This window comes from Nocardia vaccinii NBRC 15922 (assembly GCF_001613305.1).
In the GTDB taxonomy this organism is placed as follows: domain Bacteria; phylum Actinomycetota; class Actinomycetes; order Mycobacteriales; family Mycobacteriaceae; genus Nocardia; species Nocardia vaccinii.
In genome coordinates this window covers 1-57078 of sequence record NZ_BDCC01000061.1, presented here as the reverse complement: position 1 = coordinate 57078, position 57078 = coordinate 1, and the positions used below count along the sequence as shown (strand labels likewise).

General features: G+C 67.3%; 55 protein-coding genes and 1 pseudogene (1 of these 56 only partly in view). 24 read left to right on the top strand and 32 right to left on the bottom strand.

Features of this window, described 5'->3' with window-relative positions:
* Positions 1 to 171, top strand: partial view of a hypothetical protein gene (locus NV1_RS32440; RefSeq protein WP_067900197.1) — the 3' end only. Its footprint begins 180 nt before the window's first position; 171 of the gene's 351 nt are visible here — the last part of the coding sequence; the start codon falls outside the window, past its left edge; it ends in the stop codon at positions 169 to 171.
* A gap of 3 nt (positions 172 to 174) precedes the next feature.
* Here the strand turns inward: NV1_RS32440 and NV1_RS32435 are convergent, their stop codons facing one another.
* Positions 175 to 1407, bottom strand: a complete 1233-nt coding sequence (locus NV1_RS32435; protein WP_067900370.1) for an alpha/beta hydrolase — start codon at positions 1405 to 1407, stop codon at positions 175 to 177.
* 376 nt (positions 1408 to 1783) lie between these two features.
* On the opposite strand from NV1_RS32435, the gene NV1_RS32430 reads away from it, so the two are divergent.
* A complete protein-coding gene (locus NV1_RS32430; protein WP_067900368.1) occupies positions 1784 to 2827 on the top strand; it encodes an MCE family protein in 1044 nt (347 codons plus the stop codon).
* A gap of 39 nt (positions 2828 to 2866) precedes the next feature.
* Here NV1_RS32430 and NV1_RS32425 read toward each other — a convergent pair whose 3' ends face one another.
* Together NV1_RS32425 and NV1_RS32420 are read right to left on the bottom strand one after the other, a co-directional pair.
* Positions 2867 to 3415: a YceI family protein gene (locus NV1_RS32425; protein ID WP_067900195.1), complete on the bottom strand. Its 549-nt coding sequence runs from the start codon at positions 3413 to 3415 to the stop codon at positions 2867 to 2869.
* 172 nt (positions 3416 to 3587) lie between these two features.
* Positions 3588 to 3851: a GlsB/YeaQ/YmgE family stress response membrane protein gene (locus tag NV1_RS32420; protein WP_067900192.1), complete on the bottom strand. Its 264-nt coding sequence runs from the start codon at positions 3849 to 3851 to the stop codon at positions 3588 to 3590.
* 131 nt (positions 3852 to 3982) lie between these two features.
* Here NV1_RS32420 and NV1_RS32415 point away from each other — a divergent pair, with 131 nt between their 5' ends.
* Positions 3983 to 5203, top strand: coding sequence for an acyl-CoA dehydrogenase family protein (locus NV1_RS32415; RefSeq protein ID WP_084526079.1), 1221 nt, complete (start codon positions 3983 to 3985; stop codon positions 5201 to 5203).
* 16 nt (positions 5204 to 5219) lie between these two features.
* On the opposite strand, the gene NV1_RS32410 is transcribed toward NV1_RS32415, so the two are convergent.
* Together NV1_RS32410 and NV1_RS32405 are read right to left on the bottom strand one after the other, a co-directional pair.
* Positions 5220 to 5810, bottom strand: a complete 591-nt coding sequence (locus NV1_RS32410; protein WP_067900189.1) for an HdeD family acid-resistance protein — start codon at positions 5808 to 5810, stop codon at positions 5220 to 5222.
* A gap of 57 nt (positions 5811 to 5867) precedes the next feature.
* Complete coding sequence (locus NV1_RS32405) at positions 5868 to 6944, bottom strand: AraC family transcriptional regulator (protein WP_067900186.1); 1077 nt, start codon at positions 6942 to 6944, stop codon at positions 5868 to 5870.
* Between the two features lie 271 nt (positions 6945 to 7215).
* On the opposite strand from NV1_RS32405, the gene NV1_RS32395 reads away from it, so the two are divergent.
* The 4 genes and pseudogenes from NV1_RS32395 to NV1_RS32380 all read left to right on the top strand — a co-directional run bounded on the left by NV1_RS32395 (position 7216) and on the right by NV1_RS32380 (position 12678).
* Positions 7216 to 8514, top strand: a complete 1299-nt coding sequence (locus tag NV1_RS32395) for an aldehyde dehydrogenase family protein (RefSeq protein ID WP_067900180.1) — start codon at positions 7216 to 7218, stop codon at positions 8512 to 8514.
* Between the two features lie 224 nt (positions 8515 to 8738).
* The gene (locus NV1_RS32390) at positions 8739 to 9602 is read left to right on the top strand and encodes an LLM class F420-dependent oxidoreductase (protein ID WP_067900177.1); all 864 of its coding nucleotides are present in this window, start codon (positions 8739 to 8741) and stop codon (positions 9600 to 9602) included.
* A 438-nt stretch (positions 9603 to 10040) separates the two neighbouring features.
* A pseudogene (locus NV1_RS32385) lies at positions 10041 to 11240 on the top strand (permease); the annotation flags it as partial.
* Positions 11241 to 11496: 256 nt separating this feature from the next.
* Entirely contained in the window at positions 11497 to 12678 is a 1182-nt protein-coding gene (locus tag NV1_RS32380) for a serine hydrolase domain-containing protein (protein WP_245714039.1), read from the top strand.
* 346 nt (positions 12679 to 13024) lie between these two features.
* On the opposite strand, the gene NV1_RS32375 is transcribed toward NV1_RS32380, so the two are convergent.
* Together NV1_RS32375 and NV1_RS32370 are read right to left on the bottom strand one after the other, a co-directional pair.
* Positions 13025 to 13717 carry a TIGR04282 family arsenosugar biosynthesis glycosyltransferase gene (locus NV1_RS32375; RefSeq protein WP_067900174.1) on the bottom strand — a complete coding sequence of 231 codons (693 nt, stop codon included), beginning with the start codon at positions 13715 to 13717 and terminating at the stop codon, positions 13025 to 13027.
* Positions 13714 to 14379, bottom strand: coding sequence for a glycosyltransferase family 2 protein (locus NV1_RS32370; RefSeq protein WP_067900171.1), 666 nt, complete (start codon positions 14377 to 14379; stop codon positions 13714 to 13716). The genes NV1_RS32375 and NV1_RS32370 overlap by 4 nt, the downstream gene beginning before the upstream one ends.
* Before the next feature lie 126 nt (positions 14380 to 14505).
* Between NV1_RS32370 and NV1_RS32365 the strand changes: the two genes are divergently transcribed.
* The 3 genes from NV1_RS32365 to NV1_RS32355 are packed head-to-tail and all read left to right on the top strand — an operon-like array spanning position 14506 to position 17862.
* Entirely contained in the window at positions 14506 to 16128 is a 1623-nt protein-coding gene (locus NV1_RS32365; protein WP_245714038.1) for a hypothetical protein, read from the top strand.
* A 4-nt stretch (positions 16129 to 16132) separates the two neighbouring features.
* On the top strand, positions 16133 to 16828 hold the full coding sequence (locus tag NV1_RS32360) for a response regulator transcription factor (protein WP_067900168.1): 696 nt from the start codon (positions 16133 to 16135) through the stop codon (positions 16826 to 16828).
* Positions 16828 to 17862: a sensor histidine kinase gene (locus tag NV1_RS32355; protein ID WP_067900165.1), complete on the top strand. Its 1035-nt coding sequence runs from the start codon at positions 16828 to 16830 to the stop codon at positions 17860 to 17862. Before NV1_RS32360 ends, NV1_RS32355 begins: the two co-directional genes overlap by 1 nt.
* A 19-nt stretch (positions 17863 to 17881) precedes the next feature.
* On the opposite strand, the gene NV1_RS32350 is transcribed toward NV1_RS32355, so the two are convergent.
* The 4 genes from NV1_RS32350 to NV1_RS32335 all read right to left on the bottom strand — a co-directional run bounded on the left by NV1_RS32350 (position 17882) and on the right by NV1_RS32335 (position 21753).
* A complete protein-coding gene (locus NV1_RS32350; protein WP_067900162.1) occupies positions 17882 to 18943 on the bottom strand; it encodes an NAD-dependent epimerase/dehydratase family protein in 1062 nt (353 codons plus the stop codon).
* Between the two features lie 220 nt (positions 18944 to 19163).
* Entirely contained in the window at positions 19164 to 20723 is a 1560-nt protein-coding gene (locus NV1_RS32345) for a multicopper oxidase family protein (protein WP_067900160.1), read from the bottom strand.
* A complete protein-coding gene (locus tag NV1_RS32340) occupies positions 20720 to 21139 on the bottom strand; it encodes a hypothetical protein (protein ID WP_218027268.1) in 420 nt (139 codons plus the stop codon). Before NV1_RS32340 ends, NV1_RS32345 begins: the two co-directional genes overlap by 4 nt.
* The gene (locus NV1_RS32335; protein ID WP_169813458.1) at positions 21109 to 21753 is read right to left on the bottom strand and encodes a class I SAM-dependent methyltransferase; all 645 of its coding nucleotides are present in this window, start codon (positions 21751 to 21753) and stop codon (positions 21109 to 21111) included. Before NV1_RS32335 ends, NV1_RS32340 begins: the two co-directional genes overlap by 31 nt.
* 87 nt (positions 21754 to 21840) lie before the next feature.
* Between NV1_RS32335 and NV1_RS32330 the strand changes: the two genes are divergently transcribed.
* Positions 21841 to 22371, top strand: a complete 531-nt coding sequence (locus NV1_RS32330; protein WP_245714037.1) for a MarR family winged helix-turn-helix transcriptional regulator — start codon at positions 21841 to 21843, stop codon at positions 22369 to 22371.
* On the opposite strand, the gene NV1_RS32325 is transcribed toward NV1_RS32330, so the two are convergent.
* From NV1_RS32325 to NV1_RS32310, 4 genes are all read right to left on the bottom strand, one after another.
* The gene (locus NV1_RS32325) at positions 22368 to 22769 is read right to left on the bottom strand and encodes a PaaI family thioesterase (protein ID WP_067900151.1); all 402 of its coding nucleotides are present in this window, start codon (positions 22767 to 22769) and stop codon (positions 22368 to 22370) included. The two genes, NV1_RS32330 and NV1_RS32325, sit on opposite strands and share 4 nt — an antisense overlap.
* A gap of 79 nt (positions 22770 to 22848) precedes the next feature.
* On the bottom strand, positions 22849 to 23955 hold the full coding sequence (gene galK, locus NV1_RS32320) for a galactokinase (protein WP_245714036.1): 1107 nt from the start codon (positions 23953 to 23955) through the stop codon (positions 22849 to 22851).
* A complete protein-coding gene (galT, locus tag NV1_RS32315) occupies positions 23952 to 25046 on the bottom strand; it encodes a galactose-1-phosphate uridylyltransferase (protein ID WP_067900148.1) in 1095 nt (364 codons plus the stop codon). Before galT ends, galK begins: the two co-directional genes overlap by 4 nt.
* Positions 25047 to 25214: 168 nt before the next feature.
* Positions 25215 to 25619 carry an Rv1352/Rv1906c domain-containing protein gene (locus NV1_RS32310; protein WP_067900351.1) on the bottom strand — a complete coding sequence of 135 codons (405 nt, stop codon included), beginning with the start codon at positions 25617 to 25619 and terminating at the stop codon, positions 25215 to 25217.
* A gap of 236 nt (positions 25620 to 25855) precedes the next feature.
* On the opposite strand from NV1_RS32310, the gene NV1_RS32305 reads away from it, so the two are divergent.
* Positions 25856 to 26299 (top strand): QcrA and Rieske domain-containing protein, encoded by a 444-nt coding sequence (locus tag NV1_RS32305; RefSeq protein ID WP_067900144.1) that lies wholly within the window; start codon positions 25856 to 25858, stop codon positions 26297 to 26299.
* A 215-nt stretch (positions 26300 to 26514) separates the two neighbouring features.
* A complete protein-coding gene (locus tag NV1_RS32300; RefSeq protein ID WP_307630679.1) occupies positions 26515 to 27810 on the top strand; it encodes an N-acetylmuramoyl-L-alanine amidase in 1296 nt (431 codons plus the stop codon).
* Between the two features lie 51 nt (positions 27811 to 27861).
* Here NV1_RS32300 and atzF read toward each other — a convergent pair whose 3' ends face one another.
* The 6 genes from atzF to NV1_RS32275 all read right to left on the bottom strand — a co-directional run bounded on the left by atzF (position 27862) and on the right by NV1_RS32275 (position 35041).
* On the bottom strand, positions 27862 to 29601 hold the full coding sequence (gene atzF, locus NV1_RS32295; protein ID WP_281181931.1) for an allophanate hydrolase: 1740 nt from the start codon (positions 29599 to 29601) through the stop codon (positions 27862 to 27864).
* Entirely contained in the window at positions 29567 to 31933 is a 2367-nt protein-coding gene (locus NV1_RS32290) for a 5-oxoprolinase/urea amidolyase family protein (RefSeq protein ID WP_084526071.1), read from the bottom strand. Before NV1_RS32290 ends, atzF begins: the two co-directional genes overlap by 35 nt.
* A 61-nt stretch (positions 31934 to 31994) precedes the next feature.
* Positions 31995 to 32612, bottom strand: coding sequence for an urea amidolyase associated protein UAAP2 (locus NV1_RS32285; protein ID WP_067900138.1), 618 nt, complete (start codon positions 32610 to 32612; stop codon positions 31995 to 31997).
* 52 nt (positions 32613 to 32664) lie between these two features.
* Positions 32665 to 33408 (bottom strand): DUF1989 domain-containing protein, encoded by a 744-nt coding sequence (locus NV1_RS32280; RefSeq protein WP_067900135.1) that lies wholly within the window; start codon positions 33406 to 33408, stop codon positions 32665 to 32667.
* The gene (locus NV1_RS46500; RefSeq protein ID WP_281181930.1) at positions 33405 to 33539 is read right to left on the bottom strand and encodes a hypothetical protein; all 135 of its coding nucleotides are present in this window, start codon (positions 33537 to 33539) and stop codon (positions 33405 to 33407) included. Before NV1_RS46500 ends, NV1_RS32280 begins: the two co-directional genes overlap by 4 nt.
* Positions 33536 to 35041 (bottom strand): amino acid permease, encoded by a 1506-nt coding sequence (locus NV1_RS32275; protein ID WP_067900132.1) that lies wholly within the window; start codon positions 35039 to 35041, stop codon positions 33536 to 33538. Before NV1_RS32275 ends, NV1_RS46500 begins: the two co-directional genes overlap by 4 nt.
* Before the next feature lie 199 nt (positions 35042 to 35240).
* On the opposite strand from NV1_RS32275, the gene NV1_RS32270 reads away from it, so the two are divergent.
* Positions 35241 to 35894, top strand: coding sequence for a TetR/AcrR family transcriptional regulator (locus tag NV1_RS32270; RefSeq protein WP_157117506.1), 654 nt, complete (start codon positions 35241 to 35243; stop codon positions 35892 to 35894).
* Positions 35895 to 35941: 47 nt separating this feature from the next.
* On the opposite strand, the gene NV1_RS32265 is transcribed toward NV1_RS32270, so the two are convergent.
* The 3 genes from NV1_RS32265 to NV1_RS32255 form a co-directional block, all read right to left on the bottom strand.
* A complete protein-coding gene (locus tag NV1_RS32265) occupies positions 35942 to 37000 on the bottom strand; it encodes a CobW family GTP-binding protein (RefSeq protein WP_067900127.1) in 1059 nt (352 codons plus the stop codon).
* 29 nt (positions 37001 to 37029) lie between these two features.
* Positions 37030 to 37428, bottom strand: coding sequence for an ATP-binding protein (locus NV1_RS32260; protein ID WP_067900341.1), 399 nt, complete (start codon positions 37426 to 37428; stop codon positions 37030 to 37032).
* A 410-nt stretch (positions 37429 to 37838) separates the two neighbouring features.
* Positions 37839 to 38741: an LLM class F420-dependent oxidoreductase gene (locus NV1_RS32255; protein WP_067900126.1), complete on the bottom strand. Its 903-nt coding sequence runs from the start codon at positions 38739 to 38741 to the stop codon at positions 37839 to 37841.
* Between the two features lie 85 nt (positions 38742 to 38826).
* Here NV1_RS32255 and NV1_RS32250 point away from each other — a divergent pair, with 85 nt between their 5' ends.
* Positions 38827 to 39279, top strand: coding sequence for a MarR family winged helix-turn-helix transcriptional regulator (locus tag NV1_RS32250; RefSeq protein ID WP_067900122.1), 453 nt, complete (start codon positions 38827 to 38829; stop codon positions 39277 to 39279).
* 12 nt (positions 39280 to 39291) lie between these two features.
* Here NV1_RS32250 and NV1_RS32245 read toward each other — a convergent pair whose 3' ends face one another.
* The 3 genes from NV1_RS32245 to NV1_RS32230 are packed head-to-tail and all read right to left on the bottom strand — an operon-like array spanning position 39292 to position 42156.
* Entirely contained in the window at positions 39292 to 39726 is a 435-nt protein-coding gene (locus NV1_RS32245; protein WP_067900120.1) for a molybdenum cofactor biosynthesis protein MoaE, read from the bottom strand.
* Positions 39719 to 40894, bottom strand: coding sequence for a bifunctional molybdenum cofactor biosynthesis protein MoaC/MoaB (moaCB, locus tag NV1_RS42680; RefSeq protein ID WP_084526099.1), 1176 nt, complete (start codon positions 40892 to 40894; stop codon positions 39719 to 39721). The genes NV1_RS32245 and moaCB overlap by 8 nt, the downstream gene beginning before the upstream one ends.
* A 44-nt stretch (positions 40895 to 40938) precedes the next feature.
* Entirely contained in the window at positions 40939 to 42156 is a 1218-nt protein-coding gene (locus NV1_RS32230; RefSeq protein ID WP_067900337.1) for a molybdopterin molybdotransferase MoeA, read from the bottom strand.
* Positions 42157 to 42267: 111 nt separating this feature from the next.
* Between NV1_RS32230 and moaA the strand changes: the two genes are divergently transcribed.
* Together moaA and NV1_RS32220 are read left to right on the top strand one after the other, a co-directional pair.
* On the top strand, positions 42268 to 43326 hold the full coding sequence (gene moaA, locus NV1_RS32225) for a GTP 3',8-cyclase MoaA (RefSeq protein WP_067900334.1): 1059 nt from the start codon (positions 42268 to 42270) through the stop codon (positions 43324 to 43326).
* On the top strand, positions 43319 to 43561 hold the full coding sequence (locus NV1_RS32220) for a MoaD/ThiS family protein (RefSeq protein ID WP_067900116.1): 243 nt from the start codon (positions 43319 to 43321) through the stop codon (positions 43559 to 43561). Before moaA ends, NV1_RS32220 begins: the two co-directional genes overlap by 8 nt.
* Positions 43562 to 43621: 60 nt before the next feature.
* On the opposite strand, the gene NV1_RS32215 is transcribed toward NV1_RS32220, so the two are convergent.
* From NV1_RS32215 to NV1_RS32205, 3 genes are all read right to left on the bottom strand, one after another.
* The gene (locus NV1_RS32215; RefSeq protein WP_067900113.1) at positions 43622 to 44179 is read right to left on the bottom strand and encodes a Uma2 family endonuclease; all 558 of its coding nucleotides are present in this window, start codon (positions 44177 to 44179) and stop codon (positions 43622 to 43624) included.
* A gap of 186 nt (positions 44180 to 44365) precedes the next feature.
* Complete coding sequence (nadE, locus tag NV1_RS32210; protein ID WP_067900331.1) at positions 44366 to 45214, bottom strand: NAD(+) synthase; 849 nt, start codon at positions 45212 to 45214, stop codon at positions 44366 to 44368.
* A 5-nt stretch (positions 45215 to 45219) separates the two neighbouring features.
* Positions 45220 to 45831, bottom strand: coding sequence for a TetR/AcrR family transcriptional regulator (locus NV1_RS32205; protein ID WP_067900328.1), 612 nt, complete (start codon positions 45829 to 45831; stop codon positions 45220 to 45222).
* Between the two features lie 190 nt (positions 45832 to 46021).
* Between NV1_RS32205 and NV1_RS32200 the strand changes: the two genes are divergently transcribed.
* The 6 genes from NV1_RS32200 (at position 46022) to nrdF (ending at position 51866) form a co-directional block, all read left to right on the top strand.
* Positions 46022 to 46588 carry an NAD(P)H-dependent oxidoreductase gene (locus tag NV1_RS32200; RefSeq protein ID WP_067900325.1) on the top strand — a complete coding sequence of 189 codons (567 nt, stop codon included), beginning with the start codon at positions 46022 to 46024 and terminating at the stop codon, positions 46586 to 46588.
* A 464-nt stretch (positions 46589 to 47052) separates the two neighbouring features.
* Positions 47053 to 47286, top strand: a complete 234-nt coding sequence (locus tag NV1_RS32195; RefSeq protein WP_067900110.1) for a redoxin NrdH — start codon at positions 47053 to 47055, stop codon at positions 47284 to 47286.
* Between the two features lie 52 nt (positions 47287 to 47338).
* Positions 47339 to 47836 carry a class Ib ribonucleoside-diphosphate reductase assembly flavoprotein NrdI gene (nrdI, locus tag NV1_RS32190; protein ID WP_067900107.1) on the top strand — a complete coding sequence of 166 codons (498 nt, stop codon included), beginning with the start codon at positions 47339 to 47341 and terminating at the stop codon, positions 47834 to 47836.
* Between the two features lie 38 nt (positions 47837 to 47874).
* On the top strand, positions 47875 to 49980 hold the full coding sequence (nrdE, locus tag NV1_RS32185; RefSeq protein WP_067900104.1) for a class 1b ribonucleoside-diphosphate reductase subunit alpha: 2106 nt from the start codon (positions 47875 to 47877) through the stop codon (positions 49978 to 49980).
* A 157-nt stretch (positions 49981 to 50137) separates the two neighbouring features.
* Positions 50138 to 50647, top strand: a complete 510-nt coding sequence (locus NV1_RS32180; RefSeq protein WP_245714035.1) for a hypothetical protein — start codon at positions 50138 to 50140, stop codon at positions 50645 to 50647.
* Between the two features lie 256 nt (positions 50648 to 50903).
* On the top strand, positions 50904 to 51866 hold the full coding sequence (nrdF, locus tag NV1_RS32175; RefSeq protein WP_067667289.1) for a class 1b ribonucleoside-diphosphate reductase subunit beta: 963 nt from the start codon (positions 50904 to 50906) through the stop codon (positions 51864 to 51866).
* 991 nt (positions 51867 to 52857) lie between these two features.
* On the opposite strand, the gene NV1_RS32165 is transcribed toward nrdF, so the two are convergent.
* Positions 52858 to 53475, bottom strand: coding sequence for a TetR/AcrR family transcriptional regulator (locus tag NV1_RS32165; protein WP_067900101.1), 618 nt, complete (start codon positions 53473 to 53475; stop codon positions 52858 to 52860).
* A gap of 903 nt (positions 53476 to 54378) precedes the next feature.
* Here NV1_RS32165 and NV1_RS32155 point away from each other — a divergent pair.
* Entirely contained in the window at positions 54379 to 55956 is a 1578-nt protein-coding gene (locus NV1_RS32155; RefSeq protein WP_067900316.1) for a FadR/GntR family transcriptional regulator, read from the top strand.
* A 115-nt stretch (positions 55957 to 56071) separates the two neighbouring features.
* Here the strand turns inward: NV1_RS32155 and NV1_RS32150 are convergent.
* Positions 56072 to 57078 (bottom strand): MFS transporter (locus tag NV1_RS32150; protein WP_157117505.1); only part of this gene is annotated, 1007 nt, incomplete at its 5' end.

Below are 57078 nucleotides of genomic sequence, written 5' to 3'. Positions count from 1 at the left end.
ATCGCGGCCGGGATCTTCCGCGGTAAGCACCGCAAGGAATTCTGGGACACGCTCTTCGACGGGCGCGGGGTGCGCATCGAGCTGTCCGGGACCGATTTCACCCGGCTGGTGCTGGACGTCGCCGATCCCGAAGCGGTGCGCCGACAGCTGACCAGGGCCGCCGCGGCCTGACTCTCACCCGGCCGCGATCAGATGCCGCTGGATGAACTTGGTCAGCTGCGGTCGCAGCAGCTGTGACCCCCAACTGCCCCACTGCGCGATGAACCCGTGGTCCACCCACGGCAGCACGAGCGACTGCACCGGGTTTCCGGCGGCATCGAGTGCGGTGGCCAGCCGGGTGGACTGGTCCGCCGGCACCAGATGATCGCTGCCGCCCTGCACCAGCAGCGTGGGCGGCAGGCCCGGGGTGACGTGTTCGGTCGGCGAGGCGGCGAGGTAGCGGTCCCGGTAGCGGTCGACGCTGCCGCCGGCGTAGCGGTCGAGCATGGTGCGTATCGCGAAGGGCATCCGCGTATCATCGAGTGCCGCAGGAAGATTCGTCAGCGGGTAGAGCGCGATCACCGAGCGCGCCCGAACCTCGGGCACATCGCAGGTCGGCGGGAACTGTGGATCGCCGACCGTGTACGCGGCCATCAGCGCGAGATTTCCGCCCGCCGAATCGCCCGCGACCGAGATGTTCGACGGTGCGATCCCGAATTCTCGAGCATGTTGACGGACCCAGCCCATCGCGCATTTGACATCGCCGGTGGCCTGCTGCCAGCGGGCCGGTGGGGCGAGCCGGTAATCGATGGAGAGGACGGCGACCCCCTGCGTGGCCAGCCAGCTGAACCAGCTGTTGCTCGCACCACGATCGCCGCTGATGAATCCGCCGCCGTGTACGAATACGATCGCCGGGGCGCCCGCCGCGGGCTGGGTGGGGAGATAGCCGTCCAACTGTAGGGGTTGTCCGTCGACGGTCGCGAAAGTCGTTGTCCGCGTGGGTGATCGGTGTGGCCCCTGATCGGAGAACGAGGCCCACGACACCGTGGTGCCGTGCGTGGTCGCGGTGCGCCAGGCGCTCAGCCAGGGGACCAGCACGACCGTGAGAGCCAGCGCCGCCGCGATCAACCCGGCCGCGAGCCGCCAGGGTTTGCGGCTGTGCCAGGACGCGATCGCGATGACCACGCACAGGAAGCAGGCCAACGCGAACCACAGCGTCGCCGCCGCCAGCGCCGATCCGACGGCGCCCACCACGTCCTGGATCGGTTCGACCGTAATCCTCGGCGCGAAGAAGACCACACCGCCGATGATCACCGCGACACACAGCAGCCAGGCCACGGCCGAGGCGAGGCGCGGTAGCACCGGGCGCGGCCGCGCCCGGTGCGCTGCTCGTCGTTCGGCCTCAGGAGCCTGATCGATATTCGACATGACCGTGTTGACCTCCGGTGGTGGATCCCAGCTGCGCGGACCGGCGACGATGACGCCGGGCGAGCCGATCGGCTGTGCAAACGGGCGACGGCGGCCCGGACCGGGCGATATGCCCGCCCGGCGGGTGCGAATGCCCGGATATGGCGACCCGCAAATCATGGGTGACAACGAGTCGCGGTGCAAATGCGGCGCGCGGGTCGGCGGCGTGGCGAGGTCCGGGTTCGGCGCGCATTCGCTACAGTGCTCGCATTTGCCGCGTCGTAGCCAAAATGTGCGTCACCAGCGTGGTCGTTGCCAGTAATCCGGTTCCACCGCAAGGTTCGAGGAGGCGTGCTGTGCTCGGGTCGGTAGCTGCGGACGGATGCCCGGCATGCGGATGAAGGAACGCCGGGGCGCGATCGGCTTTGCCGTCTTCGGACTCGTGGCCCTGTTGGTGATCGTGATGATGTGGAATACGCTCGCGCACACCGTTTCCGGCCCGACCGACAGCTATTCCGCGACATTCACCGATGTGCTCGGACTGCATCCCGGTGACGATGTGCGGATCAGCGGGGTCCGGGTCGGCAAGGTCGACGCCATCAGCGCGGTGCGCGATCCCGCGAGCCGTAAGTATGTGGCGTCGGTGCGTTTTCGGGTGCAGCGCGACCAGCATCTCTACCACGACACCAAAGCCCTTGTGCGATACCAGAATTTGATCGGTCAACGATACGTCGCACTGGAGCCCGGGACCAAGGGCGAACCTACGCCGCTCCTGGCCGGGGGATCGATCCCGCTGTCGCAGACCGAACCGTCCTTCGATATCTCCGCATTGCTCAACGGATTCGAGCCGCTGTTCCAAACCCTGCAACCTGCCCAGGTCAACGATCTGACCAGTACGTTGATCCAGGCGTTGCAGGGCAGCGGCGTCTCACTGAGCGCGTTCATCACCCAGGCCGCGGGTCTGGCGGGGGATTTCGAGCGTCGCGATGCGATCCTCGCCGATATCATCGCCAATCTGTCGGCGGTGATGAAGGGTCTGGCCGCGCGTGGAGACCAGCTGGAAACCCTGATCACCCAGACGCGCGCACTGGTCGGGGGCCTCTATCAGCAGGGCAAGTCGCTGCTGGCCTCGACCGAACAGATCGCGGGCGCGACGAATTCGATGGAACAGCTGGTGACGCGGATTCAGCCGAAGATCGCGCAGGCGCAGGATTCCACCCACGACGCGCTGACCATGCTGCTCTCGCACGGCGCGCAATTGGATCAGGTCGCAATCGATCTGCCCGCGCTGCTGTCCGATGTCGGGGGTGCGAGCCAGGACGGTGCGTACGCGTCCGCCTACGTGTGCAGCCTGGACATCTCGCTCTACGGCATTCTGCTGCCGCGCGGAATCCTGACCCGGATCGGCGGCGACTCCCATTCGGCGGTGTGCCGCCCCTGAGCCGGACCGATCCGCGGGACCGGTTCGGCTCAGGAAAGCTCAACTCTGCAAACCGGCCTCGATCTCGAGGTTGAGAGTGATCTTGTCGCCGATCACCGCGCCGCCCTCGGGCAGCGGCATATCGATGGTGATGCCGAAATCGCGGCGGTTGATGACCGTCTTGGCCTCGAATCCGGCCACCGGCCCAGCGCCCATCCCCGGATTGCTGCCCAGGAATTCGACCTCGAGGGTGATGGGTTTGGTGACGCCTCGGATGGTGAATTCGCCGTCGACGTCGAATTCACCCTTCTCGATCCGGAAATCGGCGGTGGTGAACGTCGCGACCGGAAATTCCTCGGCCTTGAAGAAATCGGCGGTGCGCAGGTGGGCGTCGCGCTGCTCGTTGTCGGTGGTGACCGAGGAGACCTGGATCTGCGCCTCGGCGCGGGCGGTACCGTCCTCGCTGACGATCAGCCGGCCGGAGAAATCGCAGAAGCGGCCGTGGACCTTGCTCACCATCAGATGTCGCACGGTGAAGCCGAGAGTGGAATGGGCCGGGTCGATGACCCAGGTGCCCGCGGCCAATGCGTTGGAGGTGCCGGTGGTCATGAGGTTCTCCTATCGGTTCGCGTCCGATGGCCTACTGCATGAATGCCGACAGTCTAGGGTGTTCTCGGGGCCTGAACAGCGTTTATTCGCCTCATGGCCGCACACCTCCGACCGGTTCACCCCGGGCCGCGCACCGGCGGTTTGCCAGGGCGACCGAGCGCTCGACAGCCGGCTATGTGCGGGCGCGCACGAACTTGTAGATGACCAGGAGGATGACCGCGCCGACGATCGCGCCGATGAAGGTGTGCTCGACCGGCTGGCGGAAGCTGAGTTTGTGCGGAGCGAACACCAGGCTGCCCAACGTGCCGCCGACGAATCCGCCGACCACGCCCAGCACGATGGTGCCGATCCAGCCGAAGTTCTCCTTGCCGGGAACGAGTAGACGGGCGATGGCACCCGCGATGAGACCGATGATGATCATCCAGACGATGCTCATGATGTCGCCTCCTGGAGTGAACTGCTGGACGGGTGCTCTCAAGGTAGCAAGACTCGAACGGGCATAGGGCGATTCGGACCGCCGGGCCGATCACGTCGGGTACGGTTGAGCCGAGGGAGAGTGGGGCAACCGTGCAGGGTCTTCTCGTCGACAGCTCCGATCAGCGCCTGCTTCGCGACAGCGTCGCGCAGATCGCGGCGAAATATGGGGCGGAATACTTTCTGGAGCGTTCACGCGCCGGTGCGAAACTCGATGAACTGTGGGCCGATCTGGGGTCCGCGGGCATGCTCGGTGTGCATCTGCCGGTCGAATACGGCGGTGGCGGCGCGGGGCAGACCGAACTGTCGATCGTCGTGGAAGAGCTTGCCGCGCATGGTATCCCGCTGCTGCTCACGGTCATCTCACCGGCCATCTGTGGATCCATCCTGACCGCGCACGGCTCGCCGGAGCTCAAGGCCGAATGGCTGCCCGGCCTGGCCGACGGCATCCGCAAGATGGCCTTCGCGCTCACCGAGCCCGATGCCGGATCCAACAGCCACGCCCTGCGCACCTTCGCTCGCGCCGACGGGCCGGACTGGATCGTCTCGGGTGGAAAGTATTTCATCTCCGCCGCGGACGAGGCCGATGCGCTGCTGGTCGTCGCCCGTGCGGTCGACGTGCCCGATGATCGCCGGAATCCGTTGTCTTTGTTCGTCGTTCCCGCCGATGCGAAAGGCGTTACGCTGCAACCGCTGCCGACCGCGGTGGTCTCGCCGGATCGGCAGTTCACGGTCTTTCTGGACGAGGTGCGGCTGGGTCCCGAGGCATTGATCGGGCTGCCCGGCAAGGGATTGCCGCAGGTCTTCGCCGGACTCAATCCGGAACGCATTCTGGCCTCGGCGATCAGCTGCGGCATCGGCCGGTACGCCGTGGCCAAGGCCGTGGACTACGCCAAGGACCGTCGGGTGTGGTCGGTGCCGATCGGTGCGCACCAGGGTATTTCGCATCCGCTGGCCGAATGTCACATCGCTGTCGAACTCGCCCGCCTGGCCACTCGATCGGCCGCGCAGCAGTTCGATTCCGGTCACGATGCGGCCGCCGCGGCGAATATGGCCAAATTCGCCGCGGCCGAGGCTTCGCTGCGCGCGCTGGACCAGGCGATCCAGGTGCACGGCGGTAACGGTCTCACTCCGGAGTACGGCCTGGCCGAGATGTGGTTCACCGCGCGGCTCATGCGCACCGCGCCGGTGAGCCGGGAGATGGTGCTCAACTACATCGGCGAGCACACCCTGGGCCTGCCGTCGTCCTATCGCATGTCGCGGCGGCCGTCCGCGAGCCACGCGGACCCGTTGCCGGAACCGCAGATTCGCTGACGGCCGCGGGCGCGGCTCACACCGCGGTCGGTGTGTGCTTGGCCGCGCTGCGCACCTGGAATGCCTCCACGACCTCCATGATGCCCATGAACAGCAGCCACCAGCCGGTCAGAAGGGTCAGCGCGGTGATCGAGTGGATCGGCCACACCACGATGACCACGCCGCCGATCAGCAGCAGGATGCCGAAGACGATCGTCCAACCCTTACCCGGTGTGCCCGCGGGCGTCTCGGTGCCGCCGATCAGTACCGACATGCCGCGGAACAGCCAGCTGATCGCGATCCACAGCGCCAGCAGCACCAGCGAATCGCCGATGTGCCGGAAGCAGAACACGGCCAGGATGAACGACAGGATGCCGCTGACGATCGACAGCACCCGCCATCCGGCGCCCAAGTGCGGTCCCATCGCCGCGACGAGTTGCAGCACACCGGAGATCAGCAGGTAGAAACCGAACAGAATTCCGGCGACGACGAGCGTCGGCCCCGGCCAGATCAGGATCATGAGGCCGATGACCACCGACAGGATGCCGATGACCAGCAGCGATTGCCACGCACCGCGAGCCAGGAGATGCAGCGGACCCTCGGTTACTCCCTCTTTGCTGGTTGTCATGTGGGCAGGATAAATCCGGTTCAACCACTAGCGGATCATTAGCTGAACTCGATCAGATCACGATGCTGGGCTGACCCGCGTTCGTCGGACGTGCGCGGCCGTCCGGCCGCGGTGGGTGCGGGCGAACTGTCCCGGCGACTGACCCCGCCAGGACCGGAAGGCCGACGTGAACGCCGAGACGCTGGCATAGCCCAGACGTTCGGCGGCGTGTTCGACCGTCAGCCCGGCGATCAGCATCTCCTCGGCGAGCAATCCGACGGTTTCGTTGCTGACCTCGCGGAACGTGGTGCCCTCACTCGCCAACCGCCGGCGCAGCGTCCGTACGCTGACATCCAGATCCGCGGCGATATGCGCCTGATCGGCGACACCGCCGTGCCGGATCAGCAATTCGCGCACCTGACCGCTGAGGCCGGTGCGGTTACGGCGCTGCTGGATCAGATCCGCGCACTGACGTTCGTAGTACCGCGCGGTGACCGGATTCGATTGCGGCATGGGCTGATCCAGGGCGCTGGTGTTGCCGATCAGAACCGATCGCTCCGCGCCGAACACGATCTTGTCGATCCCGAGCAACGTCCCGAACATCTCGTAGATCGGATGCGGCTCCACCGCGATCTCCGCCCGCAGCATCGGCAACCGGGAGCCCAGTACGTCCTGGGCCACCGTCGCGATGGCCGCGAGGTCACGCTCGAGCACGAATCTGTGCAGGTCCGCGGGCACCGCGCGATCATCGCGGATGAACCAGAACTCCTGGCCGTGGTCCTCGAGCGTGTGATGGGCGAACGTGAACGACAGATCGGCGTACTGCAATGCGATCTCCGCGGCCCGGCGCAGCGTGGGGCTGCTCATCGCGGCGAAGCCGAGAACGCCGAAATTCGGTGCGTGGCAATTGAGTCCGGCCATCAGGCCCATGCCCGGCTCGTCGTCGAGCGCGCCGACGACGTTGCGGGTCAACGTGATCTCCTGGGCAAGGGTGATCTCGGTGCCGGGATCCTGCAACTGGTTCTCGGATATGCCGCTTCCGGACAGCAGGGACGATACCGGCAGACCGCGCGATACGGCGTATTCCACCAGCAACGCCGCACCGCTGATGGACCGCAAGCGGCCGGACTCCTGCGACGTTCTCGCATCGTTCACCTGCGAATCCTCGCAGAATCGGCGGCGATTCGTGGCGAAATACGGTGCGGCCGTACACTTTACTCGCCGGTAAGTTTGCTGCCGGCGTCCCATATTCGGTGATTTCTGGCCCAAACCGCACTGGTCGAACGTTCTCGATAGCCATACGGTTTCTCGTATGCCGCACCGCGTTCGGACAATCCTTTCGACCCGGTCGTTTGCTCGATCGGCCCGCGAGCTGTGTGTTCGCGGAGCGGATACCGCCATCCCATCGCGACCGGAGTGAACACGAATGTTTTCGATTCCCTCGAATGCCGCCAGGGACTCCTGGATCACCGTCACCGCACCCGCCGACGGACGAATTCTGGGTACGTTGCCGATGCACACACCCGACCGAGTGCATGCGAGCGTCGCCCGTCTGCGCGCGGCGCAGAGCCGGTGGCGCGCGATGGGCGTCGTGGGCCGGGCGCACTGGCTCACCACCTTCCGCGACTGGCTGCTGGAGAACCAGGAGCCGATCGCCGCGGTGCTCGCGGCCGAGACGGGGCGTTCGGCCGCGGCGGCGCATCGGGAGTTCCGCCTCGGCATCGATGCGCTCGACTATCACCGCACCCGCGGTGCGGACTTCCTGGCCCTGCCGTACGCGCGTACCGGCCGGGCGCCGGACGCGGCCTTGCGGCTGGCGGTAGCTCATCGTCCCTGTGCGGTCGTCGGGGTGATCTCCGGTTGGACCGCCCCGATGGCCGCGCCGTTGCTGGACGTGATTCCGGCATTGCTGGCCGGATCCGCGGTAGTGGTCAAGCCGTCCTCGGTGACGCCGTTGACGATGCGTGCCCTGGTCACCGGCTGGCTCGATCTGGGAGCGCCGCCGGTCCTGGAATTCGTCGCCGGAGCCGAGGCCGGGGCGGCAGTGGTCGATGTGGTCGATGCCGTCCACTTCGGCGGATCACCGGAAACCGGCAAGGTGATCGCCCTGCGCGCGGCCTCCCGGCTCATCCCGTGTCGCCTCGACATCGGCGGGAAATCCGCGGCACTCGTGTTGGCCGGGGCCGATATGGGTCGTGCCGCGACCGGTATCGCGCTGGGCGGGCTCGCGGGATCGGGACAGAGTTGCGCCAGTATCGAGCGGGTGTTCGTCGAATCGGCGATCTACGACGTATTTCTCGATCGGCTGGTCGAGGAGGTTGTCGCCTTCGGCGCGCACGATCCCGACGACACCTCCGTGGAGGTGATGACCTCGGCGGCGCATGTGGACTGTGTGCGAGAGCAGATCGCCGATGCCCTCGCCAAGGGTGCGCGCGTGCGCGTCGGCGGGAACGGCGACGGGCACATCGTGCAGCCGACCGTGCTCGCGGACGCCGATCCGGCGATGGCGGTGCTGAATCAGCAGACGCTCGGACCGATTCTGGCCGTGGTCCGCGTCGCCGATGCCGAACAGGCGATCACCCTGGCCAACGATCCGTTCGCACCGTGCGCGAGCGTGTGGACCGCCGACGATGCCGCCGCCGACGATGTGGCCGCGCGGCTGACCGCCGGGCGGATCGCGATCAATGACGTATCGGTGCATCTGGCCACCGCTTTCCACGTGTAACACGTTTTCCTGCAAAGGGTTCGAGCAGACGAACCTTTCCCGTGGTTGTGCCTGCGGCTCCGCGTATCTCGTATCCGAGGGGGTGAAATGATCGGTAGCCGACCAATTTTCGCGGCGAGCATGGCGACGGCCGCCGTGGTCGGGCGGTCCGGCGCGGGGCTAGGGTGGGAAATCGACGGATATCCCGTCCATTCACTCCCGCCTAGTGCGAAGGAACGACAGTAATGGATCTGAGTCTGCACTACTGGAACTTCTCGACGCCGTCGGATCCGGCGCGAATCGCGCCCACCCTCGCCCGGACCGCCCAGCTCGCCGAGCAGGCCGGTTTCGCGGAGTTCACGGTGATGGACCACTACTTCCAGATGGAGATGCGCGGCACCGCCGACGAGCCGATGCTCGAGGCATACACCACCCTCGGATATGTCGCGGCGCTGACCGAGCGGATGCGGCTGGCCGTGCTGGTGACCGGTGTGATGTACCGGTACCCGGGCCTGCTCGCCAAGATCGTGTCCACCCTGGACGTGCTGTCCGGCGGACGCGCGCAGCTGGGCATCGGCGCGTCCTGGTACGAGCGCGAGCAGCGCGGACTCGGCGTACCGGTCGTGTCGATGGCCGAACGGTTCGAGCGGATGGAGGAGACACTGCAGATCTGCCTGCAGATGTGGAGTGACAACAACGGCCCCTACAAAGGTGTGCACTACGAACTCGCCGAGACGTTGTGTGTGCCGGCGCCGTTGACCCGGCCCCGCCCCCCGATCCTGATCGGCGGCGGAGGTGAGAAGAAGACGCTACTGCAGGTGGCTCGGTACGCCGACGCGTGCAATCTGTTCGGTACCGGCATCGAGGACGTCGGGCACAAGCTCGATGTGCTGCGCGGGCACTGCGAGGCCGAGGGTCGCGACTACGCGAGCATCCGCAAGACCCTCACCTCCTTCACCTCTCCGGCCGGTGATCCCGATGCCTTCCTCGCCGAGGCGGAACGCTATGCGGCTCTGGGCATTACGCAGATCGATGTGATGCCCGAGGGTGATCCGATCGAATACACCGAGAAGGCGGCGGGCGTAATCGAGCGGCTGAGCGGCATTTGATGCTGTAGCTTCGGCCTCCGCTTCGCTCCGGCGGGTTTGCGGCGCTTCAAGGCTCACCGCACGGCCTCGTGTCGGGCACTCGTTCCTCGCACCCGCCACGCGTGCGGGCGGCAAGCCCGCACCGCAACCCGCGATGTTGGCGTTGTCCGGCCTCTGCGGCCCTTCTGTGTGTCTGGATGAGGTGGAACCCACCCGCGCGTAGGTAGTCGGTGCCGGACCTCGCGATGACGGGCGAGGCATGTACGTGATCGATGCCGTGTGTACCGGAACTGCCGGTGGACACGGCATCGGTGCGTTTCGGGGTGTGTTGTGCGGGCAGTCGCCGGCTGCGGTGTGCACGGATCGTGCGCACCCGTTGACCATATACCCTTAGGGGGTATAGGTTTCTGTGCGGAGCGCGGCGCGCTGTGCCGCGCCGACGGAGAGGCGAGGTGGCAGATGCATGCGATAACACACGCGCTGGCGCTGGCTGGGTCGATGACCTGGGAGATTCTGTGGGCGCTGATTCTGGGCTTCGCCCTGTCGGCCGTGGTGCAGGCGGTGGTGCGCAAATCGACGATCGTGCGGCTGCTCGGGGACGACCGGCCGCGCACGCTGGCCGTCGCGTCGGCGCTGGGCGCGGCATCGTCCTCGTGTTCGTATGCCGCGGTCGCGCTGGCGCGTTCGCTGTTCCGCAAGGGCGCGAATTTCACCGCGGCGATGGCGTTCGAGATCGCGTCGACCAATCTCGTGGTGGAACTGGGCATCATCCTGGCGCTGCTGCTGGGGTGGCAGTTCACCGTGGCCGAATTCATCGGCGGGCCGATCATGATCGTGCTGGTGGCGGTGCTGTTCCGGCTGTTCGTGCGGTCCCGGCTGGTCCAGGCGGCGCGGACGCAGTCCGAGCGCGGATTGGCCGGATCGATGGAAGGCCACGCGGCCATGGACATGTCGGTCTCGGGCACCGGTTCGTTCGCGCGGCGGCTGCTCTCCGGTCGCGGCCTGACTGCCGTATCGCACGTATTCGTGATGGAGTGGGCGGCTATCCTGCGCGATCTGATCATCGGGCTGCTGATCGCCGGCGCGATCGGTGCGTGGGTTCCGGATACGTTCTGGCAGAGCTTCTTTCTGAGTGATCACCCACTGCTGTCGGCGATCTGGGGGCCGATCGTGGGGCCGGTGGTGGCGATCGCCTCGTTCGTCTGCTCGATCGGCAATGTGCCGCTGGCCGCGGTGCTGTGGAACGGCGGCATCAGCTTCGGCGGCGTGACCGCGTTCATCTTCGCCGACCTGCTGATCCTGCCGATCCTGAACATCTACCGTAAGTACTACGGCACCCGCATGATGCTGGCCGTACTGGGCGTGTTCTACGCCGCCATGGTCGGCGCCGGATATCTGGTCGAAATCCTTTTCGGCGCAACGGGTCTCGTACCACGACAGCGTAACGTCATGGTGATGCAGGAGGGGATCCGATGGAATTACACCACCTGGCTGAACATCGTATTCCTCCTGCTCGCAGCGGTTCTGCTGCTGCGCTTCGTCCGCACCGGCGGAATGCCCATGTTGCGCATGATGGGTGGTTCACCCGACGCGGAACACGATCACGGGCACGATCATTCGGCGTCCGGTCACGGCGAGCACTCCGAGGACGGCGGGCACGTGGATCACGGCGCGGCCGGCGGGCCCACCGGTGGCACCGGATACGTTGGGAAAGAGCCGGATTCGCACGATCCGCATGCACGGACCGAGCACGACGGGCACGTCGACTCGGACCATGGCCGTCATCGAGGGCATTGATGGAGACCATCGCCGGGTGGACCGCATCGGCCGTACCCGGTGCCGCCGGAATCGACATGGTGCCCGTGGTCGCGCCCGGTCGGTTCCGGTAGCTCGGGGAATAGCCGCGGCGGGGGAGATGTTCGCGACTGTTATGACGGTCAGTGGAACTGTGGCGCCCGGATTCGAGCCGGTGCGCGCGGCTTTCGAGCGCAATTTCGCCGAGCACGGGGACCTCGGTGCGGCGGTCGCGATCTACCGGGACGGGCAGCCGGTGGTGGATCTGTGGGGTGGGGTGGCCGATCCGGAGAACGGGCGGGCCTGGGAGCCGGACACGATCGCGCTGGTGTACTCGGCCACCAAGGGCGTGCTCGCGGCGGCCGCACATCTGCTGGTCGAACGCGGGCAACTGGATCTGGACTTGCCGGTCGCTCACTACTGGCCGGAATTCGCGGCCGCGGACAAGGGCGCGATTCCGGTGCGGTGGCTGCTGAGCCACCAGGCCGGTCTGCCGGCACTCGACGAGGCCGTGCCGCTGGAGGACGCGCTGCGCTGGGGTCCGATGGTGAAAGCGCTTGCCGCGCAACGTCCGCAGTGGACGCCCGGTACCGCGCACGGCTATCACGGACGCACCTTCGGCTGGTTGGTCGGCGAGGTGGTACGGCGGGTTTCGGGGCGTTCGCCCGGACGTTTCGTGGCCGAGGAGATCGCCGGGCCGCTCGGCGTCGACTTCTTCATCGGCCTGCCCGAATCCGAACGTCATCGGGTCGCACGGTTGGTATTCGCACCGAAACCGGAGCCGGGCAGCGTATCGCTCGCGGAGGTTCCCGAGGAGTTCCGGCCGATGTTCGCCGCCATGCAGGACCCCGGCGCTCTGATCAACCGCGCCTTCCAGGTGACCGATCCGGCCGATCCCGATTTCAACTCCGCTCGGGTGCAGGCCGCCGAGATCCCCTCCAGCAACGGCATCGGCACCGCCTGCGGACTCGCCCGGATCTATGCGGCGCTGGTCGGCGAGGTGGACGGTACCCGGCTGCTGTCCCCGGCCACCCTCGCCGATGCCGTGCGGGAACAGGCCGCGGGCATCGACCGCGTGATGCTGCTGCCCGATCGCTACGCCAGTGGATACATGCTGCCCGACGAACGTTTTCCGCTCGGCGGCCCGAATGCCTTCGGCCATCCGGGGCGCGGCGGATCCCTCGGCTTCGCCGATCCCGCCCGCGGCCTGTCCTTCGCCTACATCACCAACTACATCATCGAAGGCGCTCCGGACTCGCGCGCCCTCGGCCTCGTCGCTGCTTTGAACGACGTGGTGGACTAACTCGACGCGCATTGTGCCGCAGTGTGTTCGGGGCCGCATCGAGCCGCGGCTCGGCCCGATCATGTCGCAGCGGTCGGTGCACCTCGGCCACGGGGATCGGGGGCGCTCCGGGTCGCCGGGCCTCGCCGCGACACTGAACGAGGTGGCGAGTTGACTCGACTCTCGTTGCGCTCCGGTGTGTTCGAGGCATACCGCGTGGTGGATCAGGCTCCGGCCGGGTCGCGTCGGTTCGAGAACTTGCGAGCCCGGCGCAGATCCGAGCTCATGCCGAGGGATATTTCGGCCGACGTGCGGTCCCGAGTTGCTGTTGGTATGGCACGTGGTCGGTCAGCTGCTGTTTCGCGCGTCATGCGGGTGCGTGGTGACGTAACTGTTCGAGGGTTCGGGAGAAGTGGCCGCGGTGTTCCCGGGCGACGCTGAGGGCGTCGGTGGCGGTGTCGACGTCGGTGAGGACGGGGAGGCGACGTACCCGGCATCCGCAGCGGCTCAGGGCTTCTCGGGTCAGGTCGCCGGTGTGAGCGGTCGACATGGGGATCTCGGCGAGGGTTCGGGCGGGGCGGGGATCGGTCAGTCCCAGCGCCCACCAGCCGCCGTCGGATGCGGGGCCCAGGACGGCGTCGCCGCATTCGAGAAGAAGCGTTGCCGACACCGCGAGCAGGGCCGGGCCCGCCTGTGGCGTGTCCATACCGATCTGGAGTACCGGCAGGCCCATTCGGGCCGCGTCGGCGTGCGCGTTGGCCAGGCGCCGGCCGAAGGTGTCGCCGCGTTGCGGAATGAGGTCGAATTCGCGCAGGGCCGTGGACAATTCGTCGGACCGCTCGGCTCGGGTGAGATCGCCGGTCCAGGCGACCATGCGATGCCGCGCGCCGCTGTACCGCACGGACCGGAGCGTGTCCAGGAGTGCGGCAGCGGCGAGCTGGGCCGCCTCTCGTGGTGAGAAGTCCGGTGTGAGGCGGGTTTTCGCGAATCCGGCGATGGGCGCCTTGGCGATCACCAGCAGTGTGACCGGGACGCCGTGCGAGGCGGAGGTCGTGATCATCGCACGCTCCAGAAGTCGGCGACGGCGCGCACGGTGCCGCGTACCGAGCCCGACACCTTGGATACGCCGTGTGTCCTCGGCCGATAGCTGATATCGCGTTCGACGATCCGCCATCCCGCCTCGCTCGCGCGGATCAGCAGTGCCAGTGGGTATCCCGATCGCGGATGCAGCGGGCCCAGCGCGAGCAATCGGTCGCGACGGGCCACCCGCATGGCGGCGATATCGTGTACCGGCAGACCGTGCCGCCGTCGCAGCAATCCCGCGATCAACAGATTGCCCAGCCGGGCGTGCCAGGGCCACGCACCCGCCCGCACCGGGCGACGGCGTCCCACCACCATATCCACATCGGCATCGAATTGACCCAGTAGGCAGGGCAATTCGCCCGCGTCCATGGACCCGTCGCCGTCGAGCACCGCGACCAGCGCGGTATCGGCCGCGTGCACGCCCGCCTCGACCGCCGAGCCGTATCCGGGCACGGGCTCGCTGACGACCCGGGCGCCGCCGGCCCGCGCCACCGCAGCGGTGTCGTCGGTGGAGGCGTTGTCGACCACGATCACCCGGTACTCGTCCGGCACGGCCGCCAGTACGCCGGGTAGCGCCCCGGCCTCGTTGTGGCACGGGATGACGACGGTGACGTCCCGGGCGCTGAGTGTATCGCTCACATCTGGCACCGTAGGCCGCTGACCACCGATTTCGTCGCAAGGAACCGGTGACGAAAGTGTGACGGCGCCCGGTGGCGCCGGTGCTGTGCCCGGATTCGGTGCGCGGTGCGGCCTAAGGTGAACGCTGTGCAGGACGTAACTTCCACCCGGGTCCGTCGCGTCCCGCGCGTTCGTGCCGACGTGGCCTGCGCTCTGGCGGCAGCGGTGCTGGTGGCCGCGGCCTTCGCGGTGCCGCGGATTCGCGGCCAGCAGTGGTCGACGCATCTGTATGCCGCCGCCGCGCCGATCTTCGGGATCTGGGGGCCGCATATCGGCTGGGGAACCGGCCCGGCCGTGCTCATCGCCGCATTGGTGGTTCTGACCGGACCGGAACTTGCCCGGAGGTTGCCGTGGCGGCCGATGCTGCTGTCGGCCTGGCTGACCTCGATCGCGTGGATCTTCTCGCTGGCGATGGTCGACGGTTGGCAACGCGGTTTCGCCGGGCGGCTGGCGCGGCACGAGGAGTACCTCTACGAGGCCGGGCGGGTCACCGACATCGGCGCGATGTTACGCGGATTCTCCGGCCGCATACTGGATTTCCAGCCCGACTCATGGGCCACGCACGTTTCCGGGCATCCGGCCGGCGCGCTGCTCACCTTCGTGCTGATGGATCGGATCGGCCTGCGCGGCGGGGCGTGGGCGGCCTGGCTGGTGGTGTCGGCCGGAGCCGGCGCGGCCGTCGCGGTTGCGGTAGCTCTTCGTGCGCTGGATGCGGAGAATCGGGCCAGGGCCGCGATGCCGTATCTGGTCCTCGCCCCCGCCGCGGTCTGGCTCGGTGTCTCGGCGGACGCGCTGTTCGCCGGGGTTACCGCGTGGGCGGTGGCGCTGTTGGCGATCGCGACCCGTCGCGGTCCGGGTTGGGCGGGTATCGCCCTGGCCGCCGGCCTGCTGTTCGGCTATGGGCTGTTCCTGAACTATGGCCTGACGCTCATGGTTATCCCGGCCGCCGCGGTCCTGTGCGGCCGCGGTCTGCCCGCCATCTGGCCCGCCGTCGCCGCGCTCATCGGGGCCGCGCTGGTGGTAGTCGCCTTCGCCGCCGCCGGATTCTGGTGGCTGGACGGCTATCACCTTGTGGTGCAACGGTATTACCAGGGCATCGCCTCCGAGCGCCCGTATTCCTACTGGGTCTGGGGCAACCTCGCCGCCACCGTCTGTTCCGTCGGACTGGCCGCCGCGGCGGCGCTGCACCGGGTCGTGCGTGGTGTGCTGTCGGGATTCGGTGCGCCGCCGAGCGGGACGGCCCCGGCCGGTCGGGTACCGGAAACCGGCGGGCCCGCGGGCGACGCGACCGAGTCCGCGGTGGCACCGCATCGCCGGCCGGGCGGGGACGACGAGGCCACCGGTGCGAGGCGGGGGAGCCGGGGCGCGGGCGAGCGGAGTCCGCGTCGTGCAGCGCGCGGCGCGGGGCGCCGCGACGGGTCGGCACGCGTGGGCAGCGGCACGGGACGACGGGCATGGGTGGAACGCCTGGCCGGGTGGCGCGCGGGTGTGGATCCCGCGGCGCTGCTGGCCGCGGCCGGAGTGCTCGCTGTCGTGGCGGCCGATCTCAGCGGGCTGAGTAAGGCCGAGACCGAGCGGATCTGGTTGCCGTTCGATATGTGGGTGCTCGCCGGGACGGCATTGTTGCCGCAGCGCGACGCCCGGATCTGGCTGGCGCTACAGGCCGCGGCGGCCCTGTCCCTCAACCATCTGCTGATGACGAACTGGTGATTCGATGCGCATTCTGGTGGCCGATGACGACGGCGTGGTCCGGGAGGTGGTGCGCCGCTATCTGGAACGGGACGGATTCACGGTGGTGGAGACCGCCGACGGTCCGGCGACCGCGGAAGTGCTGGCGCGCAACGAGATCGCACTGGCCGTCCTGGACGTGATGATGCCGCCGCCGGATGGTATCGAGCTGTGCCGTGCGGTGCGCGCCGGACCCCATCCCGATACCCCGATCATCCTGCTGACCGCACTCGGCGAGGAGGAGGACCGCGTCCTGGGACTACAGTCCGGTGCGGACGACTACATCGTGAAGCCGTTCAGCCCAAGGGAATTGGCCCTGCGGGTGGCCTCGGTCCTGCGGCGCGCTCAGCGGACCCCGCCTCCGGCCGAGCAGCCGATCCTGCGCAGCGGCGCGATCGAATTGCGACCGGATGCGCAGGCGGTGCTGATCGAGGGCCGCCGGGTGGATCTGACCGCCCGCGAATTCGATCTGCTGGCCTTCCTGCTGGCACATCCGCAGCAGGTGTTCGGCCGGTCGGATCTGCTCGAACAGGTGTGGGGCTGGACCTTCGGCGATCAGTCCACGGTCACCGTGCACATCAAACGTCTGCGCGCGAAACTCGGTGCCGCACATCGCATCGAGACCGTCTGGGGTCGCGGATACGCATGGGGCCGCCCCGGGGACGAGGACGGAGATCGCTGATGCCCACCGATATGCTCGGGCTGATCGGATACGCCCTGGCCGGATCGCTGCCGGTGACCGCGCTGGGCGCGCTCGCCATGCGGCTGACCCACAATCGCAGCCTCACCAGCAGCATGGTTCTGCTGGTGCTGATTCCGACGGTGGCGACATTGGCCGGGGTGGTCGCGGTCAGCGGGATGATGTTCACCGACGAACTGCGCCGCATCCTGGTGGTCCTGGCGGTGGTCACGATCGTCGCGGTGCCGGCGGCCGTGGTACTCGGCCGGGCCCAGGCCCGGAAGACGGTGTGGGAGCGGCAGATGCGCGAGCAGGAACGCGCCGCCGAACGCTCCCGGCGTGAACTGGTGGCGTGGGTGAGTCACGACCTGCGGACGCCGCTGGCCGGTATTCGAGCGATGGGCGAGGCGCTGGTCGACGGTGTGATCGATCAACCCGAGACCGTCGAGCGCTACGCGAATCGCATTGTGTTGGAGACCAATCGGCTCTCGGCGATGGTGGACGACCTGTTCGAGATGTCGAAGATCAACTCCGGCGCGCTGCGCCTGCAACTCGAGCCGGTGGATCTGCGCGAGCTCGTCGACGAGGTCGCCGCCGCCAATCAGCCCACCGCCACCCGCGCCGGAGTGAGCCTGCGTGCGCGGCAACCGGATTCGGAGATCATCGTGAACGCCAGCGATCGCGCCCTGACCAGGGTGCTGACCAACCTGGTCGCCAACGCGATCGAGCACACCCCGCCCGGCGGCCGCATCGACATCTGCTCCGGCATCGACGACGGCCAGGCCTGGGCCCATGTCGTCGACACCGGCCCCGGCATCGCCCCGGAGGATCTGCCCCGCATCTTCGAGGTCGCCTACCGCGGCAGCTCCGCCCGCTCCGCCACCGACATCGGCAGCAACAGCGGTATGGGCCTGGCCATCGCCTCGGGTCTCATCCATGCCCACCACGGCGAAATCAGCGCCCACAACCAGGAAGTGGGCTGCCGCTTCGAAATCCGCCTGCCTGCCCGCCTCCCCGATGTTTCAGCGGGTCGTTAGGTGTGCGGCGCCGGACTTTTCAGCGCCATTCGGGGGCGCCCGCGCCGGAGGCGGGGCGCAGCGGAGCGGTGGCGAAATCGGTGAGGCCGTCGGTGGGGGAGATGGTGGCGGTGAAATCGAGTAGGGCGTGGGCTTTTCCGGGGCCGGCTACGATGTGGCGGACGTCGCCGGGGCGATATTCGCCGGTGACGGCGGGGGGTTTGCCGTTGTGGGCGCGAGCGAGCAGGTCGGCGACCTCCCGGATGCTGATGGGGGTGCCCGAGGCGATGTTCAGCGGGACGAAGCCGGGGAGTGGGCGGTGCAGAGCGGCGAGGTTGGCGGCGGCGATATCGCGGACGTGCACGAAATCGCGCATCTGCGCGCCGTCTTCGAAGACCCGTGGTGCCTCACCCGCCTCGAGTGCCGAGCGGAAAATTGCCGCGACTCCTGAATATGGTGTGTCCCTGGGCATATCGTCGCCGTAGACGTTGTGGTACCGCAGCGCGGTGACCATACCGCCGGTCGCCGCGGACCAGGCGCTCGCGTAATTCTCCTGCGCCACTTTGCTGGCCGCGTACAGGCTGCGCGGGCACAGCGGGCTGTCCTCGTCGATCGCGCTCCAGCGCAACGGTTCTCCGGTCAGCGCGTCCAGGTGGTCGAAGCGTCCGCCATCCAGATCGGCGCGCCGACGCGGCGGCGGAACTGCCGGCGTCCCGTCGGCGGTGTGATATCGCCCCTCGCCGTAGACGACCATCGAGGAGGCGAGCACCAGATGCGGCACCCCGGTCTCGGCCATCGCGGCCAGCAGGACCGCGGTGCCGAGATCGTTGTGACTGGCATAGGCCGGCGCGTCGGCGGCGCTGACGCCCGCACCCACCACGGCGGCCTGATGACATACCGCGTCGATACCGCGCAGCAGCGGCGTCAGCGTGTCGGGATCGCGTACGTCGACCCGGTGCACGCCGTCCGGCGGAGCCGCGTCGGCGCCGTGTGCGGCGGCCAGCATGAGATCGGCGGCCACCACCTCGTCACCTGCGGCGGTGAGTGCCTGGCGAATATGGGATCCGATGAAACCGGCCGCGCCGGTGAGCAGTACCCGCATCGCCTCATGCCGGGTTCGGTCGTGTGGAGGTCATCCACCGATCCTGGCCCCCGCGACGCCCCGCAGGCGGGTGACCACGCCGCTCGTAAGGAATTCGTCACAAGCTCTGGACTGCCGGACTGCCGGACTGCCGGATCGGGCGGGGAGGTCGCCGCCGCGTCCACCGGCCGGTATCGGGATGTGACGGCGCGGCCGGTAGGCGTCATCGCCGGTGCCGCCTTCAGGTTCGCGTGGTGAACGTGGCCATCATCGCCATGTCCTCGTGTTCGAGATTGTGGCAGTGCAGCACGTACCGGCCCGGGTAGTCGGTGAACCGAACGGCGATCTCGGCGAGTTCGCTCGCGCCCAGATAGACGGTGTCCTTCCAGCCCGCGTCGGTGGCCAGGGGTGGCCCGCCATTGCGCGAGAGCACCTGGAACTGCTCGAGGTGCAGGTGAATCGGATGATCCAGATCGGTGGACAGTTGCCAGATCTCCAGGTCCCCGAGACGCGGCCGGGCGATCGGCTCGCGCGGATCGTAGGGGTGTCCGTTGATCAGCCAGCCGCTCATCGATCCGGAATCCCCACGGCGGAAATCGAATCGGCGGGTGGTGACCGCCGCTCGCCGGTCCGGTGGCGTGATCTCGTTCAATCGATCGGGAACAGTCGAGGTGTCCGCGATTTGCTCGGTGACCTCGAAACGCATGACGCGCGTGGTGATTCCGTCGCCGAGATCGTTGTGAATCGTCACCCGGTCACCGACCGCGCATCCGGACAGGTCCAGGATCACCTCGTATCGTTCGCCGGGTGCGATCGTCAGCGCGGCCACTCGCTGCGGACGATCCAGCAGCCCGCCGTCGGAGCCGATCTGCACGAAATACCCGTCACCGCGAGGCATTTCGACCCGCAGTCGGTAGACACGGGCATTGGATCCGTTGATCAGCCGCAGCCTGTACCGGGCCGTGCCCACCCGGTGCACCGGCCACGGCACACCGTTCACCAGAATGACATCACCCAGGACGCCGCGGCCGAATTTCCCGGTCACTCCGGGCGTGTGCAGGGCCGTGGGGTCTATCGCCGGGTAGCGGAAGGCCCCGGTCGCATCGAATGCTCGATCGGTGATCAGCAACGGCAGATCCCGTTCGCCCGAGGGGAGTCCCAGCCGCCGCTCGGCCTCGTCGACGACCAGGTGCACCCCGGCCAGCCCGCGCCAGACCGACGCTCCGGTGAAATCCATCCGATGGTCGTGGTACCAGAGCGTCGCGGCGGGCTGCCCGGCCGGATAGATGTAGTCGCGCTCACCGATCATGGTGTGCGCCAGAGGATCCGCGTTCATCATCCGGTCATGTGCGCTCGTCGTATCGACCGGTAGCAGCAGATCGGTCGGATATCCGTCCGATGCCTCGGGCACATGCCCGCCGTGCAGATGGACCACCACCGGGACGGGCAGTTCGTTGCGATGCGAGACCACCGTGCGGCGACTGCGCGAGGACACCAGCAGCGGCCCTGGAAAGGTGCCGTCGTATCCCCAGATGGGGGTCGAATAGCCCGGCAGGATGACGGCGTTCGCGCGCCGCTGAACGATCCGGTGGTAGTCGGTGGTCGCATCACGGCGGATCGGGGTGAGCGCTCGCAGTACCCGCAACGGCAGCGTGAACGGCTCGGGCAAACGGGCCGAGCTGGACAGGTGCAAGCGGTCGGCCGGGGTGTCGGCGGACAATTGCCAGGCCCCGGCCGCCCCGGCGACGCCGACCGCGGCCGCGATCCGGAACAGGGAACGACGCGACAGAACAGCATTCATCGCGCCGCGACCTCGGCTGTGATCGTGGGCTTCATCCAAACCCGGACCGTCACCGCGGCCAGTCCCGCGACGAGTGCGACGCCGAGCGGAACATGCACCGCCAGGATCTCCCGATGCCCCAGCCCGATCTCGACTCCCGTACCGACGGTCATCGCCGCACACTGGAGCGCGCTGCGTCCCGCGGCCTGCCCGGATCTCCATGCCGCGGCGAAACACAGTGTCATGAGCAGCATTCCGGCCGCCATGATCGGACCGTTGAGCGAATGCGCGTCCAGCCCGTCGTAGCTCCCGGCCATCAGACGCCCCGCGAACATCGCCTGAGCGAAGCCGTCCAGGGTGACCAGGGTCGTGATCGCACGTAGCAGCCGCTGCCACCCCCGCGGCGTCACCCCTGCCGCCGTGCGCTGAAAAGCCATGCGGGAACCGAGGTTCGGACCTCGGCGCCGGGGAGCTTGCCCAGCATCGTGGCGGGCCGCAATTCCTCGACGGTCCAGCCCGTCGCGAAACTCTCCCGCAGTTCGGCCTCGGTGATCCGTCGCGGCCCGGGGCCCGGCTCGGCCGCCGAACTGACCGCCAGAATGTGCACGAGTGCGCCCGGCACCGAAACCCGATGCAGCGCTGCGACATAGCGGACTCGATCCGCGTCGCTGAAGGTGTGGAACAGCCCGGAATCGAGGACGCTGTCGAATTGCCCGTCGTAGCCGGACAATTCGCAGGCATCGGCGACGGCGAACTCGGCGTCGATCCCGCGGCGCGCGGCCTTGGCCCGGGCGTGCTCGATGGCCGCCGATGCGCCGTCGATACCGGTCACCCGATGTCCGCACCTGGTCAGGTACAGCACGTTCTCGCCGGTGCCGCACCCGGCATCCAGCACGCGCGGGCCGAACGCGCCCGTGCTTTCCAATTCCTCGACCAGCGGCTGAGCCCGGCCGATATCCCATCCGGCGGCCCGGATGTCGGCTCCGTCGGCTGGTTGAGTCCGGTACAAGGCCTCGAAGTATTCGGCCGGGTCGGTGGACGGTGTGGTCACGATGATCCCCTTGATAGTTCAGATTTCCGAACAGTTCAGAAGTCTGAACTTGTATGCTGGTGCTGTCAAGAGGGACCGGGAGGCGCAGTGGAAGAGGCATCGGCGGAGAGCGCGGATGTGACATCGAGGGTGAGCGCGGAGCAACGACGTCGGCTGACGATGCTCGTGCCCATGGTCTCCGCCTATCTCCGGCGCGCCCGGAACGATATGCCCCCGGTGATCTTGAAGGTGTTCGAGCAGGCGGGACTGGGGCCTCGGCACGGCGCGGTACTGGGCTTCGTGGTGTCCTCGGGGCCGGCGAGTGTGACCGAGGTGGCCCGGCAGTTGGGCCTCGGGCTCACCAACGCCAGCCAGCTCAGCGGGGAGCTCACCCGCGCCGGACTGCTACAGCGGCGGAACGATCCGGCCGATCATCGCCGCACCCTTCTGTCGGCCGCGCCGGAGTACCGCGCGGCCTTCGAGGAATTCCTCGCCCGGCGCAGTGTGGGATTGTTCCGCGCGATGAGTCGGCTCACGCCCGAGGAACAGCACGGCTTCATCGCCGGTCTGCAGGCGTGGGTGGATGAAATCGCCGCGGGGGAGGGGGACCGGGGCGCTCCGCCGCAGCGGAGGGATTAGAGCACGGCCTGGGTCTGAGTGGTCTTGCCGACGAGTGCGCCTGCATCGTCATGGATTTCGGTCTCCACGACGATGAAGCGACGTCCGGCGTGCAGCGGGCGCGCGGTCGCCACCGCGTAGCCGGATCGGATCGCGCGCACGAAGTTCGTCTTCGATTCCACCGTCGTCGTGCCCTGCGCGCCCTCCGGCAGATTCAGGAACGCGGACACCGCCGCGGTGGCATCGGCCAGGGACATCAGCACGCCCCCGTGCAGCACCCCGCCCAGCGTGCACAGATCTTCCTGCCAGGCCAGGCGGCTGCGCACGACCTCGCGTCCGTGTTCGAGCACCTCGACGCCGAGTTTCTCGGTGAACGGCATGGTCGTGTGGAACAGCTGGGTTCCCTCGGTATCGATCATGCCGTGAGCCTGCCGGACCCTGGGCCATGCGTCGATGACCTCGGAGGTAATGGCCGGGCGTCATCGCCCGGCCGGGTCCTCACGATTCCCGGCGCGCACCGTCCGAGGGCACCGCGACGAAGGTGCGCGGCCGCGCGAAATCCTCCTTGCGGAAACGGGTTTCGATACCGGCCACCGTCGCGTCGAGCCGGTCGGTGTCGACCAGGGCGATGATGCTGCCGCCGAATCCGCCGCCGACCATGCGCGCGCCGTGCGCACCCGCCACCAGCGCCGCCTCGACCGCGGCGTCCAGTTGCGGTGTGGAGATCTCGAAATCGTCCCGCAGCGAGGCGTGTCCGGCGGTCAGGATCGGTCCGATCTCGCGCGGATCACGGCCGCTGTGCAGCATCCGCACCACCTCGAGCACCCGGGCGTTCTCCGAGACGATGTGCCGGGCCCGGCGCCGCGGCGCGTCCGCGGTGATCCGCTCGACGTCGGCGATATCGGTGATCTCGCGCAACGAGCGCACCCCGAGCGCGGCCGCGGCCTCCTCGCATTCCCGGCGGCGCTGGGCGTAGCCGCCACCGGCGTGCTGATGCGGGGTGTTGGTGTCCGCGACCAGCAGCGCCAGACCGGCCGCGGCCAGGTCGAACGGCACCTGGTCGTGCTCGCCGCGGCCGAAGTCCAGGAACAGCGCGTGCCCGGCCGTGCACAACACCGACGCGGACTGATCGAGGGTGCCGGTGGCCGCGCCGACGTACGAGTTCTCCGCGGCCCGGCCGATATCGATCAACTCGGCATCGGTGATCGGCAGATCGAACAGATCGCGCAGCGCGATCGCCACCGCACACTCCACCGCCGCCGAAGAGGACAGGCCCGCACCGACCGGTACCGCGCCGTCGAGTTCGAGCCGCACGCCCGGAATCGGATATCCGCGCCGGACGTACTCGTGGACGACGCCGAGGGGATAACGCGCCCAGCCCGTCACGCTCGAATCCGCGAGCCCGGCGATCGGCTCGCCGATCATCTCCCCGGAATGCTGACGCGACGAAACCGTCACCCGCGCATCGTATTCGGCCTTCGCGGTACACCGCACCACATGCGGCAGCGCGATCGGCAGCGCATAGCCATCGTTGTAATCGGTGTGCTCGCCGATGATGTTGACGCGCCCGGGAGCGACCCAGACACCGCGCTCCACGGCACTCACGATGTGGCGACCTCCCGCAACTCGGCCGCGACCGTCTCGGGGGTGGTGTCACTGATGAAGACGTTCATACCGGACTCGGATCCGGCCAGATACTTGAGTTTGCCCGCGGCGCGGCGGATCGAGAACAGTTGCATGTTCAGCCACCAATCATCGCGGGGGACACCGGTTCTCGGAGTCGGGGCCTGATTCCAGGCGGCGACGTACGGCATCGGGGTGTCGAAGCGGCGCGCGAAGCGGCCGAGCACGTCCAGGTACAGCACGGCAAACGCCTCGCGCTGGGCGTCGTCGAGGTCGGGGATGTCGGCCACCCGGCGGTGCGGATACAGCTGCACCTCATAGGGCCAGCGGGCGAACGGCGGCACGAAGGCGGTCCACTCCTCGTTGGCCGCGACCACTCGCAGTCCGGCGCTGCGCTCGGCGGTGATCAGTTCGCCGAACAGGTTGCCGCCGTGTGCTTTCCGGTACTTCGCGACGTTGCCGGAGATCTTCGCCACGCGCGGCGTGACGAACGGGTAGGCGTAGATCTGCCCGTGCGGATGCGACAGCGTGACCCCGATCTCCGCACCGTGATTCTCGAAGCAGAACACCTGGCCGACGCCGTCCGATTCGGCCAGTTCGGCCGTGCGATGCGCCCACACGTCGACCACCATGCGCGCGCGTGCGGGGTCCAGCCGATCGAAGGAGGAGTCGTGAACGCTGGTGAAGCACACCACTTCACAGCGTCCGTACCCCTCGCGCAGCGCGGTGAGCGGCGAACCCTCGACAGCATCCGGCCACTCGGCGTGATCGGTGGACAGTGCGGGGAAACGATTCTCGAAAACCACTATCTCGTAATCGGATTCGGGGATCTCGGTGGCCCGGTCCGGGGTCGACGGGCACAGCGGACACAGATCCGCCGGAGGCAGGAAGGTGCGGCTCTGGCGATGCGAGGCGAGCACCACCCATTCGCCCAGCAGCGGATCGAATCGCGCCTGCGAATGGGTGGTGGTCCGCGGCAGCTCGCGGGTGTCGGTGGCGGTGCGGTTCACCGGGTCCTGATCGAAGTAGAGGATCTCGCGGCCATCGGCGAGGCGACGGCGGGTGGTGATCACCGGCGGGCCCGCTGCGGTGTGAACATCTGGTCAGGTACGAGCGCCATGCCAACCTCCGATCGAGACAGGTGAGAGTCGGACCGGACAGTACACGGGAAGCGTGTGAGCGCTCACATCAGGGCGGTGCGAAAACGTCCGGCAAAGCGCCGGAGACGTTCTCGCCGAAGGTCAGTATTCGCTGCCGAACAGGCCGCCGGGACCGTAGGAGCCGGTGTTCGGCGGCGGGGGAACCATCACCCAGCCGCCGCAGCCGGTCGCTTTGAACGCGACGTCGGTCGACTTGATCATCACCCGGACCGGCCGCTGGTGGGTGAGGTCGCTGGCGACGATGTACTGGTTCGGATCACTGTGATCGTTCGGAGCGGGAATCTTCCACAGCCGCTCCCAGAAACACGCGTGCGCGGGATCGGCCGGTCCGGCCGACTGGTAGATACCGGGGGTGATGTCCACGCCCACGCGATAGAGCCCGTCGCCGGGCATGGATTTGGCCGGAGCGGCGCCGGCCGTCCCCGACGCGAGCAGTGTGGCCGTCGAAGCCATGGCCCCGGCGATCGCAAGCGTGCTGGCACGCACGGTGGTCCTCCTCGAACTGATCTGTGCCGCCGCCATTCGGCGGCGCGGCGGGCGTTCCCCGCACCTTCCCGGGGTGTTTATCAGAGTCGCGCGGGTGAATTGATCGAATCGCGGAAATTTGTGGTGTCGCACGACTACGCACCCGTATCGTTCGCCTCGATCGAACTTGCCCCGACCGCCGAAGGGGTGACGCGGATCGTGCTGGTTTGCCCGCGGCTCCCCGGTGAGGAGAAACCATGTCCCGGAACGATCCGATCGCGAACCCGCTCGACCGCCGCACGGCCCTGGCCGGTGCCGGTGTCGCCGCGGCCGCGCTGAGCCTTGCCGCCGCCTGTAGTTCGGACGATTCGTCCTCCGCGGAAAAGTCCTCGGCGGCCTCCACCGCCCCCGGTGGTCAGGGCGTCGCACCACTGACCAGCACTTCGGACGTTCCCGTCGGCGGCGGGGTGATCGTCGGCGACACCGTCGTGACCCAGCCGGTCGCGGGCACCTTCTCCGGCTTCTCCACGACCTGTACCCATGCTGGTTGCAAGGTCAACAAGGTCGCCAACGGCGTGATCGAATGTCCTTGTCACGGAAGCGCCTTCCATCTCGACGGCACTGTCGCCCACGGCCCCGCCGCCCGCCCGCTGGATTCGCATCCGGTGAAGGTGCAGGGAGGCAATATCGTGCGCGCCTGAGATCGTGCGCGCCCTAGGCGCGACCGCCCCCAATTATCGGATGCCGAAATGTTGCGGAATGCTGTGAAAGGGGGGTGAAAGGCGACAGTGAACCGGAATGTCGCTATGCTCCCCCGTAACAACCGCAACAGCAGTAACAGCTAGGGCGGTACGCCGCCCCGGCTGTGCTCATTGGCACCGCGAGACCGGTACCAGCACGGGACTTGGAGGGCGTTGTGTTCTCTCGTCAGCTGTTCTATCGCAAGCCGAAATTCATCAGGGCAGGTCTGTGCCTTGTCGTCACGACTGTCGCCGCCGGTGCGGGACTCGTGCCGACAGCCTCGGGCGCCCCTGCCGCGCCCGCGCAGGCGCCGTCCAACATGTCGACCAAACTAGCAGGTAAGACGGTATTTCTCGATCCCGGGCACCAGGGATCCGGGCAGAATCTCGCCCGCCCGGTCAACAATGGCTACGGCGGCACCAAGGAATGTCAGACCACCGGGATGACGGCCCTGGACGGCACGCCCGAGCACACCATCAACTGGAAGGTTGCCGGCCTCGTCAAGCAGTCGCTCGAAGTGCTGGGCGCGCGGGTGGTGCTGAGCCGTCAGGACGACACCGGATGGGGCGGCTGCGTCGACGAGCGGGCCGCGGCGGCCAATCGTTCGGGCGCCGATGTCGCGATCAGCATCCACGCCGACAGCGCACCCGCGCAGGAGCACGGCTTCCACCTGATCATCCCGAAGCTGCCGGTCCCGGATGCCAAGGCCGCGCAGGTGCAGGCCACCGCCGGACTGGCCGCCAGCAAATCGGTGCGCGACGCCTACAAGCGGGCCGGGTTCACGGCGGCGAGCTATGCCGGGGCCGTCGACGGACTGCAGACCCGCTCCGATATCGCCGGGCCCGCGTTGACCGAGGTGCCGGATGTGTTCATCGAGATGGGCAACGGCGCCAACAAGAATGACGCGGCGCAGCTGGTCTCCAACGAGGGGCAGATCAAACACGCGATCGCCATCACGACCGGGCTGGTGACCTATCTGCTCGGGTCCGTGCCCAGCGGATCGGCCGCAGCCGTCCCGGTTCCGCAGCCGAGTGCGGCTCCGCAGCCGAGTGCGGCTCCGGCGGCGAACGACGGTAACGCTCCGCAGAACGCCGCTCCCGCAGTCAATTCCACACCCACGGCCACGACACCGGCTGTGCCGCAACAGAGCACGCCCGATGCGTACACCCCGGGGACCACCCAGCCGCAGGCCACCTCCGGTACCGCGCCGCAGTACCAGAACACACCCGGCGCGACCCCCCAGGCGAGCACCGATCCGGGCACCGGAACACAGCCCGGTACAACCAATTCCGCCGATCCGAACTCCACGGTGAGAACATTGGTCACCTGGGCCGCCCAATTGCTCGCACCGCTGGCCACCTCCCTGGGCCTGGGCGACGTGGCGAATTCGGAATTGATCAACCTCGCCACCACCCTGGTGTCGACCTTGCTCGGCGTCGCGGGCAACGCGGCCACAACCTTCACCAAATAGTTCCGCGATCCACCCGCGCCCTGTCGTACGTCTCGTGCGGCAGGGCGCTTTTCAGCCGACCGCGCCCGCGGCGAGTGCGGCACGCCAACCGCCGTATTCGCTGATGTCCTTGCCCGAAAGGGCGGCAGCGCCGTCACATCCGAAGGCGGTGTGCCAGGTGCCGTCGTCGAGTTCCACCGCGCCCAGTTGCATGGGGGCGGGCAACCGGGCGAGGAAGCGGCCGAGCGCGGCAGGGGAGAGCCGCCAGCGCTCCCCGGCCACGGCGACTCCCGCGATATCGTCCGGCCGACGGGTCACGGCGGGTTTCGGGGGGTCGGTGTCCAGAACGGCCAGCCGGTACCGCGGCGCGGTGCGCACCGCCCCCATCCACCGCGCCCCCATGTCGGTGAGCTGATGCGCCAGTGGCTGGTCGCGCAGATGGGCGCCGAAGACGATCAGCTCGTGCGCGGGGGCGGTGCGCAGTGGCCAGCTCGTCTCCGGGGCAGGCCGGGATTCGTTGTCGCCGTGCGGAATCCGGGCGGCGATATCGAGAGCGACCGCATCCTCGAAGGGCCTGGCCAATACGGTGACGCCGAACTGGGCTCCGCCCGCGGTCCCGGCGGGCACCGCGACCGCGCACAGGTCGAACAGATTGCAGAAGTTCGTGTAGATCCCGATCCGGGAATTGACGCCGATCGGATCGGCGGCGACCTCCGCGATCGTCGGCTGTGCGGGGGCCGTGGGGGTGAGCAGCACGTCCGCGCCGGCCAGGCTCGCCAGCGCGCGAGCGCGCAACTGTTGCAGCGCGGCCAGATCCGATACCAGCCGGTGAGCCGGCACGTCGCGGGCCGCACGGATGATCGAGCGGACCGTGGGGTCGACCGCATCGGGTCGCGCATCGACGAATTCGCCTACCGCGGCATATCGTTCGGCGACCAGCGCGCCGTCGTACAGCAGCCGGGCCGCGGTCAGGAAAGGCTCCGCATCCACCGTGACGATCCGCGCGCCGGAGTCCCGCAATCCCCGCACCGTCCGTTCGAAGGCCGCGTGCCACAGCGGATCCAGATCGGGCAGTGCGTCGAATACCGCTACCACGGGTTGCTGCGGTGCGGCGAACCGCACGTCGGCGGGCCAGGCGCGATCACCCGCATGCGCCGCGAGCACGCCCATGGCCCGATTCGCCAGGTACAGGTCGGCGGCGAAGATCGTCACGCAATCGTAGGACCGGCAGGCCGGGACCACGCCCTGGGTCGACACCGTCCCGACGGTCGGTTTGATACCGACGATTCCCTGGAACGCCGCAGGCACCCGACCCGAGCCAGCGGTATCGGTGCCGATGGCGATATCGGCCTCGCCGCTCGCGACCGCTATCGCGGAACCCGAACTCGAACCGCCCGAGACGAATTCGGGCCGCCGCAGGTCCCGGACCGCGCCGTAGGGGGATCGCGTGCCGACCAGCCCGGTCGCGAACTGGTCCAGATTCGTCTTGCCCACCACGACCGCTCCGGCCGCGCGCAGGGCCGCGACCGCCGGTGCATCCCGCTCGGGGGTGTAGGCGAACTCCGGACACCCTGCGGTCGTGGGCATTCCGGCGACGTCGACGTTGTCCTTCACGGCCACCCGCAGCCCGGCGAGCTCGCCCCGGGCGCTCGCGAGCCGCGCGGCGATCGACTCCTGGGGCGGTCGATGAATCCACACGGTCATGGTCTGATCTCCTCGTGTGCGGACCTTGCGGTCGGCACGTCGCTGTCGGCGCGGAACATGCTGTGGCCCAGAGTCATCGCGTGGACTCGGCGAGTTCGCCTGCCGCACGCCAGGATTGGCGCTCGGCAGCGAAGGCGTGCTGCTGCCGGGTGCGGAACTCCTCGATCGAGGCGGCGTTGGCGGCCAGGAAGCGACGGTGGTCCGCCAGCCGGAATTCGCCGTTCTGTGCCCGCAGCTCACCACGTCCGGCGGCGAATTCCGCGCGCAGGTCCACCAGTTCGTCGGCCTCGACGGAATACCATCGAATGCGGTCGAAATACCGTAGCAGCCAAGGTGATTCGCCATCGGTGGAATGGTGACGCCATACCTGAGTGGTCCGCCCGACGAACTGGTAGCCGCCCGGCCCTTCCATACCGTAGACGCACAGATACGCGCCGCCGATGCCGACCGCGTTCTGCGGCGTCCAGGTGCGGGCCGGATTGTATTTCGTGGTGACGAGCCGATGCCGAGGATCGGTCGGGGTGGCCACAGGCGCACCGAGATACACATCACCCAGGCCGAGGACCAGATATTCCGCGGCGAATACGGTGTCGAAAACCTCACGCACGGTGGCGAGTCCGTTCATTCTGCGGATGAATTCGATATTCCACGGGCACCAGGGCGCGTCCGCGCGGACGCCGTGCATGTAGCGGGTGATCGCCTCCCGGGTGGCCGGATCGTCCCACGACAGCGGCAGATGCACGGTTCGGCTGGGTACCACGAGTTCGTCGGCGGCCGGTAGGAGCGATTCCACTTCGCGCAGCAGCGTGAGCAGTTTCGCGGTCGGCAGCCGGTCGGGATCGAAGCGGATCTGCAGTGAGCGCACGCCCGGTGTCAGCTCGGTGATGCTCGGCTCACCACGCTCGCGCAGATGTTCGTACAGTGCGTGCACACGCGCCCGGAGCCCGAGATCCAGTGCCATGTCGCCATATTCGACGAGTACGCCGTCCTCGCCCGCCCTGCGATAGGTGACCGTGGTGGTGTCGTCGGCGTCGGTGCGGGCCAGGACGCCGTCATCGCCGTCTCGGGCGGTCGAGCGGACGAACGGCCAGCCCGCGCGTCGCGCCGGGCCGAGAACGTGCGGTGAGGCGACTCGATCGGCTCGCACCGGAACGAACCGGACGGTGTCGCCCGGGGCGAGCTGACCGAGCTTCCACCGGTCCGCGGCCGTCACGGTGATCGGGCAGACGAACCCGCCCAGGCTCGGTCCGTCCGGTCCGAGCAGGATCGGGGTGTCGCCGGTGAAGTCCAGTGCGCCCACCGAATACGCGGTGTCATGGATATTGGACGGATGCAGTCCGGCCTCGCCGCCGTCGGCGCGGGCCCATTGCGGTTTGGGGCCGACGAGTCGTACGCCGGTTCGATCCGAGTTGAAATGCACCTGATAGTCGGAGCCGAGGATGGCGTCGATGTCGTTGCGCGTGAAGAACTCCGGCGCCCCGTGCGGGCCCTCGGTAACGGCCAGTTCCCAGCGTCGTGACAGCATCGGACGATCGTCGGCGGGCACTGCGGACCCGGGTGCGCCGGTGGCCGGGCCGAGGGCCAACCGGTCTCCGGTACGCAGTGCCGCCCCGGTGTTCCCGCCGAATCCGCCGAGGGTGAAAGTCGCCGCACTGCCGAGGTATCCGGGAATCGCGAGCCCGCCCGCGAACAGGATGTAACTGCGCATGCCGGGCCCTGTCATCGCGCCCACGTCCAGCACACCGCCCGCCGGCACCCGCACCGTGCGCCACTGCGGCACCGGTACCCCGTCCACGGTCACCACCGCGGGCGCTCCGGTCACACAGACAAGTGTGGGCCGCTCGAATCGCAGTGCCGGGCCGCTCAGCGTGCATTCGATTCCCGCCGCACCCTCGGCGTTGCCGAGAGCCCGATTCCCCAGCCGGAACGACAGATCGTCCATCGGCCCCGACGGCGGCACTCCCACATGCCAGAAACCCACCCGCCCCGGCCAATCCTGCACGGTCGTCAGCATTCCCGGCCGCAGCACCCGGATATCGCAAGGCGTTGTCGTCGATTCGTCCGCCGGCAATGCGCCGACCTCTCCCGCCGCGCCGTCCGCCGATACGGCGTCCTCAGCTGCTCGTGCCTCGCCGAGTGAGGTGCTCGCGGCGGTCGACGTGGGCGCGATCGCATCGGCGGGCCCGGAGTCGCCCGCGCGGGGCGCGGGTTTGCCATTGCCGTTGATGCTCGCCCGGGTTTCGTTGTCGAAGAACGTATTCCGGGTTGGAGAGTCGGCCGTGTCATCGGTGCCGGGTGCTGCCGCGGGGGTGGTGATCGCGGTGCGTTCGGGTGAGCGGTCTCCGGTGGTTTCGGCCGAGTGCGGGGGCGTGCCGAGGGGGCGCCTGCGGGGCGCGGCCGCACGTGCGATCGGTGCGAGGGGCGGTGCGGTGTCGGTCATTGCTCGTACCTCCTGGGCGAATGCGGCTGTGCTGCGGTGAATTCGGGAACTCGCCACTCGCTCAGCGTGAGACGACCATGCGCACGGGGGTGGGGTCGAATCCGTTGCAGGGGTTGTTGATCTGCGGGCAGTTGGAGATCAGGACGAGGGTGTCGATCTCGGCCCGCAGGGACAGGCTCTTGCCGGGGGCCGATCGGCCGTCGACGATCCCCAGCGTGCCGTCGGCCTCCACCGGGACGTTCATGAACCAGTTGATGTTCGAGACCAGATCCCGTTTGCCCAGGCCCCATTTCATGCCCTCGGCCAGGAAGTTCTCGACGCAGGCGTGCTGGTGGCGGGTGTGCTGGCCGTAACGCAGGGTGTTGGACTCCTGGGAGCAGGCCCCGGCGACGGTGTCGTGATTGCCGACCTCGTCGGCGATCACGGTCATCAGGGCGGTGCCGGTGTCGGTGCGCAGGACGCTGCCGGTGGTGAGGAAGATGTTGCGCTGCGCGGTGATCGTGGCCTGAGCGCTGTACCGGTCGGCGTGATCGGCGGCCGAGTACAGCAGACAGTCGACGGCCTGATTGCCGTGCAGGTCGATGATGTCCAGCCGGGATCCGGCGGGGACGACGGCGGACCAGGGACTGCGTGCGGGCACGGTCTGATCGAGCGTCACGGTGTGTGCCGAGGTGGTCATCTGCGGGATCCGTTCCGGGAGGCGGGGTTTCGGTCGACGGTTGGCGCGGCGTTCAGGCCGGGGCGTGCGCGGCGCGCCATGCCTGTTCGGTGTTCTGCACGGCTCGCTGGTATTCGGGCTCCCCGCCCGGGATGCGGGCGAGATCCTCGGCGGCGTGCCAGGCGACGACGTCCAGTTCGGTGGGCGGGGTCGGGTCGAGGGGATGCTCGGCGTCGGCGATCAGGAGCGTGACGGGCAGATGCGTGATCAGGTCGACCGCGCACCCCGCCCCGGCGCCGCCGGTCGGTACGAGTCCGCCGTCCGGGCCGACCCGCACGCCACGGAACAGCGACACTGTCGGTCCGATATCGCGTGGCCCCAGCCCATGTTTGGCGGCGGCGAGCAGCAGCGACCGGCGCGCGGTGGGCCCCGGGCCGCACAGCGCGTCGTGCCGCTGGGACGAGTCGGCGACGAGCGTGGCCAGGACGCGTCCCTGATCCGAGAGCAGCGGATGGCCGAGCCCCAGATACGCCTGCCACGGCACCTTCACCGTATCCGCGACATTGAGCCGTTCCCAGGGGGATTCGGCGCGCAGCAGCATGATGTGCGCGCACGCCGCACCCGCGGGATCGGACAGCCGGATCCGGGTGCCGCGGCCCAGCACGAGATTCGCGTATCCGCCCGCCGGAATTCGTTGGGCGAAGCAGATTTTCGCGGCGTCGACGGCCGCGGGCAGCTCCGGCCCGGTGATGCTCGCGGCCGCCGCCTGCGAGCGAGCGTGCGCCCGTGCCCCGGTGGTGGATGCGGTGCTGGTCATGGTGTGTCCTTTCGATGTCGTGCGGCGGTGACGGCCCTGCTGATCGCCGCCGCGATCAGCAGGGCCAGGGCCGGGCGGCCCAGATATCCCGGATGGGCGGCGGCCGTGCGCTCGCCGGCCCGGCGAGTCACGCGGGTTGCACCGCGGGCGCGGCAGCGCGAGCGGGCGCGGCAGCGAGTCGGTGCACCACCACTCCGACGGCGATCGTCAGCAGTACGAAAAGTGGTGCGGCCCAGAGCATCCACCAGCTGCCGCCGTTGGGCGTATAGACCGCCGGGCGGGGCCAGGCCAGATTCACTGCCATCGCGACGCCCCAGATCACGGCCAGCACGTTCACCGGAATTCCCCAGCGCCCCAGGGAGAACAGGCCGTCCTGGTTGCGGACCGGACCGCGCAGCCGCCGGATCAGCAACGGAACTGTCACCAGCAGGTAGGCCAGGTACAGCATGACGATGCAGACGCTGGCCAGGGTCGCGAAGATCGCCGCGTTGCCGAGATTCAGCACCAGCAGTGCGACGGCGAGCGCGCCGATCACCACCGATGGCAACACCGGTGTGCCGAAGCGGGGATGCACCATTGCCAGGCGCCGCGCGAACGGCAGTCGCCCGTCGCGGGCCATCGAGAACATCAGACGGGACCCCGCGGTCTGGATCGCCAAGGTGCACACCGAGATCGCGATGGCCACACAGCACAGCAGCACCTTGCCCGCCGGGCTGTCCAGGGTCGCGGAGATGACGTATGCCAGGCCGTCGGTCGACAGTTTGCCGTCGGTGAGACTCGGTGCGGCCATGAGCGCGCCGAGCAGCATGAGCCCGCCCCCCACTGCCGAGACCCCCAGCGCGGACAGAATCGTGCGCGGCGCGACCCGCCGCGGATTGCGGGTCTCCTCGGAAAGTTCACCTGCGGAATCGAATCCGACCATCACATAGGCGGCCATCAACGCGGACACCAGGAATGCGGCCCAATACCCGCCGGGTGCGGCGGTGCTGTGTTCCAGCACGACGTGCGGTCCGCGACGAGTGTGGGTGAGGAACAGCGCGATCGTGGCGAGAACCCCGATGATCTCGACCGTCACGCCGATCGTGTTGATCCGCGCCATCAATTCGATGCCGACCACATTGACCACCGTGGTCAACGCCAACAGGATGCTGCCGAGCAGAACCGCGTTCGCCGCACCGGATTTCGAGGTCAGCGCGGTATCGTGGCCGACAAGCTGGAATCCGCTCCAGATCGACGGCAGCACCACCTGCAGGGCGATCGCGGCCGCCGCGGCGGTGACGATCTGAGCGATGATCATCATCCAGCCCGCGAACCAGCCCACCACCTCGCCCGCCAGCCGTCGCGACCACTGGTAGATACAACCCGAGATCGGATATCGCGCGGCGAGTTCGGCGAAGTTCAGCGCTACCAGGAACTGCCCGGCGAAAACGATCGGCCAGGTCCAGAAGAAGGCTCCGCCGCCGAATCCGTACCCGAATCCGAAGAACTGGAAAATGGTGGTGAGGATGGATACGAAGGAGAATCCGGCCGCGAACGAGGCGTAGCGGCCGAGCTTGCGATGCAGGACTGGCCGGTAGCCGAACGCCTCGAGGTCGGCGCTGTCGGATGGGGGTACGGACAAGGTGGTGGCCATGGGCGGGGTTCCTTCGGCGTCGTGGCCAATATCTATCGACTGATAGTTTTCCGAGTCCGATCGCGCGGCCGGTGACGGCGATGTATCCAGTCCGCTACCGCCGGTAACTTTTGTGTTGCCTGAATTTCTGTCAAATGACAGAAATCTCTCCGCCCAGGTGACGGGCCTGCGAGCGGGGTGATGGTCCAGAATGGCAGGTGTGACGCAATCCGGACCCGGCCGTCCCCGCCTCGAGGCCCGGCGACGCCGGGGCTCGACCCCGCGCGCGGAAATCCTCGACGCGGCCGCCGAACTGTTCACCACGCGGGGGTACGCGAGCACTTCGACTCGCGCCATCGCCGATGCCGTCGGCATCCGGCAGGCCTCGCTCTATCACCATTTCGGGGCCAAGGACGACATCCTCGACGCGCTGCTGTCCGAAACGATCTCCGCGCCACTGGATCTGGCGGCGCTGCTGGACACCACGCCGGAACCCCCGGAGGTGCGCCTCTATGCCCTGGCCTGGTTCGATGTGCGGCAACTGTGCGCGACGCGCTGGAATCTCGGTGCGCTGTATCTACTGCCCGAACTGCGCTCGGAGCGTTTCGCGCAATTCCGGCTGCGCCGTGCCGAATTGCGCGGACAGTACGAGCGTCTCGCCGCCGACGTGGCCACCGGCTCCGCGGCCGATGCGCACACGCTGCCGTTCCGCTTGGTGGAGAGCGTGATCAACATCCGGTCCGATCGGGGGGCCGCACCGGGCGAGGCGGATCATCTGATCCCCGACACGGTGCTGCGCATGCTCGGCCGGCACCGCGACCCGGCACCGGTCCGCGCCGCCGCCGCCGAACTGCTGGACCGCCTCGCCATATGACGGCGGGGTCGATCCTTCCTCGCGTGGATCCGATCTCGGCTCGAGCGTCAGTGCTCGGCATCGCTGAGTTCGCGCGGGACGTGCCGCCAGACGCCGAGCAGAGCTTGGTCATCCAGCGGTTCGGGTGCGTCGTGGACGGTTTCCCGGAGGGCGACCGTGGTCGCCGCGGTGTCCAGGCCGGATCCGATCAGGACCAGATCGGTTCGCCGGGATTCGCCGCGTGACCAGCCGGCCGGTTCGAATACGACGTGCCGCCCGACCATGTGCAGCAGGAACTTTCGCCGATCTTCCGCGACGCCGAATGCGACGTAGCCCTTGGCGCGGAACAGTCCGGCGGGTGGGTCCTCCAGGAGTGCGACGAGTTTGCGCGGATCGAGATCGGTTGTGCTGGTGAACGATACGCTCTGGTAGTCGTCGTGCAGGTGCTGATGGTCGTCGGCCCCGTGGTCGTGGCCGTCCTGCGGTTCGTCGAAAAGTTCGTCGAAACTGAGCTGTTCGGCCACGAGGGAGGCGGACTGTTCGGGCGCCTCGAACAGCAGTGCCGGATCGATCCGGCCGTGGGTGGTCGCGTAGACCGGGACGCCGCGCACCAGCTCGCCGATTTCGCCCCGCAGCAGTTCGAGCTGCCCGGCGGACACCCGGTCGGTCTTGTTCACCACGACCAGGTCCGCCAGCCGCAGATGTGCGGCCAATTCCGGATGCCGGGCGCGGCTGTCCGGGAAATGTTCGGCGTCCACGAGTTCGATCAGCCCGCCGTACCGGATTCGCGGATTGTCGCTGGCGATCACCATCCGGATCAGATTGCGCGGTTCGGCCAGTCCGCTGGCCTCCACCACGATCACGTCGACGCGATTGCTCTGAGCCAGGCGGGTGAACATCTCGTCCAACTCGCCGACGTCCACCGCGCAGCACACACAGCCGTTGCCGAGCGACACCATCGCGTCGACCTGTCCCGCTACCAGCATCGCATCGATGTTGACCGCGCCGAAGTCGTTGACCACCACTCCGATTCGCGCCTGGCGCTGCCGCAGCAGATGGTTCAGCAGTGTCGTCTTCCCGGCCCCGAGGAATCCGGCCACGATCAGTACAGGGATGCGCCGACTCACGCGCCCACCCTACCGAGCCGCGTACGACCTCATCGCCGTGCGCGTACCGGAATCCATTTCCACATCTCCACCAGCGTCCCCTGCCCGAGTTCGGACTCCAGGGTGAGCCCGTCCATCAGGCGGCGCGCGCCGGGCAGGCCCAGACCGAGCCGGCGTCCCGAACCGCCCGCGTGTTCCAGCGCCGCGACGGTATCCGGGATGCCGGGGCCCTGGTCCTGAGCGTGCACCACCAGCGCGCGACGGCCCTGTACGTCGGCGATGGTGAGGCGGATCTCGCCGTGTCCGGCATAGCTGGTGATATTGCGGGCCACCTCGGAGATGGCGGTGGAAATCATGGTGACATCGGTGGGGGAGAAGCCCAGGCCGATGGCGCAGTCCCGCCCGGCCTGGCGCGCGGTGGCGATATCGGCCGCGGCGGCGATGGGGATCGTGAGGGTGCCGCTCGGACCGGGAAATAGGACGAATCGGGCCGCTGGGGCGGAGGAACGCGCGGCGATGGGCACGGATGCCCTTCCTGGAGGCGCGGACTCCCACCAGTGCACGCTGCGCCCCTTTCTCGATCCACCCGCGCGGCCGGGCGATCCGATCCTCTCCCGGACCCGCCACCTGCGGGTGGGAACGCACTTGCCCCTGGATTCGCCGATGGCGAATCATTGAATCCACCCGAGCGGGGCACTCGACAGTAACCGTTGTCGACCGGGTCGGACAGGAATACCGCATATGAGCCGAAGCCCGACACACCAATTCTGCCCTTTCCGCGTGCGGAGCTCAATGTGGTCGGCGCGCGGACTCCGCGAGATGCCTCCCGGTGGCGGGCCGGAAGATCATCGGAACGAGCTCACATCGCGTGCACCTCGGGCAGTACTGCGGCGACCCCGGCCAGCCGTTTCTCGTCCCACGGACCCTGTGGGGCGAGCAGTACGTGGTCGATGCCCAGGGCGGCCAGCTCGCGCATGTGCTCGACGAAGTGCTTCTCGTCACTCGGGTCCAGGTGGGTGCCGATCGTCTTCTCGATCTCGTCGAAGTCGCGCCCGCCCTCGTCGCAGTGCGCACGCAGGACGCCGAGTTTCTGGGTGATGTTGTCGGCATAGCCCGTGCCGGGCATATCGAACAGGCTGCAGGCGTCGCCGTACCGTGCGACCAGTCGCAGCGTCTTGCGCTCGCCGCTGCCCGCGATCAGGATCGGCGGCCGCGGGCGCTGCACCGAATTCGGCGAGTTGAGCGGCCGAGTCAACTCGTAATGCTTTCCGCGGAACGGTGTTTCGTCGCCGTCCCACATCCGGTGGGCGATCTGCAGCGTCTCCTCGAGCATCTCGAACCGCTGTCCCAGCGAGGGGAACGGGATGCCCAATCCGTCGGTCTCGAAGATCCGGTCGAGTGTCCGGGGATCCACCGCGGCTCCCGCGCCGATGCCGAAATACGTTCTGCCGCCGCTGAGTACGTCGAGCGTGGTGAGCGATTTGATCAGCACGCCCGGGTGGCGGTAGGCGACGGAGGTGACCAGGGTACCGAGCTTGATGCGATGCGTGATTCCAGCCAGGAAACCCAGTGCCGCATAGGCTTCCAGCATGGGGGACTCGGGCGGATGGCCGGACAGGCTGATCTGGAAGAAGTGGTCCATCACCCACAGACTGTCGAACCCGGCCTCGTCGGCCTGCTGGGCCAGGTCGGTCACGGTGGATCCGAGGTGGCCTGCGGGAATTGGCCAGGAGAAGTCGGTGATGCCGATGCCAAGTTTCATCGAGGTCCTTCGATAGAGTCGTTAGCCGGGTAACGAACTTATCGTGAGTCGGCTAACGAATTCAATACCCTACGCTGAACGCATCATGACCGCCGCCGACGCCGAAGACTTCCTCACCGTGTACTGGTCCACCAAACGCGCGGTGACGATGGCCGCGATGTCCGCTTACGCGCGGCACGGCGTCTACGAGGGGCAGCAGTTCATCCTGCGCAGCCTGTGGTCGCAGGACGGGCTGACGCCGGGGGAGGTGGCCAAACGGCTCGGCCTGTCCACGCCGACGATCACCCGGGCGACCACCCGGATGGAGGCCGCGGGTCTGCTGCGGCGCGAACCGCACCCCACCGACCGGCGGCTGGTCCGGTTGTATCTGACCGAGCGCGGCCGTGATCTCGAGGCCACCATCGAGGACGAGATGGCCCGGCTCACCGATCGCGCGCTGGACGGATTCGCCGACGCCGAACGCGCGGCCGTGGTGCGGGCGCTGGACCGGATCCGCCGCAACCTCACACCGGACTCGACCGATTCGGCCGAGGGCTGATACGAATTCCGTTCAGCCGCAGGCGTTGACCCATTCGGACAGGCCGTCGGCGAACAGTTGGCGTTTCCAGATCGGGACCTCGTGCTTGATCCGGTCCACCAGATCGGCGCAGGTGGTGAATGCCTCGGCGCGATGGGGTGCGGCGACCGCCACGACAATCGCCGCGTCACCGATGTCCAGTGCGCCGATGCGGTGCGCCGCGGCGACCGGCAGCCCGGTCGAGGTCGCGACCTCGGCGCAGATCCGGTGCAGGAATTTCGCCGCGTCCGGGTGCGCCGAATACTCCAACGACGAAACCGGCTGCCCGCCATCGTGATTGCGCACCTTTCCGGTGAACACCACGACCGCGCCGAATTCGGGTCCGGTGACCGCCCGCTCCACCGCATCGGGCGAGAGCGGTCGATCGCTGATCGCGGCGAGGCGGACGTCGGGTCGCGGATCAGTCATGGCTGCCTCCTCCGGCGACCTGGGCCAGCAGGTGGTCCAGCAGCGGCTCGAGCACGCTGATGCCGTCGCGTACTCCGCCCGGCGACCCGGGCAGGTTGATCACCACGGTGCGGCCGGCCAGCCCGGCGATGCCGCGGCTCAACGCGGCCAGCGGGAACGTCGCGGTTCCCTTCAGGCGGATCTGCTCGGCCACTCCGGGTAGTTCGCGATCCAGAACCGCGAGCGTCGCCTCGGGGGTGGCATCGGTCGGCGAGGCTCCCGTTCCGCCCGTGGTGATCACCAGACCCGGCCGGTCGGCCAGCGCGTCCGCCAGCCCGGCCGCGATGTCGGCGTCGGCGTACACCAGCGGACCGCGCACCGAGAACCCCAGTCCCGCAAGCCAATTCCGCAGCACCGGGCCGGTCTTGTCGACCCGGGTGCCTTTCGCGGCGCCGGTCGAAGCCACGACGACCACCGCTGTCCGGGATCCGGTGGGCTCACGGGATCCGGTGGGCTCAGCGTCGTTTCCGGTTCCGGACGCCGCCTGTCGGTGCTGCACCGCGTGCGCGCTCGTTTCGTGCGCGGGCCGGGTAGGTGCGGTCGCGGCATCCGGCACAACCGTCGAATCCGCCGAGCGTCGCGGCGGTGTGGATTGGGTGGCCGTGGGTGCCGGGGAATCCGCCGAGCCGGACACCGGATGAGCCGAATGCGTGATGGCGCCGGGTGAGGTATGCGTGGACGCCCCCGTCGTGGCCGGCCCATCCGGACGTTCCCAATGTCCGTGCTTGCCGCCGTCTTTCGTGAGCAGCCGGACATTGTCGAGAACGGCGGCGGGGTCGACGGCCTTGACCATGTCGTGCAGGGTCAGTCCGGCCACGGCTACCGCGGTGAGTGCTTCCATCTCGACGCCGGTGGGGCCGGTCGTCTTGGCGGTCGCCTCGATGGTGATGGTGTCGGCGGTGAATCCGAAGCGCACGTCGACCTTGGTCAGGGCCAGCTGATGGCACAGCGGGATGAGTTCGGAGGTCTTCTTGGCGCCGGAGATCCCGGCCAGGCGGGCCGTGGTCAGCACATCGGCCTTGGGCATGTCGTCGGCGCGCACCAGCGTGACCACCTCGGCGGTGGTGCGCAGCTCACCGGCGGCGACGGCGACGCGGGCGGTATCGGCCTTGGCGCTCACATCGACCATGCGCGCGCGGCCCTCCGAATCGACGTGCGAGAGTTCGTGTTCGCTCACAGTTCCCGGACCCTCACGATCGACCCCGCGGCCAGTTCGGTGATCTCGGGAGCGAGATCGATCAGTACGTCGGCATGGGCCATGGCGGCCACCAGATGCGAGCCGGGCCCCGAGACCAGCCGCACTCCGTCGCCGTCCAGACGGCCGCGCAGGAACTGCCGCCGACCGGCGGGGGAGCGCACCGGATCCCGCAGTGCCACATCGCGTGTCGGCACCGGCGGCAGACCCGCGAGTTCGCGCAGAACCGGCCGTGCGAACACCTCGAAGGACACCATGGTGCTGACCGGATTTCCCGGAAAGCTCAGCACGGGAACGTCATCGAAGACCGAAAGCCCCTGCGGACCACCGGGTTGCATCGCGACCGAGCCGAATGCCCCTCCCCGCGTGGACAATACGTCCTTGACGACCTCGAAATCACCCTTGGACACCCCACCGGAGGTGAACACCACGTCCGCGCGCGCGGTCGCGGCCGAAAGACGGTCGCCGAACTCGGCCGGGTCGTCGCGGCTGTGCTCGACCGAGACGACCTCGACCCCGTTCGCGGTCAGCGCCGCGGCGAGTGCGATGCCGTTGGAGTTGTAGATCTGCCCGGGCCCCAGCGAAACTCCCGCGGGCATCAGCTCGTCACCGGTGGTGAGTACCGCGGCGCGCACGCGGCGGAACACCGGCAACCTCGGCAGTCCGACCGCCGCGAGGGCGGCGATGTGCCGGGGACCCAGCGCGGTTCCCGCCGACACCAGCAGTTCCCCGGAACGTACGTCGACACCGGGTTCGCGCACGAAATCCCCGGCCTTGCGGCCGCGTTCGATCGTCACCGTGCGGCCGTCGGTGTGGGTGTCCTCGACCGGCACCACACAGTCCGCGCCGGCGGGGATCGGCGCGCCCGTCATCACCTTCATCGCACCGCCCGGCGGCAGCGGAGCCCGACCGGCCTGTCCGGCGGCGACCACACCCGCCAGCGGCAGAGTGACCGGCGTCACCGAAACCGACGCGGCCCGTACGGCGTAGCCGTCCATCCCGGAATTGCGGAACACCGGCAGGTCCAGCGGGGCGTGCACATCCCGCGCCAGCCGCCGCCCCAACACGTCGGCCATCGCGACGTCCTCGACATCGCGAATCGCCAGCGGACGCAGCAATTCCTCGACTCGGCCGAGGTGTTCATCGACCGAACGGGCCGGGCCGGTGGACGGTCCGGTGCGCCCGCCGCCGCTCATCGGATCGCTGCGCGATAGTGCCATACAAGGCACTGTAGTAGCGGCCCCGTTTCGCTCGGTTCGTATGTTCCTCCGAAGCGCCGGTGGCATCGTGTGGCCATAATGGGTTGCGTGAGTGTGGTCGTCATGGGGATTCCCGCCGTACGCCGCGGGCTGCCCCCGTCGGCGGGACGGCCCGATACTCCGCATCTCCTGGACAGATTCGGGCGAATCGCCCGCGACCTGCGGGTATCAATCACCGAGAAATGCTCGCTGCGCTGCACCTACTGCATGCCCGAGGAGGGTTTGCCCGCGATCCCGGGCGACGAACTGCTCTCGGCCGAGGAGATCGTGCGCGTGGTCACGCTCGCGGTGCGGGAGCTGGGCGTGCACGAGGTGCGCTTCACCGGCGGCGAACCGCTCATGCGCCGGGATCTGGAACAGATCCTCGCGGGCGCTCACGCGGCCGTGCCGCAGACGCCGCTGGCCATGACCACCAATGCCGTCGGGCTCGAACATCGGGCGGCCGCACTGGCGCGGGCGGGCCTGGGCAGGGTGAACGTCTCACTCGACACCGTCGACCGCGCCGCCTTCGCCCGGTTGACCCGCCGTGACCGGCTCGCCTCGGTGCTGGACGGAATTCGCGCCGCCCAGCGCGCGGGCCTGGCCCCGGTCAAGGTCAATGCGGTGCTGATGCGCGAAACCCTTTCCGGCGCACCGGATCTGCTGCAGTGGTGTCTGACCGAGGGATGTGAACTGCGGTTCATCGAGGAAATGCCGCTGGACGCCGATCACGAATGGGCGCGCGCGAATATGGTGACCGCCGCCGAACTGCTCGAGGTTCTGGGCCAACGGTTCACCCTGACCGCCGCCGGCCGCGAGGATCCGGCCGCGCCCGCCGAGACCTGGCTGGTCGACGGCGGCCCGGCCACCGTCGGCATCATCGCCTCGGTGACCAGGACGTTCTGCTCGGACTGCGATCGCACCCGGCTCACCGCCGACGGCAAGATCCGCTCCTGCCTGTTCAGCGACGAGGAATACGATCTACGAGCGCCGTTGCGCGAGGGTGCGACCGACGCGGAACTGGCCGAGCTGTGGCGCGGCGCGATGTGGAACAAATGGGCGGGACACGGTATCGACGCCGCCGATTTCGTGCCGCCGGAACGGACGATGGGAGCGATCGGTGGTTGAGGTCCGGTATTTCGCCGCGATCGCGGACGCGGTCGGCAAATCGAGCGAACATCTCGACCTCCCTGCCGAGGCCACCATCTCCGACCTGCGAAACACCCTCTCCCACGCCTACGGCCCCACCATCGACCCCATGCTGAAGGTCTGCGCCTTCCTCATCGGCGACGAACTGACCCGCGACGTCACCACTCGCCTCAGCCCCCGAGTGGACGTGCTGCCGCCCTTCGCTGGGGGATGAGATTCACCGGGTTCCGGACCAAATCGATCTCATCGGGTCCGGATGCCGCGGTTGCAGGCTTCAGTTCCCGTAACGCGGCAGACTACTCGGATCGAGGTCGAAGCCGAATGGCTCGGGCAACGGGATCGGGTCGTCGTAACTGCCGTCGAGATGGCCGTGATAATCGCCATTCCTGGGATGGCTGTACAAGTCCCATCGCCCGGTGCGTGGGTCCAGGACCAGCAGTGTTCGCACGCCCGCCGCACTGTACCAGCCGTTCTTGCGAATGATCTGCTGCGGCTTCTCACTTCGGGACAGCACTTCGACGGCCAAGTCGACATCCTGCGGATCGATCAGCCAGTCGTCGTCGTCACTCCAGCTTTCCGGCAGAACGACGAGATCAGGGGTGCAGTAGTCGTCGACGTCGCCCGGCATCGAAATCGATGAGACCTCGTAGGAAGCCAGACCAGTGGGCAGCCGTGGCTCTATCTGCCGACGAATCAGCAGTACCGTGCCAGCGTGTTTGCCACGTGGAGTCGGCGACATCACGAGAGTCCCTCCCAGAATTTCGACGCGTAGGCCCGTGCTTTCCTCGATTTGCTCGGCGACGGACCGGAGGTTGCCCGGACGAGGGTGCATGGCAGCGATACTCACCGAAGATCAACTCCTTGCGGACGACATGCGCTCACCATAGCTCAGGGGCCCGAGATGACCATGGTGTCGACGGGCGTATACGTAACTCCGGGCGATGAGGGTGCCGCCTTGGCCTACAGCGTCGCGTCCCGGCGTGTCGTAAACCGGTGCGAGACTGTGCTGTACGAGGATCTATTGCCACCAGGTATCGAAGGGGGTGGCGGGGACGGCGCGCTTGTGGCGGGTGTTTCGGAAGAGGGATTCGAGGCGGGTGGCCACCTCGGGGGTCACTTCGTGACCTTCGAGGTAGTCGTCGATCTCGGCGTATGTGACGCCCAAGGCCACCTCGTCGGGGAAGGCGGGGCGGTCGTCCTCGAGGTCGGCGGTCGGCACCTTCTCCCAGACGCTCGGGGGCGCGCCGAGCTCCTGGAGCAGGGCCGCGCCCTGACGTTTGGTGAGGCCGGTCAACGGTGTCAGGTCGACGCCGCCGTCGCCGTATTTGGTGAAGAATCCGGTCAGCGCCTCGGCCGCGTGGTCGGTGCCCACGACCAGCATGTTCAGCTGACCGGCGATCGCGTACTGGATGACCATGCGCTGGCGGGCCTTGATATTGCCGCGCACGAAATCGCGCAGGCGTGGTTCGTCGGTTCCGCTCGCGGACAGTTCACCCAGACCGTGTGCGGCTTCGGCGGCGACCGCGTCCGCGCCGGGTTTCACATTCACCTCGATCGAGCGATCGGGCTGGATGAACCGCAACGCGACCTGCGCATCCTCCTCGTCGGCCTGGACGCCGTAGGGCAGGCGCACCGCCACGAAGGTGGCCTCGTGCTCCTCCTCGCGCAGTTCCCGGACGGCCAGCTGACACAGCCGCCCGGTCAGCGTGGAGTCCTGGCCGCCGCTGATGCCGAGCACGAAACCCGTTGCGGGCGTGGAGCGCAGGTACGCCTTGAGGAAATCGATGCGCCGGCGCACCTCGACCTTCGGCTCGATGACCGGCTGAACACCCAATTCGGCGATGATGGCCTGGCGAAGATTACCCACGGCGGTCACTCTACCGAGGCGTCGGCGAGGACCCGGCGGACCAGCCGTTCCCAGTTGTCGGCGACCTGTTCGGTGGTGTATCCGAGCACCCGGATCTGGTGCAGGACCAGTGCGGCGTCCAGGGCGGCGATCAGGCTGTCGGCCAGCAGTGCGATGTCCCCGGCCGCGCCGGCCTCCCGGAGTAGCAGTGCGACATGGGATTTCATCACGTTGTACGGCGGACTGGAGTACCGGCTCGAATCGTCCGCGGCGCGGCGCATCTCGCCCTCGACCTCGATACCGGCCAATCGTGCGCGGCCGAAGGCGATCAGACGTTCCGCGGGCGGTGCGCCGGGACCCAGCGGCGGTGGTCCGAACATGTACGCGGCCTGCAGTTTTCGCTCGGACTGATCGAGCAGGGCCAGCATGAGACCCGAGCGGGTGCCGAAACGGCGGAAGACGGTACCCTTGCCCACGCCCGCACGCCGGGCGACCGCGTCCATCGTGACGCCGTCCGCGCCGAATTCCCGCACCAGTTGTTCGGCCGCGTCCAGCAGTAGTTGCCGGTTGCGGGCGGCGTCGCTGCGCTCGGCCGCGGTGGCGGTCATGGGCAGCAGGGCCAGCGCCTCCGGGGGCATCTCCAAGGCGACGGCTTCGATCGGCAGCCCTTTGGGACGGGCGTCACCGGGCTCGCGCGCGCACGGATCGTCGGCGGCTGTGTCGTAGTTCACGGGGTAGCCCCCCTAGGGACGGAATGAAAGCGGACCGTGGTCCGGTTATTCTACCGTGACAGCGGCGGTGACCGCCTCGGCAACTCAAGGAGTGATCATGTCCCAGACTCGTCTTCTCGCACTCGTCGGCAGCCTGCGCGCCGGATCGATCAACCGGCAGCTCGCCGAGGCGGCCGCGCAGACCGCCCCGGAGGGTGTGGAGGTCGTTATCGCCTCCGGCCTCGGCGACATTCCGTTCTACAACGAGGACATCGACGTACCCGGCAGCGTGCCCGCCGCCGCGACCGCCCTGCGCGATGCCGTCGCCGCCGCCGACGGACTGCTCGTATTCGTGCCCGAGTACAACGGCTCGATTCCGGCCGTGCTCAAGAATGCCGTGGACTGGGCCTCACGCCCCTACGGCGCCGGTTCCATCAAGGGCAAGCCCGCCGCGGTGGTGAGCGCGTCGATCAGCCAGAACGCCGCCAAGTGGTCGCACGGCGACACCGTCAAGGTGCTCGGCGTGGCGGGCGCCTCGGTGGTGGAGAGCGCGCATCTGCACTTCGGCGTCATCGGACAGCGTTTCGGCGAGGTGCACCCCCGCGACGACGCCGAGGCCCTGACCGAGCTCGCCGCCACGGTGCACGAGCTGGTCGAAGCGGTGAAGAACTCGGTCAACGCCTGACCGCGTGGCTCGCGAGGGCCGAATGCCGAGGTCTGCACACCGGCCCGCCCTGTCGGATTCGACGGGGCGGGCCTTGTTGTTTCCGGGGTCGGTGGGCCGGGAGGGGCACCTGTTACCTGTGGGAACGGTGTGTTAGCTGGGAAGAAGCTATGCGACGAAATCGTGATCTGCACCACAGTCGTGTCGAGTTGCGAATCGACTGTCCAGGTACTTACGCCGATCGAATTTCACCTTTGTGACTCGCAACATCTCGTGTTGTAGGATTCTGTCGGCCACTAGGTGTAGTGTCTGGGGAGCTGGAAGACGGTACGGCCGCAGGACCGTCCGGGGTCGTCCGACCTGGGGGCCGAGCCCACTTCCAGGGGTTTGCGCACGTGAGGTGAATCGCACTCGGCCCATGCATTGCATACGGATTCAAGGCTCAGGTTCAGGTTCGGTTCCAAGGCCCGATGAGAGAGGGACATATGACCATCACCGTCTACACCAAGCCCGCATGCGTCCAGTGCAACGCCACCTACCGCGCTCTCGACAAGGTCGGTATCGAATACGAGGTCGTCGACATCTCGGAGAACCCGGACGCCCGCGACTACGTGATGGCACTGGGTTATCTGCAGGCCCCGGTCGTCGTGGCCGGTGATGATCACTGGTCCGGATTCCGTCCGGATCGGATCAAGTCCCTGGCGGTCGCCGCGGCCTGATCCGCCGGTCGCCGTTTCCGGCGAGGGAGGTAGCAGGAAGGGAGTGCTCCAGATGGCCGAAACGCCGGATTCCCGCAAGCGTGGGGAAGCGCCCCGCGGGAACGCACCCCTGGTCTACTTCTCGAGTGCGTCGGAGAATACGCACCGATTCGTCGAACGGCTGGGCCTGCCCGCCGTTCGCATTCCGCTCCACACCGCCGATTCGCTTCGCGTCGACGAGCCCTACGTGCTGATCTGCCCCACCTACGGGGGAGGTCGGCACGTTCTGGGCGGCAACAGATCCGAGAAGGACTTCGTACCTCGTCAGGTGGCCAAGTTCCTGAACGATCCGCACAATCGTGCGCTGTTGCGCGGCGTCATCGCGGCCGGCAACACGAACTTCGGCGATACGTACTGCTATGCGGGAGAAGTGATCTCACGCAAATGCGGAGTCCCGTACCTGTATCGCTTCGAACTCATGGGAACTGCCGAGGACGTCGAACGCGTCCGAGAGGGATTGGGATTGTTTTGGCAACGACAACAGCACCTACCGGTAAGTCGGCCCGCCTAGAGCGTCCGGTCGCCGCGGATTCCGCATCCACCGAGGGCATGGATTACCACGCCCTCAACGCGATGCTGAATCTCTATGGTCCGAACGGGGAGATCCAATTCTCCGCGGACACCGCCGCCGCGAGGCAATACTTCCTGCAGCATGTCAACCAGAACACCGTCTTCTTCCACAACCTCGACGAGAAGCTCGACTACCTGGTCGAGGAGAACTACTACGAGTCCGAGGTGCTGGACAAGTACAGCCGGCCCTTCGTGAAGAAGCTCTTCCAGCAGGCCTATGCCAAGAAGTTCCGCTTTCCCACCTTTCTCGGCGCGTTCAAGTACTACACCTCCTACACTCTCAAGACCTTCGACGGAAAGCGCTACCTCGAACGCTTCGAGGATCGCGTCTGCATGGTCGCCCTCACCCTCGCCGACGGCGACGAGATCCTCGCGAAGCAGTTGGTCGAGGAGATCATCGACGGCCGCTTCCAGCCCGCCACCCCGACCTTCCTCAACTCCGGCAAGAAACAGCGCGGCGAGCCGGTCAGCTGTTTTCTGCTTCGCATCGAGGACAACATGGAGTCCATCGGGCGGTCGATCAACTCGGCGTTGCAGCTGTCCAAGCGGGGTGGCGGAGTTGCCTTGTTGCTCAGTAACATTCGGGAGCACGGCGCGCCGATCAAGAAGATCGAGAATCAGTCCTCGGGTGTCATTCCGATCATGAAGCTGCTGGAGGATTCGTTCTCCTATGCCAATCAGCTCGGGGCTCGGCAGGGGGCGGGGGCGGTGTATCTGCACGCGCACCACCCGGACATCTACCGGTTCCTGGATACCAAGCGGGAGAACGCGGACGAGAAGATCCGCATCAAGACCCTCTCGCTCGGCGTGGTGATCCCGGACATCACCTTCGAGCTGGCCAAGAAGAACGAGGACATGTACCTGTTCTCGCCGTACGACGTCGAACGCATCTATGGTGTGCCGTTCGCCGATATCAACGTCACCGAGAAGTATCACGAGATGGTCGACGACGGGCGCATCCGCAAGTCGAAGATCAACGCGCGGGAGTTCTTCCAGACCATCGCCGAGCTGCAGTTCGAATCCGGCTATCCGTACATCATGTACGAGGATACGGTCAACCGAGCTAATCCCATCGCAGGCAAGATCACCCACTCGAATCTGTGCTCGGAGATCCTGCAGGTCTCCACGCCGTCGGTGTTCAACGACGACCTGTCCTATGCCACTGTGGGCAAGGACATTTCGTGCAACCTCGGCTCGCTCAACATCGCCAAGGCCATGGACTCACCGGATTTCGGGCAGACCATCGAGGTGTCGATCCGGGCGTTGACCGCCGTCTCGGATCAGACCCACATCTATTCGGTGCCCTCGATCGAACAGGGCAACAACTCCTCGCACGCGATCGGCCTCGGGCAGATGAACCTGCACGGTTACCTGGCCCGCGAGCGGGTCCACTACGGCTCCGAGGAGGGTGTGGACTTCACGAACATCTACTTCTACACCGTCGCCTATCACGCGGTCCGGGCCTCGAACAAACTCGCCATCGAGCGCGGCGTCGCCTTCGGTGGATTCCCGGAGTCCAAGTACGCCAGCGGCGAGTACTTCGACAAGTACACCGAGCAGCCGTGGGAGCCGAAAACCGAACGCGTGCGGCAGATCTTCGCCGACGCCGGGGTGCGCATCCCGACCCAGGAGGACTGGCGCGAGCTGAAGGCCTCGGTCATGGCGCACGGTATCTACAACCAGAACCTGCAGGCCGTCCCGCCGACCGGCTCGATCTCCTACATCAACCACTCCACCAGCTCGATCCACCCGGTGGCTTCGAAGATCGAGATCCGCAAGGAAGGCAAGATCGGCCGCGTCTACTACCCGGCCCCCTACCTGACCAACGACAATCTCGACTACTTCGCCGACGCCTACGACATCGGCTACGAGAAGATCATCGACACCTACGCCGCGGCCACCCAGCACGTCGACCAGGGCCTGTCCCTGACCTTGTTCTTCAAGGACAGCGCCACCACCCGGGACGTCAACCGCGCCCAGATCTACGCCTGGCGCAAGGGAATCAAGACGCTCTACTACATCCGCATCCGCCAAATGGCTTTGGAGGGGACCGAGGTGGAGGGTTGCGTCAGCTGCATGTTGTAGCACTGCCGCACGGCGGGCGCCTCGGTTCCGGCCGAGGCGCCCGTTCGATCTCGGTCATTGCGTCTATTTCGGGTGTGCGGCAGTGGCCGGCGTCAACCGGACGACGCGCTCGGCTGGGTCGTGCGTACCGGTCGAAATGTTGTGGGGGAATGTCATCGTGCGCAAAACTACTGTCGCTCAACGGTTGGGCGTCGACTTCGGTCGTGTCATCCAAGGGGCCGCGGCCGAGCCCGGTGTCGCGGACACCGTATTTCTGTCCGGTGGTGTCGAGCAGGCGATGCTGACGCCGCCCAGCCCCGGCGCCTTCGAGGTGCTCGCGCGCATCGTGCCGCGTTTCGAGGGGACGTGGGTGATTTCGAAGTGTGGGCCGCGGGTCGAGCAGCGGACTCGGCAATGGCTCGATCACCATGATTTCTTCGGCCGCACCGGGATTCCACGCGAGAATCTGCGGTTCTGCCGCGCTCGGGCGGATAAGGCGATCCACTGTGCGGAGTTGGGGATCACGCATATGGTCGACGACCGGATCGACGTGCACACCGCGCTGCGGGGTCTGGTACCGCATCTGTTCTGGTTCGGAGCGCAGACCCGGCCTCCGCCGGAGTGGGTTCGTGCCACGCGTACCTGGCTCGATGTGGAGGCCGCGGTCATCGAGAGCTGCGCAGGATGAGCGGCGGGGCGATGCGATGGTCCGCCGGTCTGGCAAACTGTGAGCGCCTCGGCGGGGCCGGTGGGCGCACGCGAATTCGGTGTAGCGAAGCGTATTTCGTCGCGACCAGCGATCCCGATGTGGATCACCGCACAGTTGCGCGGATATCCGCAGGACGGTGGAGACACAAGGTGTTGTGTTGCGTAGCGCCGAGTTCCACTAGGAGTAGTGTTCCAGCGTATAATGTCAGGCGATGCGAAAGGGTGAGTGAGCAGGCGTGAAGCTGATCGATCGAGTGTCTGCGATCAACTGGAATCGGGTGCCCGATGAGAAGGATGCCGAGGTCTGGGACAGGCTCACCGGCAACTTCTGGTTGCCCGAGAAGGTTCCGGTGTCCAATGACATTCCCTCGTGGAATACGCTGACCGCGCATGAAAAGCAGCTCACCATGCGGGTTTTCACCGGCCTGACCCTCCTGGACACGATTCAGGGCACGGTCGGCGCGGTGAGTCTGATCCCGGACGCGCTCACCCCGCACGAGGAGGCGGTGTACACCAACATCGCGTTCATGGAGTCGGTGCACGCCAAGAGCTACAGCTCGATCTTCTCCACGCTCTGCTCGACCCGCGAGATCGACGACGCCTTCCGCTGGTCGGAGGAGAATCGCAATCTGCAGCGCAAGGCGGAGATCGTGCTGGACTACTACCGGGGCGACGAGCCGCTCAAGCGCAAGGTGGCCTCCACGCTGCTGGAGAGTTTCCTGTTCTACTCCGGTTTCTACCTGCCGATGTACTGGTCCTCGCGCGCCAAGCTCACCAACACCGCAGACCTGATCCGCCTGATCATCCGCGACGAGGCCGTGCACGGCTACTACATCGGCTACAAGTACCAGAAGGGCCTCGAGCAGCTCACCGAGCCCGAGCGCGAGGAACTCAAGAGCTACACCTTCGAGCTGCTGTTCGAGCTGTACGAGAACGAGGTCGAGTACACCCAGGATCTCTACGACGAGGTCGGCCTCACCGAGGACGTCAAGAAGTTCCTGCGCTACAACGCCAACAAGGCTCTGATGAACCTCGGTTACGAGGGCCTGTTCCCCAAGGACGAGACCGAGGTCAACCCGGCCATTCTCTCGGCGTTGTCGCCGAACGCCGACGAGAACCACGACTTCTTCTCCGGTTCGGGTTCCAGCTACGTTATCGGCAAGGCGGTCAACACCGAGGACGAGGACTGGGAGTTCTAGCTCGCAAGTATCGACGGCCCGACCCTGACGTGACGGCGGGCTGCCACGTCAGGCACGGCCTGCCGTGCACGGCCGCGACGGATCCCAGGTCAGCTCCGATGGTGGCGTGGTGTTGTCTGTCGGCTACCGGTCATGCCGTCGCACGGTGGATCGGCCGAGCGACCCTACGAAATGTCTCCGTGGCTCTCACAGGCTCGGATGCAGTACCGGTGGCGGCGAGGGCATGGCCTTTGAACACCTGTGCTGCCCTACTGAGTCGATGCCGCGTCGGGTAGAACGTGTCCGCTACTTCGTAGGGCCAGACTTCGGAGGGCCATCGGGCGCCCCACAGTCTGATGTCTACCCCGCGGCTCTCGATGAGCCGTAGCGCCCTGCGGCGGACATCATCGTCGGATCGGTAGAGTTCCGCATCGACTGCAATCTCATGCGGGAACGGGCGGCGCACGGGTGCGGTCAACCCGGCAGTCAGATCGACCGCTCGGACACCGAGCACCTCGAGCGCGCGAGAATCGGTGTGGTCCATGACGAGTACGGTCACGTCCCAGCCGGCCATCGTGCGGTCGAAAAGCCAGCCGCCCGCGTGTCGAATCAGTTCCACTCGACTCTGTGCGACCACCACCAACCGACGTCTCAGGGAGTGCCTTCGGGCGTACTCGGTAGATACGGCGAGTGTCTGCGTTCCGGAGTGGTGTGGACCGCCGCCGATGACCCGGGTGGCGGCCATCGGGTGCGCATCCGACTCACAGGGCGCGCTCCTTTCGAGCGTGCCCGAGGACTTGGGTGATATTGCCGTGAAAGCGAACGTCGAGCGTTCTCGCTGAGGAGGCATCTTTCCTCTTCGAGTGCAGATTCCAATAATCAATCAAACGATAGATTACTTCCTTGACTGTGACAAGCCTCTCATTGACGAACGCTTGGGTCTCGAATCATTTCGCGATGCGAAGCGTGACAGCGTGAGGCCGGATGGGGTCCGTGGATCGGGTCTTGCGAACTACTCCAGTTTCGCGTGATCGAACAGCGTGCCCTGGATGAGCATCTTCAACGCGCGCATCGTGTCGCGATACTGCTCAGGCGGTGCTGTGGCCATGTGGTCGTATAGGCCCTGCATGGCTGCGTATATGGCGTTCGCGGCACTTTCGACGCCCATGTCCGGTGCGAGGGCGCCCGCCCTCTGGGCCTGGTCGACAATGTCTACGATCAGGCCGCGCAGTGTGCTGAAGATAGTGTCGCTGCGTTCGGCCAGATGTAGATTCTCCGGGCTCTCGACTCGGATCGCGCGGTCGAACGCAACTGCGTAAGGGTAGTCGCGCATGAGCCGGTCGCTCTCGTCGAAGACGGCCATGAGCTTGTCGATGACGCCGTCGGCCCGATCCGCCGCCGCCGACAACCGCGGAACCGCGACGTCCGCGAGTTCGAGGAACGCGGCCTTGACGAGTTCGAACTTATTCGGAAAGTAGTGGTACAGGCTCCCGCTGGTCATCTGTGCCATCCGGGCGATCTCGCGAATGGTCGCGCGCGAGTATCCGACCTCGGCCACGCAACGCATGGTGGCCGCGATGACTCGGTGTCGGGTCTCTTCGCCCTTGGCGCCGGCTGGACGCCCGAGCATCGACGGGACGGTAGACACGGCCTCCCTCTGTCTCGGCGGAGTTCTTTTCCCGCGGCCATCTTGTCGAGTATCCGAGGCTTCAGCCTTTCGCTGGAAATGCCGAGCGGTCGTCGCTGTTCTGGTCCGGGGAGCTGCATCGTCATGGTCATGCATCTGAGTCAATGATGGTAGTTGACTGGATATTCCGGGTGGAGCTGGGCTCATTCGCCGAGCCGAGCCCGACGTCGCGGCCCCGAGCGCATGTTGCGCTGACTACGGCGCTGGGAAGCATCGCCCGAACCGTGCGGCAGAGTTCGGGTGCATATGACCTGTGTCGACAATATCCGCTAAATAGTTGATTAGGTTGCCGCTGTCTACCGATGCGACTCCGACGGTCCTGGGGTCGAGTTTCGACGGCATTACCTGCGTGCATCTCCCATAAGGCCCTGCCGCAGTGGACGAGGGTGGATGCGCCCAGATCGGCGAAAATCTTTCGGGTATGTATAGTTGACTATGTCCGGTAGTTATCTGGGGGCCGTGTTGGCAAGCGAAGGAGAGGCGTGCGAGTGGCCGGAGATGCGTTCGCGCCCGATGGTCGCCGTGGTCGGTGAGATGCCGCAGACTGCCTCCATCGCCGGGATACCCGTGAAGCGAATGCTGAACAGGCGGTATGGCTTCATCGATTATCGAACGATGTTCCCGGCCTTCGGTGGATCAGCCGAACCACCGAGGGGATGAAGGCATTCATGGAAAAGCGTGCACCCGGTTGGGTACCTGAGGAATTCACCGGTAACGTGCACGGCCGCTGAGGTTCGCTGTTACGGGGGCCGCTCGGGGCAGGCGGTCCGGCTTACGGCGCACGGCTGCGGATGGATACGTAGACCGTTCTCGCCCAGTGATTTCGAGGAATCGATGGAGGAGCCGATGGACGAGACGATTCGTGCCAGGTCGGCATCGACGGGTGGTGTGGTAGCGGTCGATGAGTCGTGGCGGTCTCCGCATCGCCGCGCCGCCAAGGTTTCTCACGTTCTGGCGGCCGGTTTGCGTCGCCGGATACTCAGTGGTGAGCTGGAGCCAGGGCAGCGTCTGCCTTCGGAGGCCGAACTCACCGTCGCCTTCGAGGTCTCCAGAGAGACCCTGCGGGAAGCGTTGCGGATCTTGGAGTCGCAGTCGCTGATCGAGATCCGTCGCGGACGGGGCGGGGGAGCCGTGGTACGTCAGCCCGGTCTCGCCTCGGTCGCGGGGTACGTCGCGCTGTTGTTGCAGGTGCGGCGGGCGACGCTGGCCGATCTCGAGGAGGCCCGTTCGGTGGTCGAACCTCCTGCTGCCGAGCATCTCGCCGAAAAGTGCGGCGATGAAGGCCTGAACTATCTTGTGGCGCTGCACGAGACCGAACGTGCCGCGATCGGGGACGCGCTGTCGTTCGCGACGACGACGGCTGCGTTCGATCAAGCGGTTACCGAACTGTCCGGCAACACTTCCCTCGGCGTGATCGCTGGGGTTCTGCGCCACATCTACACCGCACAGGTGTACGCAGCGCTCGACACGTCCGATCGTGGCTCCGCGGAACGCGACGCGCGACGAGTGGTCGCCGCGCACAGCGGGTTTCTCGACGCAGCCAGGCGGCGTGACGGCGGTCTGGCGCGACAAGCATGGAGCGACTATCTGCACGTCGCCACCAGGCTGATGGTCAGCCGGAGTCGTAGCCGATGCCCCGTCGATGTCGTGCCCTTGTGGCGGGCTCAGGCTGATCAGGCTGGTCGCGAGAACGCGCAGCGGGCGGCGACGGTGGTGGCGACGGAGATCAGGTCTCGAATCGCTGACGGTCGGCTGCGTGATGGAGAGCGATTGCCCTCGCTTGCGCTGCTGAGCGAGGAGTTCGACATCTCCCGACCTACTCTGCGCGAGGCGCTGCGGATTCTGGAGATGGAGTTCCTGCTGGACCTGCGGCCCGGTGATCGCGGCGGCGCGCTGGTCAGATATCCGACGCCCAAGGTGGCTGCCCAGTTGGCGGGCACCGTCTTCGAGGCCCGTCAGACCACCCTTGCCGATTTTTCGCGTGCTGTGCGGATGATCGAGCCCGCCATGATGGAGATCGCAGCCGCCCGGGTCGGGGAAGATACGCTGACGGATTTGCGTGCGCTCGAGTCGGAACTGTTGACCTGCGTGGACGATACGCCCCAGTTCTACAAGACCTGGCAGCGCGCCGTCGCGCTGGCTTTCACGGCCACACGGAATCCTGCCCTTGCCGTCATCGCCCAGATGCTGCAGTGGGTGCGTGCCGGCACAGGGTCGGCACTGACCTCCGGGGTCAGTGCGCTGCCGGGGATCGGCACGGCGAACCGCAAGGCTCAGGCGATGTTCGTGGAACTCGTCGCCGCCTTCGCGGCCCATGACGCCGGCCGCGCGGGGCAAATATGGGCCGAGGGTTTGGCCGGCAACAGCGGCTTCTTCGAATCGTCGGATCTCGGTCGACGGCTCATGGTCGATCTCATCGAATGACGATGCGGCACTACCGCGTCCACAGATCCCGCCGGTTGCGGGAACCGGCTTGCCCTTTTTCGATCGTGGCCGGGCCGCGGTGGCGCCCACCGCGGCCCGGACTACGGACCGATATCTAGACGATGTCGCTGATGGGAGGTTCCGGCACCGCGACGGGTGCGACGATTTCCCCAGTGGGTTCGGCTCCGCCGGTGGCGGGGGTGCGGCCGTGGCGCATGATGACGGCGACCACGAGTGCGACCGTCGTGGCGGCGGTCATCGCCCAGAACCCGAGACTCCAGCCGCGATCGCCGAAGACCTGAGGGATGACCTGCGTGACCGAGTGCCCCATCACGTCGATGTGGGCTTTGATCGGGTTGTTGTTGAGCAGGGCGGTGGTGATGGCGATTCCGGTGCCCGAGCCGATGCTGGTGACGACGCCGAACATGCCGAGGCTGATGCCTTGTTGTTCCGGCGGAACAGCGTCGACCATGAGCAGGGGAGCGCAGGCGTAGAAGAATCCGAATCCGATCCCGGATACCGCGGCCAGCATGGCGAAGGTGGTCCAGCTGTAGGGGACCGTCGCGAAGCCGATACCCGCGCCGATCAGGACGATCAGCGAGATGATCGCCGGGATCCGGGCCCCGATGCGCCGAGCCAGCAGTCCGCCGAGCGGGCCGAATATCATGCCGACGCCGCCGGAGATGATGCCGATGTGCAGCGCGTATTGCAGCAGGGTGAAGCCGTTGCCGTAGGTGTACTGCGGATCGAGAACGATCTTGATCACCGATAACGGAAGCGTGACCCCGGTCATCTGGTGCGTCTGGGCGATGACGCCCTGCGCAACGGTAGTGTGCAGTTGCGCCGCGGAGGGAGTCTGGGTCATGTAGCCCAGGGCGTAGGTTTGCTCGGCGAGGATGAAGACTCCGAAGAACGCCATGATCAAGGTCAGCCCGACGCGGGGGTGCAGCAGCAGTTTGATGTCCATGATCGGTTGGCTGGCCCTGGTTTCCACGAGGAAGAACAGCCCCGTCAAAACCAGACCGCCGAGCAGCCAGCCGTAGCTGGTCGGTCTTCCCCAGCCCCAGTCCTGACCCTTGTCCAGATACAGCAGGATCAACGCGGCGCCGGCGGCGAGTAGTG

Excerpts from the sequence above, each read along its gene's own strand:
- NV1_RS32435 (WP_067900370.1), bottom strand. The coding sequence starts at position 1,407 with ATGTCGAATATCGATCAGGCTCCTGAGGCCGAACGACGAGCAGCGCAC.
- NV1_RS32430 (WP_067900368.1), top strand. The coding sequence starts at position 1,784 with ATGAAGGAACGCCGGGGCGCGATCGGCTTTGCCGTCTTCGGACTCGTG.
- NV1_RS32425 (WP_067900195.1), bottom strand. The coding sequence starts at position 3,415 with ATGACCACCGGCACCTCCAACGCATTGGCCGCGGGCACCTGGGTCATC.
- NV1_RS32420 (WP_067900192.1), bottom strand. The coding sequence starts at position 3,851 with ATGAGCATCGTCTGGATGATCATCATCGGTCTCATCGCGGGTGCCATC.
- NV1_RS32410 (WP_067900189.1), bottom strand. The coding sequence starts at position 5,810 with ATGACAACCAGCAAAGAGGGAGTAACCGAGGGTCCGCTGCATCTCCTG.
- NV1_RS32395 (WP_067900180.1), top strand. The coding sequence starts at position 7,216 with ATGTTTTCGATTCCCTCGAATGCCGCCAGGGACTCCTGGATCACCGTC.
- NV1_RS32390 (WP_067900177.1), top strand. The coding sequence starts at position 8,739 with ATGGATCTGAGTCTGCACTACTGGAACTTCTCGACGCCGTCGGATCCG.
- NV1_RS32380 (WP_245714039.1), top strand. The coding sequence starts at position 11,497 with ATGTTCGCGACTGTTATGACGGTCAGTGGAACTGTGGCGCCCGGATTC.
- NV1_RS32375 (WP_067900174.1), bottom strand. The coding sequence starts at position 13,717 with ATGATCACGACCTCCGCCTCGCACGGCGTCCCGGTCACACTGCTGGTG.
- NV1_RS32360 (WP_067900168.1), top strand. The coding sequence starts at position 16,133 with ATGCGCATTCTGGTGGCCGATGACGACGGCGTGGTCCGGGAGGTGGTG.
- NV1_RS32355 (WP_067900165.1), top strand. The coding sequence starts at position 16,828 with ATGCCCACCGATATGCTCGGGCTGATCGGATACGCCCTGGCCGGATCG.
- NV1_RS32350 (WP_067900162.1), bottom strand. The coding sequence starts at position 18,943 with ATGCGGGTACTGCTCACCGGCGCGGCCGGTTTCATCGGATCCCATATT.
- NV1_RS32345 (WP_067900160.1), bottom strand. The coding sequence starts at position 20,723 with ATGAATGCTGTTCTGTCGCGTCGTTCCCTGTTCCGGATCGCGGCCGCG.
- NV1_RS32340 (WP_218027268.1), bottom strand. The coding sequence starts at position 21,139 with ATGGCTTTTCAGCGCACGGCGGCAGGGGTGACGCCGCGGGGGTGGCAG.
- NV1_RS32325 (WP_067900151.1), bottom strand. The coding sequence starts at position 22,769 with ATGATCGATACCGAGGGAACCCAGCTGTTCCACACGACCATGCCGTTC.
- NV1_RS32305 (WP_067900144.1), top strand. The coding sequence starts at position 25,856 with ATGTCCCGGAACGATCCGATCGCGAACCCGCTCGACCGCCGCACGGCC.
- NV1_RS32290 (WP_084526071.1), bottom strand. The coding sequence starts at position 31,933 with ATGACCGACACCGCACCGCCCCTCGCACCGATCGCACGTGCGGCCGCG.
- NV1_RS32285 (WP_067900138.1), bottom strand. The coding sequence starts at position 32,612 with ATGACCACCTCGGCACACACCGTGACGCTCGATCAGACCGTGCCCGCA.
- NV1_RS32280 (WP_067900135.1), bottom strand. The coding sequence starts at position 33,408 with ATGACCAGCACCGCATCCACCACCGGGGCACGGGCGCACGCTCGCTCG.
- NV1_RS32275 (WP_067900132.1), bottom strand. The coding sequence starts at position 35,041 with ATGGCCACCACCTTGTCCGTACCCCCATCCGACAGCGCCGACCTCGAG.
- NV1_RS32255 (WP_067900126.1), bottom strand. The coding sequence starts at position 38,741 with ATGAAACTTGGCATCGGCATCACCGACTTCTCCTGGCCAATTCCCGCA.
- NV1_RS32250 (WP_067900122.1), top strand. The coding sequence starts at position 38,827 with ATGACCGCCGCCGACGCCGAAGACTTCCTCACCGTGTACTGGTCCACC.
- NV1_RS32245 (WP_067900120.1), bottom strand. The coding sequence starts at position 39,726 with ATGACTGATCCGCGACCCGACGTCCGCCTCGCCGCGATCAGCGATCGA.
- moaCB (WP_084526099.1), bottom strand. The coding sequence starts at position 40,894 with ATGGTCGATGTGAGCGCCAAGGCCGATACCGCCCGCGTCGCCGTCGCC.
- NV1_RS32230 (WP_067900337.1), bottom strand. The coding sequence starts at position 42,156 with ATGAGCGGCGGCGGGCGCACCGGACCGTCCACCGGCCCGGCCCGTTCG.
- NV1_RS32215 (WP_067900113.1), bottom strand. The coding sequence starts at position 44,179 with ATGCACCCTCGTCCGGGCAACCTCCGGTCCGTCGCCGAGCAAATCGAG.
- NV1_RS32205 (WP_067900328.1), bottom strand. The coding sequence starts at position 45,831 with ATGCCCCCGGAGGCGCTGGCCCTGCTGCCCATGACCGCCACCGCGGCC.
- NV1_RS32200 (WP_067900325.1), top strand. The coding sequence starts at position 46,022 with ATGTCCCAGACTCGTCTTCTCGCACTCGTCGGCAGCCTGCGCGCCGGA.
- NV1_RS32195 (WP_067900110.1), top strand. The coding sequence starts at position 47,053 with ATGACCATCACCGTCTACACCAAGCCCGCATGCGTCCAGTGCAACGCC.
- nrdI (WP_067900107.1), top strand. The coding sequence starts at position 47,339 with ATGGCCGAAACGCCGGATTCCCGCAAGCGTGGGGAAGCGCCCCGCGGG.
- nrdE (WP_067900104.1), top strand. The coding sequence starts at position 47,875 with ATGGATTACCACGCCCTCAACGCGATGCTGAATCTCTATGGTCCGAAC.
- NV1_RS32165 (WP_067900101.1), bottom strand. The coding sequence starts at position 53,475 with ATGCTCGGGCGTCCAGCCGGCGCCAAGGGCGAAGAGACCCGACACCGA.
- NV1_RS32155 (WP_067900316.1), top strand. The coding sequence starts at position 54,379 with ATGGACGAGACGATTCGTGCCAGGTCGGCATCGACGGGTGGTGTGGTA.